Below are 57671 nucleotides of genomic sequence, written 5' to 3'. Positions count from 1 at the left end.
ATCGCGAAGCGCGGCCCGGGCAAGGCGGTCAGCGCGCTGGCGTGCAGCACGACCTCGAAGTCTTCGTAGCCGAGCTGGATGTGCACATAGTCAGGTGCGCCCGCGTCGTCGCGGTGCACGCGCACCGTCGCCGAAACCGTCTGCGGCGCGCCGAACAGGACGAGCGCCTGGTCGATCAGATGCGGGCCGAGATCGAACAGCAGACCGCCGCCGCGCGTCACGTCCTCGCGCCAGCGCTGGCGCACGCCCGGCCGGAAGCGGTCGAAATGCGATTCGTAGTGCGTGACGCGACCCAGTTCCACGCGCGCGAGCAGATCCCGTACGGTCAGAAAATCGCCGTCCCAGCGGCGGTTGTGAAAGGGGGCGAACAGCTTGCCACGCGCGAGCGCGATGTTGGTGAGCGTGTGAGCGTCCGCGGAGCTCAGCGTGACCGGCTTGTCCACGACCACGTGCTTGCCGGCTTCGAGCGTGCGGCGCGCGAGGTCGAAGTGCGTGTCGTTGGGCGTCGCGATCACCACGCAGTCGATGTCGTCGAGCGCGAGTAGCGCGTCGAGATCGGCGACGATTTTCGCGTGCGGATAGTCGGCGTGCGCGCGCTCGGATTGCCCGGTCGCAATCGCGGCGACGCTCGCGCGTCCGCAATGTTCGATCACCGGGGCGTGAAACGTCGCGCCGGCGAAGCCGTAGCCCATCAATCCAATCTTCAGCGATTCGGACATGCGAGTTTTCCTGGAAGAACGGCGCGCCGCCTTGCCACCGCGGCGGCGGCGCGCATTCGCATTATTGTGGCATTTGCGGGCTGGACTGGGGGCTCAGCATTGGGGCGGGCTCGCGCGCACTCTGTCGAGCGTTGGGGTCACCGAGGGCGTCTATCGCGGTGTCCGTCGCGGTGTCCGTGTTAACATCGCACCTCTCGCGCGCATTGCGCCGCCCAGCGTGTCCCGGGCCTTCGGCCGGCGCCTCCCGCCAGTCCGACCTCGGCGGCCCTCAACCGTATTACCCATCCACAAACGATGTCCGCAGGCCTGAATCCCGCTCAAAGTGAAGCGGTCCGCTATCTCGACGGTCCCTGTCTCGTGCTCGCCGGTGCGGGCAGCGGCAAAACGCGCGTGATCACGCAGAAGATCGCGCACCTGATCGAAGCGAAGGGCTTCGAGCCGCGCCACATCGCCGCCGTCACGTTCACGAACAAAGCCGCGGCGGAAATGCGCGAGCGCGTCGGCAAGCTGCTCGAAGGCAAGACGCTGACCGCGCCCGGCAAGGAAGGCCGCAAGGTGCCCGTGAACCAGCTGACGGTGTGCACCTTCCACTCGCTCGGCGTGCAGATTCTGCGGCAGGAGGCGGAGCACGTCGGTCTGAAGCCGCAGTTCTCGATCATGGATTCCGACGACTGCTTCGGCATGATCCAGGAACAGGTCGGCTCGACGGACAAGGGCTTCATCCGCAAGATCCAGTCGATCATCTCGCTGTGGAAGAACGGCCTGATCATGCCCGAGCAGGCGATTGCGACCGCATCGACCGAGGACGAGCATCAGGCGGCGATCGTCTATCGCAACTACGTGGCGACGCTGCATGCGTATCAGGCGGTCGATTTCGACGATCTGATCCGCCTGCCCGCCGAACTGTTCGCGAGCAACGAGCAGGTGCGCGACCGCTGGCAGAACAAGCTTCGCTATCTGCTGATCGACGAGTATCAGGACACCAACGCGTGCCAGTACGAACTGGTGAAGCTACTGGCCGGCAAGCGAGCGGCGTTCACGGCGGTCGGCGACGACGATCAGGCGATCTACGGCTGGCGCGGCGCCACCCTCGAAAACCTCGGCCAGCTCGGCAAGGATTTTCCGAATCTGCACCTGATCAAGCTCGAGCAGAATTACCGCTCGACGGTGCGCATCCTGACCGCCGCGAACAACGTGATCGCGAACAACCCGAAGCTGTTCGAGAAGAAGCTGTGGTCCGAGCACGGCATGGGCGACACGATCACCGTGACGGGCTGCAACGACGAGGAACACGAGGCGGAGTCCGTCGTGTTCCGGCTGTCCGCGCACAAGTTCGAGCGGCGCACGAATTTCCGCGACTACGCAATCCTGTATCGCGGCAACTTCCAGGCGCGCATCTTCGAGCAGGTGCTGCGCCGCGAACGGATTCCATACGTGCTATCGGGCGGACAGTCGTTCTTCGACAAGGCCGAGATCAAGGACATTTGCGCGTACCTGCGCCTGATCGCCAACGCAAACGACGACCCCGCGTTCATCCGCGCGATCACGACCCCGCGCCGCGGCGTCGGCAATACGACGCTGGAGGCGCTCGGCTCGTTCGCGGGTCAGGCGAAGGTGTCGCTGTTCGAGGCGGTTTACATGGGCGGGATCGAGGCGCGCCTGTCGCCGAGGCAGATCGAGCCGATGCGCGCGTTTTGCGACTTCATGCAGCGCCTGACCGACCGCGCGGAAAAGGACGCGGCGGGCACGCTGCTCAATGAGCTGATGGACGCGATCCACTACGAAGCGTATCTGTACGACGCGTTCGACGAACGCCAGGCGCAGGCGAAGTGGCAGAACGTGCTGGAGTTCATTGAGTGGCTCAAGCGCAAAGGCACGAAGGAAGAGCCGGAGCACGGCAGCGGCAGCGAGGCGACCGGCTACGACACCGCCGACGGCTTCGGCGACACCGGCAAGAACCTGCTCGGGCTGATCCAGACGGTCGCGCTGATGTCGATGCTCGAAGGCCGCGAGGAAGATCCGGATGCGGTGCGGCTGTCGACCGTGCATGCGTCGAAGGGGCTCGAGTATCCGCACGTGTTCCTGGTCGGCGTCGAGGAAGGCATCATGCCGCATCGCGGCGGCGCGGACGACGAACCGATCGACGACGCGCGCATCGAGGAAGAGCGTCGGCTGATGTACGTGGCGATCACGCGTGCGCAGCGCAGCCTGCATCTGAACTGGTGCAAGAAGCGCAAGCGGGCGCGCGAGACGATCGTCTGCGAGGCGTCGCGCTTTATCAACGAAATGCTGCTCGACGATGCGCCGCCGCCGACACCGGAAGAAGCGCCGATGTCGCCGAAGGACCGGCTCGCGAGTCTGAAGGCGTTGTTGCAGAAGCCATAAGCGGGCGGCGCTTCAGTGCCTGCCCGATGTGGTTGCTTGCCTGCGCATAAAACTAATCCCTGCATCGCGTTAGCGCATGCAGGGATTTTTCATTTCAGCGACGGCCGATGCGGCCCGCTTTACTTCACCGCGCTGACCATATAGTCGACCGCCGCCTTCACTTCCGCATCCGACGCGTTCGAGCCGCCTTTCGGAGGCATCGCGCCCTTGCCATGCAGCGCGTAGTTGTAGACCGTGTCCATCGGGTCTTTCAGGCGCGGCGCCCACGCTTCCTTGTCGCCGAACTTGGGCGCGTTCAGCACGCCGGCCGCGTGACAGGCCTGGCACACCGACTGATACAGCGCCTTGCCGGCCTGCGAAGCGTCCGCGCTTTGCTCGCCGCCAGCTGCCGGGGCGGCAGTTTGCGGCACGCTGGCCAATGCCGCCACTGCAGCGGCGGCCTGTTGAGCCGCGCCCGCGTCCGATGCGCCTGCCGCGGCTGCTGCACCGGACGCCGCGGCCGCGCCCGCCGCCGGTTGCGCCGGCTCGGGGAAGCTCGCGCCCGAATTGTTTGCCATATAGGCGACCGCGCGTGCGATCTCGAAGTCGCTGTAATCGTCGGGGCTCGTACCGCCGCGCGGCGGCATCGCGCCCTTGCCGGACAGCGCGGTGTGCAACAGCGTGTCGAAGCCTTGTGCGATGCGCGGAGCCCAGTCGGCGGTGTTGGTGAATTTTGGTGCGCCTGCCGCGCCCGATGCGTGACACGCCGAGCAGACCGCCTTGTAGACTTCCTCACCGCTCTTGTAGACGCGCGGCGCATTGGCGTCGCGGATCTCGACCTGGGCGATCGGATGGATGCGGGAGGCGACTTCGGCTTCGGAGAGGGAGTCGGTGCCGGCGCCGGTGCGCGTCGAATTGTCGACGTAGACGGCGAGCAGAACGATGATGACAATCGGCACAGCAAACCCGGCGATGACGGCGGCGACGAGCTGTGCTGGGGTTTTGATCGGGGCTCCGTGTGGTGCTTCGCTCATGCTTGTCTCGTCTCCGTGGGTATGTGAGCGGTACAGCGCGACGGCAACTTCTTGTTCTTTATCGGCCACGGACGATTATAGACGCAAGGTTTCGGCGGCGGCGAGGGGCCCCGGATCGTGTTCAGCAGGCGTTTACCCGGATCGTCACGGGCTGCCGCAGGGTGCGGGGAAGACGCAGGAGCGGGCGTCGGAGGCCGTGCGGTGGACGGTTCGGCCGAAACCGGGTATCCTTGCGGTCTCTCGCGTTGGCGTTGCGTCCGTTCTGGTTGCCCCGCTTTCGCGTTAATTCCCCGCAGTTTTGTGGTGAAGCGCCCGTAGCTCAATGGATAGAGTACTGCCCTCCGAAGGCAGGGGTTGCTGGTTCGATCCCAGCCGGGCGCGCCAATCTGATACGTCATTCGACACGTCTTCTTCGTCCTTCCAATGCGAGATTGTGGATGCAAGCTGACCTTGCTCCCTCGCATTTTCACGGCCTCCCCAGCACAGTAAGTTCGTCATCGCGTAGGGATCCGTGTGCACGCCCCTGGGAATCGCCAGTTCTACAGCCGGCCCCCGCTTAGTGAAGGGGGGCGCAGTGGGGCGCACGTCATATCCACCGAGGAGTTTGAAAGAAGGCAATCTCCACACTATCGCTCGGACGCCACATGACCGAATCAAAGGGCGAGAGGGCTGCCGATTCGCATGATCTGCGAGGCCTCCGCCATCAGCAAGCCCGCTAACCGAGCACGTTATAAACGTTGACGAATTCGCAGTCGTCGGAATAACCGCGCTTGAAGAACGTGATGTTGATGTTGCGCTCGACCGTCAACTTGATGTTGGTCTTATCCGTCGAGACGCTGGACGGGAAGAGACGATTCATCAGGTACCGCCGGAGCCCCTTCGCTTTCGCCCGCTTGATAGCGTCGTACAGAATGAAGTGTCCGACATTCTTGCCGTCGAGGACCTTCGAACCACCGATGGCATAGTAGGCGACGCCATTGTCGTAGGTCGTGACCGTGACGCCGTACGGCACGCCATCGGTAGTCCTCGCGATCGCGACCTCGCCTTTTCCAACCCGGCACATGAGAATCGGGTGCATGAACAACTCCAGCGTCATGCCATCAGCGTATTTGGCGAGCATCTCGCTTTTTACTTCCTGGATGACGCTGTAGATTTCTCTCGTCTTTTCACTGGTGATCTGATCGCCGCTCCAATATTCGACCACGAGATTCCTGGCGCACCAGTTGATGTGCGATCGATACGACTTGCGTATGCCGGAGATCAGTTCGCTGTCGGAAAGCGTCAGATCGACGTAGGGACGATCCCAGATCTGCGCCGAATACCAGCGCGCTTTCTTGAGTATCTGTTTGTAAAGCGCGAAGTGATCCGACGGCGGCTCCATGATCGCGAACTGGCTCGCGCCGAAGGCCTTGGTCACATGCTTGAGGTAAGCGACGACGACTTTGTAGACATCGCTTCGATTAGCCTTGGCATCGCTGAAATGCACCTCGATTGGCATGTACCCTGACGTGGGGTGATTGGTGACCCAGGCGGCCGAGTGCGTTGCATCAACAACGACCGGGACGGTTGCCACGACCGCGCCGTTAAAGCAGACGTGAAATGACGCGTTGTCCAACGCCGGGGGCGGCTGCAGGGATTCGAGTCCTGGTGTCCCGGCGAGTCCGCCGTACCGTGCGCCGGGATGCCAGAAGTTGGAGTAGACCGGTCCGTCGATGCAGGCCAGAGCCTTGAACTGGCGCTCGTCCCGATCGATTGCCTCGACAGACCATCCGGCGGGCAGGTCCGGCATCGGCAAGCCGCTGCCGGCCAGTAGGTCGATTTGCTGCGAGACATCGCCGAGTTGGCGGCCGAATTGGCGCGCGACGCGGCGCAGAACGCCAAGCCTTTCGATGAGCCGCCCGCTCTCTAGACAGATCTGCGCGATGTTCAGATAAGTACCGATGTGGACCAAATTGCTTGGCTGCGACTCCAGCGCCTTGATGGGCTCGCACCAGCCGATGCCGTTTCTGTCGAGATCGTCAAGGGAAAGCGACGTCGTGATCGAGACCGATTCCCCATTTGCGTTGATTTGAATCGTGGCTTGCTTGTTGATTTCCATTCGTCCTAAACACCGTGAGTCTTGCGTCCCCCGGGACATCGGGGAAAGCTCCGCATGTTCGTGGGCAGGATATTGGCTGAGTCAGCGCATTCAGAAAGGGTTGCGGCGATGAATGGCGCTCCCGGTTCGCGCTAGAACTGAAACGGCAGCACGAACATTCGTCGGGATGACGATCGGTGCGTGCGGTCTTTTCGACCTTACAAGGGTAGCGGAAGAGCCATTAGGGCAATCGATCGAACAACCCCCGGATTTGCCGCCAATTATGCAAATGTGCAATGACCCAGCGACGATCGCTTGATGCCGTGCGGTCGCCTTTTGCCGACCGCAGGTCGCGCATCTGCGATCCGAAATACACCCCGAACGCACGCTTGTTTGCTCGATTGAAGCGCGAGGAACGGCGGTAATCTACAACTGCCCATCGAGGGGCGGGTCCACGGGTGTGGGCGCGCTACCCTTCACGTGAGCAATCGGTCGTTGATCGCTTCATGAAGCAGCGGGAGGCCGTCCCAACAGGAGTTTTGCCGCAATGCCGCTCGTCAGTGTTCTGATTCCCGCTTACAAACCGCAGTTTCTCATCCGCTCGATCGCTAGCGCACTGAACCAGACTTTTGCGGATATCGAGATTCTGGTCGGCGACGACACCGCAGACGGGACGCTGGCGGAGCTAGTTGCGGGGATTGCCGATCCGCGTGTCCGGTATTTTCATCATGGCTTCCAGAAAGGGAGCCTTAATTGCCAGGCGTTGTGGGAGCGCGCGAGCGGCAAGTACGTGAAATGGCTCTTCGACGACGATCTGCTGATGCCAGGATCGGTCGAAACATTGGTCGCTGCGTTGCGGGACAACCCCGCCTCGTTGATGGCATTTCACGAGCGCGTATTTATCGACGCCAACGACAACATGACGGCCGCTCCGTCTGCTTTGCTGAAGATGGGGCAGGCGGCAAGGCTGGATCGTGCGTTTCTTGCACAACGCCTGGTCGGTCACGTTAACAACTTCGTCGGCGAGCCGAGCAACATCATGCTCGATCGCGAGCGATTCGACGGAGCCCGCCTTTTCGTATACCGCGACTGGCGACTCGGGTTCCTCGGCGACGTTGCTACTTACCTGAATGCCGCAGAGCACGGGCCGGTTGTCGCGGTCGGTGGCTACATGAGTGCGTTCCGGCAACATGGGGGTCAAGCGTCCAACCGGCATAGCCCTCATCTGAGTGCGGGTCTGTACGAATGGGAACTCCTTATCCGCGGCGAGGCGGAGGCTGGCCACATGGACCGTGCGACGCTGCAGATAGCACGGCGCAATCTGATGCAACAGTACGTGTTGTGGGGCACGTCACTTCCTGAGATTGCACGCTTAATGGCCAATCTCGACGAGCTGGTTGAGGAAGCCCCGGCCCGGCTGCTGCAGTCCGAACGCTTTCAGCGCGATTTTGATCATGCGAGGCGCGCTGTCGCGGCCCGGATCGCCGGGAGCAGAAGAAAGGGCGGAGCCGCGCCCAAGACCTGCGCGGTATGCGAGTCGACTGTCACCGGGTGGGTTCCACACCCCGAGATTCGGGACCGCGAGTTCATGATTCAGGTCGGGTCGGTCGGTTCTACCTTGCAGAATCATTTGTGCCCGCGCTGTGGATGCAACGACCGCGAGCGGCATCTGTGGCTGTACATGGGACGAGTGCCCGCGCTCGCCGATTTCTCGAACAAGCGCGTACTGCACATCGCTCCCGAGGCGGGGATCGAGCGCAGGATTCGCGCGCTCGGACCGCTCGAATACATTGCCGGCGACCTGTTCCCAAGGGGACCCGAGCACAGGAAGATCGATATCGAGCAACTGGAGTTTCCCGACGGCTACTTCGACCTCGTGATCTGCAATCACGTTCTCGAACACGTCGAACGACCCGATGCGGCGCTCGCGCAATTGAGCCGCTGCCTCGCACACGGCGGGCATCTGATTGCGCAGACTCCCTATTCACCGATGCTCAAACAGACGATGGAATTGATCGCGCCGCCAACCGAGGCATTCGCTACGCGGTATTTCGGGCAGAAGGATCACGTGCGCCTGTTCGGCGCAGATATCGGAGACCGGATTCGGGCAGCAGGGCTACACGGCGATCTATATCCGCACACGAGCGTACTGGGAGACGTCGATCCCGATACGTGGGGCTGTAACGGGAGCGAGCCGTTTTTCCTGTTCTCGAAGGGCGCGGCGCCAAAATTTGCCGACTGAAGCGGGCGCATGAGCGAGGCTTTTATCAGTCGCACTACCGCCATGACGCGGTAATTGAACGTGCACCCTTATCGGGTGAGGAGTAACGAGCCCATGCTCACTAAGACACAAGTTTCGGATCTTGCCGTTTTCGGAGGAACGCCGGTCTTCGAGACCATCCGGTCGATTTCGAATCTGGTTCAACCGGACATCGAACGCTTTCTGGGCTACTCGAAGCAGTTCTACGAAGCGCAACAATACACGGACCACGGCGTCGTCGAACAAATGCTGGAACGGCGTCTCGCTGAGTTCCATCAGGTCAGGCACTGCGTCTCCTTCGCGGGTGGCTTCTGGGGCCTCGTGCTCTCCATGAAGTGTCTTGCATTGCCAGGCAGACGAGAAGTCGTGATGCCGTCGTTGACCTATCGCCGGCTGGCCGACATCGTCGCCTGGGCCGGACTCGTGCCGCACTTTTGCGAGGTCGATCCGCAAACCCTCTCCATTACCGAGGAAACAGCGGCACCCTGCATCAACGAAAATACTGCGCTGATCCTTGGCGTCCATCCGATCGTCAATTGTTGCGACGTCGATGGCCTTGAACGGCTCTCGGCGCGGACGGGCATTCCACTGTTATTCGATGCGGTGGAGTCGGTCTACGAAACGTACCGAGGGCGCAAGGTTGGGTCGAGCGGCCGCGCCGAATGCTTTTCGATGCAATCGAGCAAGCTGTTCAACGCTTTCGAGGGCGGATACGTAACGACTAACGACGCAGCCCTGGCGGAGCGCTTGCGGGACATGCGGCACTTCGGTCTGCGGGCTGATGGCACGCTTGACGATGTCGGCATCGACGTGAAGCAGAACGAAATTCACGCCGCCATGGCGCTCTCCGCGATCGACGACGTCGATGCGCAGGTGCTGCGAAATCGCGAGCGGTATCGCGCCTATCAGCGACTGGTCCCCACCGTGCCCGATGTGCGGCTGGTCACCTTCGACGAAACCGAACGCTGCGGCTACAAGAACATCGTCGTCGAACTGCAGGACGCGTGGCCAGTCAGAAGGGACAGGCTTCTCGCGATCCTCCACGCGGAAAATATGCTTTCGCGTCCGTACTACTTCCCTGCGCTGCATCAGAAGCGCACCGACTATCCCACGGTCGCCGGTGACCTGCGTCTCACCGAGCAACTGGCGCAGCGGTTCCTGATGTTGCCGTGTGGCCACTTCGTCGACGAGTCCGACGTTGAGGCAATTGCTTCCCTGCTGCGTTTGGTTCATCGGCACGCAGCCGAAATCAACGAACGGTTTCCGACATGAGTACGTACGCTCCACTTCGCGGTGATCTGGCAATCCTTGGAGGGCGCCCCTGCCTGTCTCGCCCGGTGCGGCTCGGGCAGCACAATTTTCCGTCGTGGGAGCGCTATGAAAGCGCATTCCGCGACATCTTTGCGCGCCAGTACTACACGAATCATGGGCCGCTCGCGCAGAAACTTGAGGCCCAGTTGGCGGATACGCTGCGTGTCAAGCATGCGATATGCGTCACCAACGCCAGCATTGGTCTCGCGCTGGCCGCCCAGGCCTTGGGGTTCAAGGGCAAGGTGATCGCGCCTGCCTTCAGCTTCGTCGGGTCCGCGCAGTCCCTGGATTGGGCGAATGTCGAAGTGGAGTTTTGCGACGTTTCGCGCGAAACCGGGCATATGACGGCCGAGAATGTCGAGCCGCGTCTGCTGGACGGTGGCGTGTCGGGCATCCTGGCAGTTAACCTGTGGGGCGGCGCTGCCGATATTGCGCCGCTGCAGCGTCTCGCGGATCGCCATGGCGTGTCGCTCTACTTCGATTCTTCCCAGGCGTTCGGCTGCGAAGTGAATGGCGTACCAATCGGCGGCGCCGGCCGTCTCGAAGTCATCTCGTTTCATTCAGGCGAGATTCTCAGTGCCACCGAAGGCGCCGTCATCTGCACCAACGACGACGACCTTGCTGCCCATATTCGCAACATTCGCAGCAACTACGGGATGGGGCGCCCGGTGCCCGTGGGCAAGACCGGCAACGGCAGGCTATCGGAAGCCCAGGCCGCCATCGCGTTGATGAATCTGGAAGACCTGCCCCAACTGATCGAGCGCAACAGGAGGGTCTTCGACGCCTATTCAACGCTGCTTGCGGACGTGCCGGGATTGCGTGTATGCCCGCCGCAGCACGTCAGCAAGAGCAACTATCAGAACGTCGTTTGTCGGGTCGATGCGAACACGTTCGGTTTGACTCGCGACGCGCTTCTCGAGGTACTGCGAATGGAGAACGTCGAAGCCGGCGGAAGCCGGGCGTTGGGTGTCGGACACCGGGGTGGAGGTCTGGCTCGCGCGCAGCCGAACACCGCGCACTGGTGTGAATCGGTGATGCAATTACCTGTTGGTGCGCAGGTCGACCTCGATATCGCCGAACGCATCGCGGAAGTGATTCGAGCGGCGCAGCGCAACGCGGCGCGTATTGCGGAACGACTTGGAGCGTGACGTGAAGCTCGGCATCATGCAGCCGTACTTCTTCCCGTATCTGGGGCATTTCGCGTTGATCGCCAACGTCGACCGATGGGTCGTGTTCGACGTGACCCAATATACGCCGAAGACCTGGATGAATCGCAATCGGGTGCTGCATCCAAAAGAAGGGTGGCAGTACCTGAGTGTGCCCCTTGCGAATTCCTCGATTTCCATCCTGACCCGCGAGGCGAGAGTGCTCGATCTCGGGGAGGCGTGCCGTAGTGTGCTCGGCAAGCTGACGCATTACAAGCGTCACGCGCCTTACTATCGCGCGATCGAAGCGCTGGTAGCGCGGGTTATGCAGGATACTGACGACCCGTCTCTGGTACACCTCAACGTACGCGGATTGAGCGCTGTCTGCGAGTATCTGGGACTACGCTTTGACTATCAGATCTGTTCGGAACTGGATCTGCCATTGCCCGAGGCGATGGCACCGGGCGAATGGGCACCGACCATCAGCGCGTTGCTCGGGGCGAACGGATATGTCAATCCGGCTGGCGGTCGCGAATTGTTCGATCCTGAGCACTTCGCGTCGCGCGACATCTCGCTCGAGTTTCTCTCGTTCGACGGTTTCACCTACGACACTGGGCCCCATGCATTCGAGCCGGGTCTATCGATCATCGATGTGCTGATGTGGAATTCGCCACAAGTCGTGCTCGATGCGATCCACGCGGGCTCCCGCCTGCTGCAGGCCTAGGCTTGCGTTACGATGCTTCGATAGCGGCACGTAGTGCGGCTACGACGTAATCGATCTCGTTCGGGCCATAGCGGTGGTCGCAAGGGAGCGCGAGGCACTCAGTCGACATCCGGAATTCGAAGTCCTCCGCAGTGCCGCTTTCACCCCTGATGTTCGGCCAGTATCGTGGGACGAATATGCGCTTCGCCGCGAGCTTTGCGTGCAAATCACTGCGACGGTTCCAGAACGGATAGCAAAGCGCCGCGTGTCCGCTTTGCGTGGCCAGCGGCAGTTCGTTGCCTCCGAGCAATCGATGGTATCGCTCGAAATTGCGATTGCGGCGCTCGATGGCCGAAGGGTAGTCAATATGCGCGAGCAAGCGTTGAGTCAGCGTTGACATCCGCTTCGGCCGTTGGCCGCGCAACGTGGCGCGCGCGGCCTGGATCCCGGCATAGCCCGCTTCAGCACCGCGGTCGAGTCGGGTGAGCAAAGGCGTTGTCCGTTCGACCGAACCGTTGTCCTGTTCGTCGGGAATCGGAACACCCACACGGGTGACCAGGTAGCCGCCGTCCGGGAGGCCGAAGAACTTGCGGGGGGAATAGAGAGTTGCGAGGCAATCGCGCGGTGCGCTGAACAGAGCCTGGGAATTGTCGATTACGACACGCTCGCGGGGCAGGCGCTCGAGAAGACGATCGATCCGCTCATCGCACAGGCCAAAGTAGTTGACGTAGAGGATCCAGTCACGACTGTCGATCTCGATGTCGTCGGCTATGTTGAATTGCTCGTCGATCCGGTAGCGGCGCACCTCGACGCCCGCCATCGCTGGGGGCTCAAGCATCGTCTCGCAGTTGTACCATGGCATCCAGATGCGCTTTGGACGACCCGTTTCCAGAAGCGCGAAAAACGCCGCACGAGCCGACTGGAATCGCAGGGCGTCCGGGTAAAGTTCGCCTTGCCCCGGCGGCAATTCAAGCTCAAAGTAGCCGCCGATCGCGTCGGGCATCGTCGGTTCCATTACCGTCCGCGCGCTCCGCATTGACGGACGATGTCGATGATGCGCCGCTGTACGCTTTCTTCCATCGCGGGAAAAATTGGCAGACAAAGAACTTGCCTGGACACGGCGCTGGCCACCGGCAAGTTTTGCGAGGTGGCGGATGGCAATCCCCGATAGGTGGGGAACTCGCTGATGAGCGGGTAAAAATAGCGGCGAGCCGCGATCTGCTCCGCCCGCAGCGCCTCGTATACTTCGTCGCGGGTGGCCCCAAAGCCGGGCGTGATGAGGACCGGAAAGTACGCGTAATTCCTCGTGCAGTAATCCGGAATGTCGTGCATCGTCAGTCCGGGCACATCGTGCAAAGCATTGCGGTAGCGGGTGTCGATGTCGGCGCGCTGCTTCAGGATCTGATCCATGTGCTGCAATTGCAGCAGGCCGAAGGCAGCCTGTACCTCGTTCATCTTGCCGTTGATGCCCGGGGCGACGACCGTCGTTTCGTTTACGAAGCCAAAATTTTTCAGATTGTCGATGCGGCGCTTGGTCTTTTCGTCCCGGCAGATGATGGCGCCGCCTTCGAACGTATTGAACACCTTGGTCCCGTGGAAGCTCAGAACGGACATGTCACCGAATTCGAGGATCGACCGGTCGCGGATCCGCACGCCGAAGGCATGCGCGGCGTCGTAAATTACCTTGAGTCCGTAGGTGTCGGCGATCCGCTCGATCTGCTCGACGTCGCATGGGTTCGCGTAGACGTGAACCGGCAGCAGCGCGGTGGTTTGCGGCGTAATCGCCGCCTCGATCTTATCCGGAGCGAGGTTGAGGCTGACGGGATCGATATCCGCGAACACGGGCTTGATGCCGTTCCAGTGCAGCGCGTGCGTGGTCGCGACGAAGCTGAACGGCGTCGTGATGACTTCGCCGGTGATCTTCAACGCCTGCAGCGCCGTGATGAGCGCAAGCGTGCCGTTGGAGAAAAGAGAAAGATGCTCGACTCCAAGGTAGTCACATAGCTGGCGCTCCAGCTGTCGATGGAAGACGCCGTTGTTGGTCACCCATTTGCGCTCCCAGATTTCCTCCAGATACGGCATGAACTCCTGGAGCGGTGGCAAATAAGGCTGCGTCACCGGCACCAGATGAGTGGGCGGCCCATCCGTGCCGGGGCGCGGGGGTACAGCAGGCAGCGCTTGCTCCGGCGTAACGGGCGCGTCAGACCCATGCGAAGCTTCGCGTTCCTCAGACAGGAGATCTGTGATCATGGTCAAGGGGCATTCTTCGGCCGAGCTAGGTGCGTGCCGTTTTGTGAGTGGGAGGGGATCGCCTCGCATAGCGCGGGAAGGCGGGCTATCTCCAGTGTGTCATCGCAAGCTCCGTGGCGATCGGTGAAAAAGCCGGGTAAATGGGGCCCAAATTGCCTCGTACGGTGCGTCTGAGTCGACGTGCTACAGACAGCCGGCCTGCGTTGCGTGTCTCCGTTATGCGGCTCCGGTTTTGAGGCGCTCGTTCAGCGAGTTGCGCAGTTGCACGAACGCCGTCACATATTCGCCAAAGCCCGTTGCGTTGGCTGCGTGCTTGAGCGCGTCAAGCGCGACCAGCTCGGGCCCGAACCGGCTAAGCGGCGCGCTGGCGACCGGAAGCGTCATCGGGTTGTAATTGCGCACTTTCCACGACGGCTGCGTGGCCAGAATCAGCGAAGCAACACGTTCGATGACGAAAATCTTTGCTGGCGCGAATTGCTGCTCGTATTTCACATCTTCGTTGAGCCGCTTCGCCAGATCACCTTCGCCCGACTCGGCAACGTTAAAAATGACTTCACACCTTTGCAGCCATTGCTGCCAGAACGCGGGCTTCGCGACCAGAAAATTGCAGTAGACGGTCTGCACGGAACTCATCACCGTCCCACCAACCTTCGCGTCCGGCGCGATCAGGCGGAGTGCTCCGTCGATGGCATGCTCGATGCCCGGGTGGCATGCCGCGGCATGCTCGAAGACGTTCGTGAAGAACGCGGCCTGATCGAAGTACGGCGAGAACGTGATGACATCGACGTCGTCGGGCGTACTGTTGACGAACTCCCAGACTTGAGCAGCCGTCAGGCGTGTCTTGAACGCGAATTTGGGCGAAAAGAAGCCGTACCGCGTGTTCGGATCCAACAGACGTGTGCGAAAAAATTCCCGGATCGCGCCATACTCAAACCAGTCCGGCCGATTCCCCGTGTTGTCGAGCGAGAGAAAGCCCGGATCGAGTGCCCGGCGCGTCTCGTCCGAATAGAAGATTTGATGGATTTCGTTCTTCATGAAACTTGCCGGTTAGCTGGATGAGACGTCGAAGCTCTGCGCAGGCAGACCCTCGCACCAGCGGCGCCACATCACACGCAACGCATCGCTCATGCCGTTGGCGATTTGCTCAGGGCGGAACATCGCGGACTGCTGACACCGTTCGCGCAGGCCTGCCCGAATCGCGGCGAGCGCCGGTACGTCCGCAGCCGCGGCCGCAGCCTTGAGTACGTAGTCATCCTTGCTGGTCGCAATGAACTGTTCCAGACCGACGTGGGACATCGCGGTGTAGCCGCTGCGGCCAGGTACGGTGTCGGCGGGCAGGGTGACCGTCGGCACGCCCATCCAGAGCGAATGCAACACCGTGGTCAGGCCGGAGAAGGGGAAGCTGTCGAGGCAGATGTCCACGTGGTGATGCTGCTGCAGATAGACCGGCACGCTCGAGCGGGCGCGGAAATCAAGGCGTTCCTTTACGATGCCTTCTTCAGCGAACCACTCGACCAGCTCGCCGACACCGTTGTCACGCGGCATCGCGCCGATCAGCATCCGCGAACCGGGTACCGCGTGCAGCACGCGCGCCCAGAGCGCGATCACGTCGCGGCGCAGCTTGTCGAGCCGGTTGAAGCTGCCGAAAGTCACATAGCCGTTTCGCTGGGCAGGGGACATGTTCAGTGGCGGGCACAGCTTGTCCGCCTGGAATGGCGCGACGGCCGGCAAATACACGATGTGCTCGGTGAACTGCTGCTTGAACGCCTCGGGCACCCAGTAGTGATCGGCGAAGAAGTAATCTACCGCCTCGAGGCCCGTGGTTCCCGGATAGCCGATCCATGAGGCCTGGAGTGGCGCAGGCTTGCGTGCCATGCAGCGCAGCCGGTTCTCGGCGGTGTGGCCGGCCAGATCGATCAGAATGTCGATCTGATCACCGCGGATCAGGTCCGCCACGGCTTCGTGCTGCATGCCGACGACGTGCCGCCAGTGCGCAAACAGGGCTCGCAAGCGCTCAGTCGTTTCGTCGTGGATCGACGTGTTCGAATACGCATGCAGGGACAGGTTGTTGTCACGTGCGAGATGCTCGAGCACCGGCTCCAGAAAGTTGGCCACCGCATGGTGGCAAAAGTCGCCGGAGATGAAGCCTACACGCAGGCGGCGCGCGGGATCTTTGGTGTTTGTGTGCTGCGGCCAGTGCGGCTTGAGCGGTGCCTCGAAACGTTCGGCGAAGCGGCGGTGCTCCGCAAACAGTTCCTGGGGGGCGATGTTCTCGCTGTGCGTGAGGCAGAAAGCGAGGTTGCTGTACGCCAGGTCATTGTCGGGGTCCGCACCGATCGCCTCGCGAAAGACGGCGGCAGCGTCGCTCAATCGACCCATCTTCATCAGCGTCACACCGAGCGGGTTGCAGGTCATACCCGACGTGCCGGCAAGCTCGAGCGCCTTGCGGCACAAGCGTTCCGCTTCGTCGAAGCGGCCGATGGCGGACTTGATGACACCCATGACGCGGTAGGCTTCGCCATAGTTGGGCCGCAGCTGCAGCAGACGTGCGCATAACGTCTCGGCTTGCTCGTAGCGCCCCTTCGACGCGAACACACCGGCCGCGACTTGCAAAACGTCCGTGTCTTCGGGCGCGACTTCAAGCGCGGTGAGCGCGTGTTGGAGCGCTTCGTCATACTGACCGAGCTTGTGCAGCGTGACCGACAGTACTTTCCAGCCGAACGCGTGAGCGGGAAATCGCTGCACGAACTCGAGCGAGGCGACGAGCGCCTGATCGGTCTGTCCGGTGTTGTAGTGACGGGCCAGCTCGGCCATCTGCTGCTCGGTAGGCGTCGTCTGGCGCCCCTGATGTCCGCGGGCGCGCGCCTTTTCCGGCGTTTGGAGCGGCTGCGTCGAGTCGACTGTCGATTGCGCGTGGCCTGCGGGAACGCCAGGCGCGGCAGCCACAGGGCGTGCGAGCTTTTGCGCGCCTTCGGTCGACAACTTCGTCATGACGCCAATCAACTGGTCGATCGCCGGTCCGGCCAGACCGCGCTGCTGCGCCATTTCGAGCACAAGCCATGCCGCCTTCAGTTGATCGGCCTGCAGCAAACCGTCGATATAGTTGGCCCAGTACTGCAGCTGGTTGGGATTTGCGCCGATTGCCCGCTCCAGATAGGGAAGCGAGGCCTCGGGCTGGTGCAGTCGGATCGCCACCACACCCAGACGGTGGTTCGCGTCGGGATGCATGGGGTACACGGCGAGCACGTTTTGATAGAGCGCTCCGGCCTGCGCATACTCGCCCCGGCTATCGGCCGCGAGCGCGTCGCGTAGGGCTCGGGCCGCGCCCAGGTGGCGCTTCAGTTCGGCGTCTTCTGGAGGAAGTGCGCCCGCCCGCTCCAGCGGCGCGAGCGCCTCGGCGAGGTTGCCTCTACGCAGATGCGCGAAGGCGAGCGTCTTCCAGCCCAGTGAATGTCCCGGGACGATTTGCACCATCTGGTGCGCCAATGCCTCGGCGCTGTCGTGCATATCCCGCGCAGCCAGGGTTTCGATGGTTAGCGCAAATTCGCGTGCGAGCGCGTCCAGCTCGGTGGGAAGCGTTGAAAAAGTGACTTCAGCCGCCGGCTGCTGCAGCTCAGCATCGATGCTCATATATGTCCTTCATCGCCTGGGGCGGTGGCATCAGGTGCCAGTGTTTCGCGCGTCGACCGAATGTGGGCGCACAGTTCTCGATGTAGTCTAGCGGCCCCGGTTTTGGGCGATTGGCCGAGCAGCGGGTGGAATCACCCGCATTTCACCTCGAGTGACAGGCGTTGACCGCGCAGGCGTAAAAAAAGCCCGCAGCAGGCGGGCTTGAGTCGAACTGGCACGCCCGTGATGCGGCGTGATTGTTGTTATGCGTTTTTCTGGTGCGAACCGACTTGCGATTCGCGGGATGTTTCGGCTTCGTCAGAAGAGAGCGACGCGGTTGTATTGCTGTGCGGCTTGTGTGCGCGCGACCGCTGCCTGGTATTCGATTGTCAGCTCGTCCCGATAGGTCCGCGCGTCGTTCGCGATCGCGCCGTTCATTTCGAGGATGCGGCCGATGAGCTGCAGCGACTCGGCGTCCTGCTCGCGTCGGATCGAACGCACGAGCTGCGAGCGCTCCTCGGCGAGGCCCGCGGCGCGTTGCCAGTCGGCAAGTTGGCCGGCAAGGCTGATCGCCTCGGTCAAGTCGAACACGCGCCCGACGAGTTCCGCCTGGCTCATTTCCATCCGCTCTGCGCTCATCAGACTATTCTCCTAACCGTCAGCTGCTCTTGTTGAGCGTGCCCGAGGTGTTCGTGCCGCCGAACAGCTGGGTCAGATACTGCGTGTCGTTGTTGGTGCTCGCCATCAGCGTGTTCAGCGCACTGAACTCGTTGTTGTACTGTGTCGTCAGCTGCTGCGCGTAGGCGCTGAGCGCGTTCGACTGCGTGGTGACGTTCTTCAGGTCGGCTGTCAGCACGGCCGTGCGCTTGTCGATGAGCCCCCCACTCTGCGTGTAGGTCGTGATCGCGGTGTTCAACTGCTGGCCGATACCGTTGGTCAGGTTGAACAGTGCTGATACGCCAGACGCATTGTTTTGCAGCGCCGTGTTGAGCGTGGAAGAGTCGACCGACAGCGTGCCGTCCGCGTTCAGCGAGACACCGATCGACGCGAGGGTCGACGTAACGCCCGACGAGCTGACGCTGTTGCCCACGATGCTGCCGAGCGCCTGCCGGATCATATTGACCATTGAGTCGCCCAGCAGCGGGCCGCCTTGCGAGCCGGCCGCCGCGCTCGAGTTGAACGACGTGAGCGAGCTGATCGTGCTCTCGACCGTGTTGTAGGCGCTCACGAAGTTCTCGACGTCGGTCGCCTGCTGCGTGGTGTTCGCGGCAACGGTGAGCGTCTGCGGCGACTTCCCGGTCGAGTCCACTGCGGCCGACGTAAGGTTGAGCGTCACGCCGCTCAGCACGCTGGTCACCGTGTTGGTGGAGCTGGTCGCCGCCGTGCCGTTGACCGTGAACTCGGCGTCCAGCGCGGCCGAGCTTTGCGTCCAGCCGCTCGAGGAACTAACCGTCGAAGTGCTGCCGGATGTGGCGTCGCTCGCCGCGGTCGTCGTCACCGCGAGCTGATTGAGCGCGCTGGTGGTGGAGGTCGTGCCCGAGACGGTAATGTTGATCGTGTTCGAGGCGCCGGTCGAAGTCGAGCTGAGCACCAGGTGTTGCCCGTCGCTGCCGGTGACGACCGCCGCGGAAATGCCGGGATTACTGTCCGACGAGTTGATGGCCGCGGCGATGCCGCTCAGGCTGTCGTTCGCACTCGTGATGTTGAGGCTCATCGACTTGCTTCCCACCGACACGTTCAGCGTGCCGGTGCCGAGGCCCGCCGCGGTGGTGGTGTTGAAGGCCGCGGACGTGATGCTCTGCGCCGACGCGATCTGCGTGACGTCCAATGAATAGGTGCCGGCGACGGCGCCCGACCCTGCAGTCGCCGTGATGCCGGAGCCGCTAGTCGTCGCGGTGAACGACGTCAGCATGGAGCCGTTGTAGAGCGGCGCGGCGCTGACCTGCAGCGCGGAAAGCGCCGCGGAAAGCTGGCCAATCGCAGAAATCTGGGTGTTGTCGGTGGTTGCTTCGGCGGTTAACGCTGCCGTCTGTCCGGCTGTCTTGGCGCTGACCAGTGCGGTCACGAGCGAGGATACGTCCAGCGAACTGTTGCCTGTCGCCCCGGAAATGATCGACTGCGCCGCCGCTTTCAGCGCGGTTTGGGCGGCGGCCTGTACTGAGGCGACCGACGAGGTGGTCGATGTAGTGGAACTCGAGGTGACTGTCGACATGTTGCGCTCCTGCCTGCTCCAGACCGCGGCGATACGTGCGGCGAACCGCGGGGTTCTGACGAGATTAAGGGAGGCGACGCCTCCCGATAAATTGACTACGCGGACGAGCTACCGGTGACCGACGGCTCGTCCGCGCATTCTACTTAAGGCCTCTTTACTGCAGCAGCTTCAGGACTTGCTGCGGCTGCGAGTTTGCCTGTGCCAGCACCGAGATACCAGCTTGTTGCAGCACTTGCGCCTTGCTCAGGTTCGCCGTTTCCTGCGCGAAGTCAGAGTCAGTGATCTGCGAATGTGCGCTCGACAGGTCGGTCGACTCTGCCTGCTGCGACGTCGAGATGCCGGTCAGTCGGTTCTGCGCCGCGCCCAGCGTTGCCTGGATGTTGTTGATCGTCGCCAGTGCGTTGTCGACCGATTCCATCGCGAGGTTCGCACCTGCAGTCGTGCTGACGTCCACGTTGGAAACCGAAGTCGGCGTGTTGTTGTAGTTGATCAGGTTCAGCGTAGTAGCGCCGCTTGCCGCGCTAGCCGTGCTGACGCCGTTCGCGCCGATCGTGCTGGTCGGGGTCGCGCCGGCGGCGAAAGCCAGGGTGCCGCTGCTCGACGAAGCTGCGAACAGGCCGCTTGCTGCGCTGCTCGACAGCTGGTTGCCGTTCTGGTCGACGTACTGGAAGCCGCCGCTGCCGTTCGCCTCGACCGTGATCGACGTGATCGCGTTCGCGGTGCCCGACGCAGCTGCGCTGCCCGTCGCCGGGTTCAGGTTAAGGCCAGACAGGACGCCGAGAACCGTGCCCGACGACGCCGTCGAACCGAAGCCAGTTTCAGCGCTGTTGATCGACGCGAGCTGGTTGGCGATAGTCAGACCGCCGCCCGAGTTGACGGCGATGCCGTCGATGCCGCTCGCCGTGCCCGTGACCGTGAACAGGTTGCTCGACACCGTGCTCGAGAGCGCCTGGTTGTTCTGGTCGGTGAACGTGAAGCCGCCGGTGCCGTTCGAGACGATGTTGATCGCGGTGATCGCGCCCGCGCCACCGGCCGAGTTCGCTGCGCCGGTCGAGGTCAGGTCGAGACCCGTGATGGTGCCGAGCGTGTTGCCAGACTGCACCGGACCGCTGCCCAACGATGCGGCGGAGACGCCTTGGCTCAGGTTGATCGAAATCGTCTGGCCGACGTTCGCGCCGACCTGGACGGAGACGTTGCCCGCCGTACCGTTCAACAGGTTGATGCCGTTGTACGTGGTCTGCGATGCGAGACGGTTCACTTCAGCGACTTGCTGTGCAACTTCCTGTTGCAGTGCTGCCTGGTTGCTTGCCGACAGCGAGCCGCCCGATGCCTCGTTCGCGAGCGAGCGGATCGTTTGCAGGCTTTGCGTGATCTGGCTCAAGCCGGTGCTTGCCGTTTGCACCATCGACACGCCGTCGTTCGCGTTCGAAACGCCCTGGTTCAGGCCGTTGATCGCGGTTTGCAGGGTCGTCGAGATCGCGAGGCCAGCCGCATCGTCCGCCGCGCTGTTGATGCGCTTGCCCGACGACAGGCGGGTAATGGCTTGCGACAGCGCGCTGCCAGAACCAGTCAGGTTTTCCTGAGCCGTCAGCGAGTTGATATTACTGTTGATGCTAAGCATGAAAATTCTCCTGTAGAGGCATGAGCCCTAAACCTGCCAGTGGTGGCATCGGCGGAAGCACGTGTTCATTGCTGGCCGCCTCAGTGAAGGTTGACGGCCCGCCTCCAAAAAACTTGAGCAACTTTTTGTAATGGCGCCCTGATTGTTTGCCGTGCCAGGCGGGGCTTGCGGGCTGCGAGCCGCATGCAGCCTCGCCAGCGTGATGCGCAGCAGGTGAGCGGAAGTGGGCGTATCCTCGTTCGCCTGCCCGTTACCGATTCCGGAGAAATCATGCAGAAGCGCAGGATTGGCCGTTCAGAATTGCAGGTCGTGCCGCTGATGTTCGGCGGCAATGTATTTGGCTGGACCGCCGACGAGGCGACGTCGTTTTCGATCCTCGATGCGTTCGTCGACGCTGGACTCGACTTCATCGATACCGCCGATGTCTACTCTGCCTGGGTGCCCGGCAACAAGGGCGGCGAGTCGGAGACGATCCTCGGCAAGTGGTTTCGCCGGAGCGGCAAGCGCGAGCGGATCGTGCTCGCGACCAAGGTGTCGAAGCATCCGCTGCGCAAGGGGCTGTCGGCCGCGAACATCCAGGCGGCGGTCGAAGACTCGTTGCGTCGCCTGCAAACTGATTACATCGACGTCTATTTTTCCCATGACGACGACACCGCCACGCCGCTCGCCGAAACGCTCGGCGCGTATCAGAAGCTGATCGAGGCGGGCAAGGTGCGTGTGATAGGCGCGTCCAACTACAGCGGCGCGCGCGTCGAGGAAGCGCTTGCGGTGTCGCGCCAGCACGGGCTGCCCGAGTATCAGTTGCTGCAGCCCGAATACAATTTGTACGACCGCGCGCAATACGAACGCGACAGCGAGCCGGTGGCGCTCGCGCATCATCTCGGCGTGGTCGTCTATTACAGCCTCGCGAGCGGGTTTCTGTCGGGCAAATATCGCAGCGAGGCCGATCTGGCCGGCAAGGTGCGTGGCAGCCGGGTCGAGAAATACCTGAACGGCCGCGGCTTGCGGATTCTCGGCGCGCTCGACCACGTCGCGCAACGGCACGACAGCACGCCGGCCGCGATCGCTCTCGCATGGCTGATCGCGCGGCCGAGCGTTACGGCCCCTATTGCCAGCGCGACCTCGGTCGAGCAGTTGAAGAGCCTGGTCGCGGCCGTCCAACTGTCCCTGACAGCCGACGATATCCGTGAGCTGGATGACGCGAGCGCCTGATGGGGCGGGCCTCTCGGCCGCTGACGCGGGGGCGGCCAAGGTTAGGGAAAAGCCTGGCGCAATTGGTAACCCCCTGGTACGATGGAGAGTTTCCTGATATCATCGGGAGTGAATTGAGATCTTTGCCTGTTTCGTCAGTGTTTTTCATTGATGAAAGGTTGGCGAAACGGCAACAGACGCGGCTTTTGCACTACGTCTGTCCGCGTTCCGCGGTGAACTCCCCACCTCTCTTTTCCGGCCTCCGTGGCCGCTTTGCCTCTCGCTTCATTCGTGGTTTGGCCGGGGTTGTCTATCAGCTCTGCGTTTGCCTGTTACTGGCCATGAATCGGAGCGACCGGAGGGCCGGCGCGTGACTGGTGACCTGAGCGGTTACCGCCATGCAATTAAACCCGTATCTAGTGATTGAGTTAGGAATTACATGACGACGATTCTTCTGAAGGAAAACGAGCCGTTCGAAGTGGCAATTCGCCGCTTTCGTCGCGCAATCGAAAAGAATGGCCTGATCGCTGAACTGCGTGAGCGTCAATCGTACGAAAAGCCGACCACGGCTCGCAAACGCAAGAAGGCTGCAGCTGTTAAGCGCCTCCACAAGCGTCTGCGCAGCCAGATGCTCCCGAAAAAGCTGCACTAAGCACGCTTTTTACGCACGCCGAACGGCGGTGTGAGCTTCGAAAGAAGCCACATCGCCGTTTTGCTTTTGGGGCGCCCGTTTTTGCCGTCTGCGTGTCGTTGTTACACCGCGCTCCTTAGCCGCTCGGCCGACAGACCGAACTCGCGCGCGATCGAACCCAGCCGGTCGTGCCATTCCCAGGTGCCGAACGCGTCATGCACATTTTGCAGGCAACTGAGCAGAGCGATTGTCACCGGGTCATATACGTTGATGCGTGCCCGCAGTAGCGCCTTGTTCAGCGCGGCCACGCCGGCGTCCATGTAAGCGGGAATTTCGGCCGGCGGTTTGCCGATGAAGCGGACCGGCACACCTTCCATCGCGGTCATGTAGTCGCGCGGCTTGATGAAGTTACCGACCGGGCAGCCGCCGCAATAGCCGCGGTAGGCACCGCCGCCTCTCGGCAGCAACGCGGTGCGTTTCTGGTCCAACAGATGCGTGACCGACCGGTCGTAAATGTCCTGATGAGTCAGGAAGTTGAAGGTTTTCATGGTTGGTCTCCCGCGGCCGGCGCGGTGGTATTTTTTTCGTGGGGCATCGCGTGAGCGCATGGCGACGAGTATCCGTCATGCGGCGGCCGACGAAGGGCCGACTACGCGCGTGAAAGAGCCCCAATTCGTGCTTTTGCCCGTCCCGCTCAGGAGTCTCCTTGATCCGCTGCGCCAGGCCCCGAACCTTCGGCGCAGAGAGGAGCTCCGCCGCCTCACTCCGCCTTACGACGGCGCCCCTTCTTGCCCAGCGACGCGCATCGCTCGCGGCACATGCAAGTCGTCTCATGATCGTTGACCATGCCGACCGCCTGCATGAACGCATAGCAGATCGTCGAGCCGACGAATTTGCAGCCGTAGTGCTTGAGCGCCTTGCTTAGCGCGTCCGATACTTCCGTCTTCGCGGGCGCTTGCTTATACGAAGCCCATTCGTTCTGAATCGGATTGTCGTCGACGAATGACCACACGAAATTCGCGAGTGAGCCATGTTCAGCCTGAATCTGCTGCACGGCGCGCGCGTTGAGAATGGCCGCCTCGATCTTGCCGCGATGTCGTACGATGCCTTCGTCCGCGATCAGCGCATCCACGTGCTTCGACGTGAAGGCCGCAACCTTGTCGATGTCGAAGTCGGCGAACGCGCGGCGGTAGCCGGCGCGCTTGTTGAGTATCGTCGACCATGACAAACCGGCCTGCGCACCTTCGAGCACCAGCATCTCGAACAGGTGCTGGTCGTCGCGCGACGGCACGCCCCATTCGGTGTCGTGGTACTGTGCGAGCGCTTCGCTCGATACCCAGTTGCATCGTTGTGTCACTGTCGCGCTCCCGCGTGGTCATGTCGTTTGCCAGCATAGCGGAAGCGGGGTACGCCGCAAGCTGGCCATTCGGCCAATTGCGCGATTCAAACTGACCTGCCACGCTACGTCTTATTCACCCACGGAACTGATTCGATTCGATGAACCACGACTTCTTTCTGATTGGCGTCGACGGCGGCGGCACCGGCACGCGCGTCGTGCTCGGCGACGCCCAGGGCCGCGAACTGGCGCAGGCGGCGAGCGGCCCGTCGGGTCTTGGGCTCGGCATCCCGCGCGCGTGGCAGTCCATTCAGGCCGCCTCCGGCGAAGCGTTCGAGCGGGCCGGAATCGCGCTGGACTGGTCGCGCTGCGTGCTAGGTTGCGGACTCGCGGGCGTCAACAACCGCGACTGGCTCGCCGAGTTTCACGAGCAGGCGCCGCGGCTAGCCGGACTGGCCGTCGAATCCGATGCCTACACGACCCTACTCGGCGCGCACGACGGCGCGCCCGGGGTGATTGTCGCGTTGGGCACCGGCAGCGTCGCTGCCTCGCTTGCGAGCGACGGCGAATTCCGCATGGCCAGCGGCTACGGTTTTCCGTCGGGCGACGAAGCGAGCGGCGCGTGGCTTGGACTCCGGCTGATCGTGCACGCGCAACAGGCGCTCGACGGCCGCGTGCCCATCGACGACCTCGCGCATGCGCTGCTCGCGCACACCGGCGCGCAGGATCGCGACAGTCTCGTCGTGTGGCTGTGCGCGGCCAATCAGACTGCCTATGCGCGGCTCGCGCCGATCGCGATCGAGCACCGCGCGCATCCGTTTGCGGCCCGGCTGCTGGACGAGGCTGGCGTCGAAGTCGGCAAGATGATCGCCGCGCTGGACGCGACGGGCACGCTGCCGGTAGCGCTGTGCGGCGGCCTCGGCGCGCCGTTGCGGGAGTACATGCCGCAGGCGTATCAGGCGCGTTTGCGCGAACCGCGGGCGGATTCGGCGCATGGCGGCTTGCAACTGGCGCAGCGCGAGGCGCAGCGGCTTGCTGGATGAGACCTGTAAAATAGACGTTTTGACGCTGCCTCGACGGCTCGGCCGTTGGACTTCACCATGTATAAAGTCATCGCCACGGATCTCGACGGCACGCTGCTCAACGCCGATCACCAGGTGGACCCGTTCACGGTCGCCACGGTGCGCAAGCTCGAAAGTGACGGGCTGCGATTCGTGATCGCAACGGGGCGGCATTACTGTGACGTCGCGGGCATCCGCGATCTGCTCGGCATCAATCCGTATCTGATTACGTCGAACGGCGCGCGCATTCACGCGCCTGACAACGCGGTTATCCACGCCGACGACCTGCCGCCAGCGATCGTCCAGCGTCTCGTGCAGCCCGAAATTGTCGGCGCGCATGGTCGAGTGATCGTCAGTCTGTTTGCAGACGATTCGTGGCTCATCGACCGCGATGCGCCCCATCTGCTGGAATTCCACCAGGACTCGGGCTTCACTTACGAAGTGACCGACCTGCCGAAGCACGATGGCGTCGACATTGCAAAGGCGCTGTATATGGGCGATCCCGCCGATCTCGCGCAGGTGGCCGCCAATCTCGAACGCGAATTCGGAGAGCGTCTGTACGTGACGTATTCGTTGCCGGACTGTCTCGAAGTGATGACCGCGAATGTGTCGAAGGGGCGCGCGCTGCAGATCGTGCTCAAACGCCTCGGTGTCGACGCGTCGCATTGCGTCGCGTTCGGCGACAACATGAACGACATCGACCTGCTCGAGACGGCCGGCCATCCGTTCATGATGAACAACGCCAATCCCGATCTCATCACGCGCCTGCCGCATGTGCCACGCATCGGCAACAATTTCGAGGCAGGTGTTGCGCATCATCTGCGCAAACTGTTCGCGCTCAACGACGAACTGTCTCCCTGATCCGTCGTCACTGCGATTGAAAACGGCCCGCATCCACTAGTGGGGATGCGGGCCGCAGAAGTTGCTCGCGCAATGCGAAGCAAGGGGACGGCCGAAGGGCCGTCCGCGTTCACGCTCATCAATCTCGCCAGCCGCGATGCTCGCCGCGATCATCGTGACCCCAGCGATGGTCGTCGCGCCCCCACCCGCGGTCATCGCGGTGATAGTCGCGGTAGTAGCCGCCGCGCTCGTAGCGATGATCCCAGCCGCCGTAATACACCGGCTCCGGTGCCACATAGACCGGCGCGGGGGCGGCATAAACCGGGGCGCCGAGCGACAGGCCGACGCTCAGATCCGTATGCGCCTGCGCGACACCGCACGCGCCCGCCGCGAGGCCGGCAGCAACCAGCAAGTGAGTGACGATGCGTTTCATGTTGCTCTCCTGTGAGGCGACGTAGGTGTGTCGCACAGGACCAATGTACGCACTCGGGGCGGAGTGGACTGCGACGAGATGTTACGGACTGCAAGCATCGTCGAAGTCATTGACGGCAGGCGGAAACATGGCGCGTGCGCTCTGCTCAGTCAGCTTGTTTCGTTCTGAGCCGTGCCGCACCGGGATTCGCGGCCATTCAACTCAAGTCAGCCGGCGGCTGGTCGCGCACGTTTGCCGATTGACGCGCCAGCAAGCGTAATCACGGCTTACATCTGTATAGCCCAATTAATCCGCAGCACGCGCCGAAGCGGCCGAAATTGCGGAAGCGGCTGCACCAGCGGAGGGCGCCGAGTCTCCCGGCAATGCCGCGCAAGGGCAATCGCTTGCCCGTCCGTCGAGTCCTTCGCGATCGTGTTTGAAGCTCGCGCGCGGTGTGCCGTTGCGCCAGTCGAGTTGCACGATGTAAATGCTGTCGAAGTCGTCGCTGTGCCATTCAGGGACATCGGCGGCGTTGCCGCCATGCGCGCTCAACATCTGCTGCAACAGTTTCTCGATCAGCTTGTGCTCCCACGCGATGACGATCAGCTTGCCGCGATTGGCCGGAACGACGAGCGCGTTGCCGAGCTGGTCGATCTGCGCAAAGCCGTATGGCGTTTGCACTGGCATCTGGAATTGAATCGCGGTGGGCTCGATCGTCGCGAGCGGGCGCACGTAATAGTAGGCATGACCGCTGTCGTCTTTCTGCTGGCCGGGGTCCGGCGCATAGATCGCATCGGGTTTGCCGAATTTGGCGGCGATGACAGCCGGCAACGCGAGCGCACGGTTGAGCCCCTGGCAGTCGAGCTGGCCATAGCCCTGGGCAGGCTTCTCGCCGTGTCGAACGAAGACGAGCGTTTCGATATTGCCGCCTGTCGCGGCCACGGCCGGCAACGCCGCCGTGCTCGCGCACAAGCCGCCGAGCGACAGTGCGACTCCTTGCAGGAATCCGCGGAAACGGTTCATCGAAAGCACCTGTACGAGGCTGGGAAGTCGCCCGATTCTAGCAGCGGTGCGCGCCTGCACGGGGTCGCCGCGGCATTCATATCGAATGGGATGTCGCAATGAAAATGGCCGCCGGGGCGCCCATTGATGCTGACTAAATGACGATCACGCGACAGAGGCGGCGAACTGGCCGTCAGTCGAGCGCCGGATTCCACGCATTGTTGCTGCGATCTTCGGCGATCAGCGGATAGACGACGCCCGCGATCACCGCACCGATGATCGGTGCGGCCCAGAACAGCCACAGCTGATCGATCGCCGCGCCGCCGACGAACAGCGCCGGGCCTGTCGAGCGAGCCGGATTGACCGACGTGTTGGTGACAGGAATCGAGATCAGGTGGATCAGCGTCAGGCACAGGCCGATCGCGATCGGCGCAAAGCCGGCCGGCGCGCGGCGGTCGGTCGCGCCCAGAATCACGAACAGGAAAAAGCCCGTCATCGCGACTTCGCAAATGAAGGCGGCGGCGAGCGAGTAGTGACCCGGCGATTGCTCACCGTAACCGTTGGTCGCGAAGCCGCTCGCGACGAGGTCGAAGCCCGGTTTGCCCGACGCGATCAGCGACAACACGAATGCGCCGAGCACCGCGCCGATCACCTGCGCGACGATGTACGGCAGCAGATCACGCACCGGAAAACGGCCGGCGACCGTCAGACCGACGCTGACCGCCGGATTCAGGTGGCAGCCCGAAATATGGCCGATCGCAAAGGCCATCGTCAGCACGGTCAGGCCGAAGGCCAGCGACACGCCGACGAAGCCGATCCCCAGCCCGTGAAGCGGTCCGGCGAAATTGGCGGCGAGAACCGCGCTGCCGCAGCCCCCGAGCACGAGCCAGAAGGTGCCGAACAGTTCGGCAACGAGGCGCTTTGACAACTGCATGGTCGGTAATCCTAAAAAGAATGGGTACTTCAGAAGCACGCATCGAAAAAGGACGAGTGCGGACCCTGAGCGCGCAATTCTAGGGAGTCAGCGCCAAATCAGGTGTCAAGGATTGTCAATTCGGACAGAATTTATAAGTTATTGTGAGATAAGACGCGGGTTTTACAATTCACATGCTTTAATAATTATCAGAGGAAAATTCCTAAACCGGTATTACTGGCCATTGCGGATTTTTATAATTACAGCTAGTCTGCGGTCGAATGAGTTCTAGAGAGGGAGAACCGAATGTCTCAATATGCAGACCTCAAGGCGCAGATCGCCAGATTGCAGGCACAGGCAGAAGAAGCGCGACGCACGGAAATCGAGAATGTCGTCGCCGACATCCGCCAAAAGATCGCCGAATACGGTCTGACCGCGCAGGATCTCGGCTTCGCAGTCGCGGCCAAGCGGGGCCGCCCGCCCAAGAAGGCGCCGCTGCCGGCGAAATACCAGGATCCGAAATCAGGCAGTACGTGGAGCGGGCGCGGAAAACCGCCTAAATGGATCGTCGGCAAGAATCGCGAGCGCTTCCTGATTGGCTCCGCCTGATTTCCGCCCGCGCTTAGGTGAGACGGGGTGAAAGCGGACTGAAGGTTTTTTTGCTGTTCGGCTGATTGGCCGCGCGCTAATCCGGCATGGAAGCGCAACCATCCCTATATTAAAAAAAGCCGCCCGAATGGGGCGGCTTTTTTGGCGTCCGACAGCGAGATAACTTCGATTTCCACTCGCGCAAACGATTTCGACATCGGATTCATCCGCTATTGGCCGTTATAAGCGAAGGTTCGCAGCGCGGGTTCAAACCGTACCGAAAACGGCCGGCCGCAAAGCGACGGCCGTTTTCAAACGCGCTTAGCCGACCGCCACCTGGCGCAATACCGGGCGCCGCGTCGTTTCAATCAACGCCGCATAGCCGTCGATATAGTTCCGCGCCATCGTTTTCGAACTGAAGCGGCGTTCGAACTGCGCGCGGATTTCGGTACGCGACAACTCGTCGAGACGCTGCAGAGCGGCAACCGCGCCCTGCACGTCCTCGACGATGTAGCCGGTCACGCCGTGGTCGATCACTTCCGGCACCGAGCCGCGGTTGAACGCGATAACCGGCGTGCCGCAAGCCATCGACTCGATCATCACGAGGCCGAACGGCTCGGACCAGTCGATCGGGAACAGCAGCGCCTTCGCGCCCGACAGGAATTCGGGCTTCTGCGCCTCGTTGATCTCACCGACGAACTCGACATGAGCCATCGACAGCAGCGGCTCGATCTCGCGCTTAAAGTACTCCATGTCGACCTTGTCCACCTTGGCGGCGATCTTCAGCGGCAGACCGCTTTGCGCGGCGATCCTGATAGCTGTATCGACGCGCTTTTCGGGGCAGATGCGGCCGAGGAACGCGAGGTATTCGGGCTTCTTGTGCGGCTGTGGTGTCAGCAGCTGGTCCGGCAGGCCGTGATAGATCGTGTTCAGCCAGTTGGCCTGCGGCAGCGGAATGCGCTGCGAATCCGAAATCGACACGACCGGGACGTGCGAGAACGCGTCGAACACCGGCTGCAATTCCGGCAGATCGAGACGGCCGTGCAGCGTGGTCACGAACGGCGTGTCCATTGTCGTGAAGAGGGGGAACGGCATGTAATCGAGGTGGAAGTGCAGCACGTCGAACTCGTGCGCGACCTTGCGGACGTTTTCCATCATCAGCACATGTGGCGCCAATGCGTCGCGAACCGTCGGGTCGAGGCGCAGCGCGCGCGGCCAGCACGCCTCGAGATTCGCGGACGTGACCGAGTCGCCGCTCGCGAACAGCGTGACGTCATGGCCGAGATCGACCAGCGCTTCGGTCAGATACGACACGACACGTTCGGTGCCGCCATAGAGTTTCGGCGGGACAGCTTCGTAGAGCGGCGCGATTTGTGCGATTCGCATGCGTTTTCTCCTGTGTCGATCGGAGCTGGCGCCTGGCGCTGACTCGGATCCCATGACAGTTTTGCTACTTACCGGGGGGGCTTCGAATAGGTATCGGGTAATCCCTTGGCATTCATTATCGGGATCGACCGTGGTAATTCGAGTTATTTTTCAAACGCTTAATGTTGTTACAGCGCGAAACATGGGCCGTTACAGCTCCCGAGCGGGGTTCAAACACGGGCCGTCCCGATAATCGGGACGCACAATCCCAGCGGCTTGAGCAAGCGCTCAACAAGCGGAATGCACAGTAGCAAGCGGCGGACCCGGGGGGATGAATCGGCAAAGGCCTCTAACCGAGCCACATTGCGGGCGAGTGAAAAGGTCTTATAATCCGCTTCGACCGTTTTACGGTGCGGCCGTGAAGTTTCGAAAACTCACCATTTAGTACGTGCCGCACCCGTAAATATTCCCAGCGCGCATCGTAAGTTCCGTTGCGCGCATCGTTTTTTCCCAATTTGCACCTCACTACAGCCGGAGTTGTAGGAAAAATTCCTACACAAATGACGGATTAATCCGGCAGCCAGGTGGGGTGTCTCTCCGATTTTCGGCTGTGTCCCCTTTCGACACAATGCTTGCAAGACCAGAAACGAGCCGATTCGCGCGGATTCATTGCGCGCGCCCGGGCAAACGTTTCCGCAAAAAAACGGCCTGACCAGCCGGGCATACGTACAGGGGAAATCATGAGCGCGACCAGCCAAATGCTCAGTGAGATCAGGGAAGTGAATCTTTCCTATCTGCTGCTTGCCCAGCGTCTGCTGCGCGAAGACAAGCCGATGGGCATGTTCCGCATGGGTATTTCGGACCAGCTGGCCGACGTGATAGCCAATCTGTCCTTGGCGCAAACCGTCAAGCTCGCGGCGTCCAACCAGATGCTGTGCCGCTTCCGCTTCGACGATCACGCGGTGCTGTCCGCCCTCGCGGACAAGGACAAGCCCAGTGCGATCGCGCATGCGCATTCGGCGATTTTGATGGCGAGTCAGCCGGTCGAGCACCTCGGCTGATGGCCACCAAAAGCGTCGTACTCGAAGTCCGGGAAATCACTCTCGCGATCGAGCTGATCGAACTGGGTGCGCGTCTGCAATTGCTGGAGGCGGAAACCAGCCTGTCGCGCGACCGGCTCATCAAGCTCTACAAGGAATTGAAAGGGGTATCGCCGCCCAAGGGCATGCTGCCGTTCTCGACCGACTGGTTCATGACCTGGCAGCCGAACTTTCATTCCTCGCTGTTCTACAACATCTACCGCTTTATGGCCGGTCACGGCGGCTGCCGCGCGATCGAATCGATCGTGAAGAGCTACCGGCTGTACCTCGAGCACGTCCAGTTGCATGACGACGAGCCGGTGCTCAGTCTCACGCGCGCGTGGACGCTGGTGCGCTTCTTCGACTCGGGCATGCTGCAGATGAGCGCCTGCCGCCGCTGCAGCGGCCACTTCGTCGCGCACGCACACGATCCGCAGCACGCGTTCGTTTGCGGGTTGTGCCAGCCGCCGTCGCGCGCGGGCAAGACGAAGAAGGCGGCGCAAACACGGGCCGAGCGGAATATCGCTGTTCCCACGGTCCCGGCGCAAGCGCCGCAAGGGGCCGACGCTCGGGCTCACGAGGCCCTCTGCATCGCCCCCGCGCTCAAAACTCTCGAGACCGTCGAGCTCTAAGCGGCACGCGTTGATGGGGCGCAAGCCTCTGGTTTACACCGGACCCGAGCGCCCCCTTTTCCCCCAAAGTTTTCCGCTGCGGTGCCGTAAACCAGACTAACGACGGTGACCGTCGCTTCTTTGTGAGGGCTCGGCAGTGCTGATTTTCGTGGGAACACTCGTGACGCTGTTGTCCGTTTTCGGCGGTTACGCGCTGGAAGGCGGCCATCTCGGCGCGCTGCTGCAACCCGTTGAAGTGCTGATGATCGTCGGCGCTGGACTCGGCGCGTTCATTCTCGGCAACGGGATGAAGACGATCAAGGCGACGCTGCGCGTCATTCCGACCCTGTTCAAGGGCGCGAAGTACAACAAGGACGTCTACATGGAGCTGATGGGGCTCCTGTACGTGCTGCTCGCGAAAGCGCGCAAGGAAGGCACGCTGACGCTCGAAGCCGACATCGATGATCCGTCGAAGAGTCCGATCTTCACGCAGTATCCGAAGATCCTCGCCGACAAGCACATCATCGAGTTCCTGACCGACTACCTGCGGCTGATGGTCGGCGGCAACATGAACGCGTTCGAGATCGAAAGCCTGATGGACGAGGAGATCGAGACGCACCACCAGGAAGGCGAGGCGCCCGCGCACGCGCTGACCAAGGTCGGCGATGCGATGCCGGCGTTCGGTATCGTCGCCGCGGTGATGGGCGTGGTGCACACGATGGCCTCGGCCGACAAGCCGCCCGCGGTGCTCGGCGAGATGATCGCGCAGGCGCTCGTCGGTACCTTCCTCGGCATTCTGCTTTCGTACGGGCTGATCGGGCCGCTCGCGAGCGTCGCCGAGCAGCGCGTGACCGAGTCGACCAAGATGTTCCAGTGCATCAAGGTGACGATCCTCGCGAGTCTGAACGGCTACGCGCCCGCCATTGCGGTCGAGTTCGGCCGCAAGGTGCTCTTCTCGACCGAGCGCCCGTCGTTCGCCGAACTCGAAGAGCACGTGCGCCGCGTCAAGGCGAAATAAGAAGGCGACAGGAAGCGAACCGATGAGCAGCAAGGACAAAGACCGCGCAATCGTTGTCAAGCGCGCTTCGCCCAAAAAGGCCGGTCATCACGGCGGCGCGTGGAAGCTCGCGTACGCGGACTTCATGACCGCGATGATGGCGTTCTTCCTGCTGATGTGGCTGCTGAGCTCGGCCTCCACCGTGCAGCTGAAAGGCATCGCCGACTACTTCAACCAGCCGCTGAAGATCACGCTGTGGGGCGGCGATCGCAGCGCCGAAGATTCGAGCATCCTGAAGGGCGGCGGGCGCGACATCTCCACCGACGCGCAGGGCGTGACCCGCTCGACCGACGGCAGCAGCAGCCGCGCCGAGCGCACCGCGTCGCATAACAACGACGACGCGGTGAAGCAGTTGACAGGCGCGCTGGAACGCCAGGAACAGGTGCGTCTGCACGACCTGCAGGTCAAGCTGATGGCCGCGATCGAGGCGAACCCGGTGCTGCGCCAGTTCAAGCAGCAGATCCGCATCGACTCGACGTTGACCGGCTTGCGCATCGAGATCGTCGACTCGCAGAAGCGGCCGATGTTCGCGACCGCGCGCGACGTCGTCGAGCCGTACATGCGCGACATTCTGCGCGAGATCGGCCATACGCTGAACGACGTGCCGAACCGCATCATCGTGCAGGGCCACACCGACGCGGTGCCGTACGCGGGCGGCGACAAGGGCTATAGCAACTGGGAGCTGTCGGCCGATCGCGCCAACGCTTCGCGGCGCGAGCTGATTGCCGGCGGCATGGACGAAGCGAAGGTGATGCGGGTGCTCGGCCTCGCGTCGACGCAGAACCTGAACAAGGCGGACCCGCTCGATCCGGAGAACCGCCGCATCAGCATCATCGTGCTGAACAGGAAGTCCGAGGAGGCGCTCGATCACGACGACTCCACGACGACGACCTTGTCGGACGACGCAGCCGGCTCGAAGCCGCTGCTGCAAAAACTTGCGCAGCCGGTGACGGTTGCACCGAAGTTGCCGGCGGCAGCGCCGGCGGCCCAGTAACAGGTCGCGGCCGCCGGGCCGCGGCACAGTGTTAAGCGCAGCGAGGTTTTCATGATCAGGCACATCCTGGCAGTGGACGACTCGGCATCGATGCGGCAAATCCTCGCCGCGACGCTGACGGGTGCCGGCTATGAGGTCACGCTCGCGGCGGACGGCAACGAAGGGCTCGAAAACGCGCTCTCGATGGCGTTCGATCTGGTGTTGACCGACCAGCACATGCCCGGCAAGACCGGTCTCGATCTGATCACCGCGTTGCGCGGAAATCCGGCCTATCAGGCGACGCCCATCCTCGTCCTCACGACGGAATCGGGCGAACCCTTCAAAGAGGCGGCGCGCGCGGCGGGCGCGACTGGCTGGATCGAAAAGCCGCTCGACCCGGACATGCTGACCGAGCTGGTGGCAGCGCTGTCCGAGCCGGACCCGGCGTGATCCGCGCAATCGACGCCACCTTTAGACCCAGTACAGACAGATAGCTCTCGACGCGGCTGCACGGCAGCTCACGCCAGACAGGCACTCTCGCGGTGAACCAGGCATGACACTCGATATCACACAGTTCTATCAGACGTTCTTCGACGAAGCGGACGAACTGCTCGCGCAGATGGAGCAGTTGCTGCTCAATCTCGACGTGGCCCGCCCGGACCCCGAAGACCTTGCGGCGATCTTCCGCGCTGCGCATTCGATCAAGGGCGGCGCGGCGACGTTCGGCTTTACCGCGCTGACCGAGACGACGCACATTCTCGAGTCGCTGCTCGATCGGGCGCGCAACAACGAGCTGGTGCTGCGCAAGGACATGATCGACACGTTCCTCGAAACCAAGGACGTGCTGTCCGGCCAGCTCGCCGACTATCGCGCGAGCGCCGAGCCAGATGCGGCGGTGGCACGCGCGATCTGCGCGAAGCTCGAGCAACTGCATGCGGAAAGCCGCATGGGCGGCGCACCGGCGCCGGCAGCCGCGGCTGCGATCGTCGAAGCCGCGCCGGCCGCGCCCGCGGCAGCACAGCCAACAACAACCCAAACAGCAGCACAAACAACGGCAGTACAGGAGCCAGGCGGCATCCCGCCCGAACACGTCGTCGAACAGGCGGTGCAGGCGGCGGGCGAATGGGGGGGCGGCGAACCGGCGCAGACCGGGCAAGCCGCGGGCACGGCCGACGGCGCCGGGCCTCATCTGAAAATTACGCTACGGGGCGTGGGAGAGAAAGACCAGGAACTGCTGACGGAAGAGCTGGGCAACCTGGGCAATATCGTCGGGCAGGTCAAGAGCGGCAGCGATCTGATGCTGTGGCTGGCGAGCGACGTACCCTCCGACGACATCATCGCCGTGTGCTGCTTCGTGATCGACGAAAGTCAGATCACGATCGGCCGCGGCACCGCGCCGGCAGACGACGCGCAGCAGGGCGAACCTGGAACGCCCGACGCTGCCGCCCAGACACCGGCGCCGGCCGCGCATGTCGTGCCCGCCGCTCCGGCGGCGCAGGCGCAAGCGCATCCGGTCATCCACGCGGAGCCCGCGGCATCGGCGGCCCCAGCGGTCCAAACCGCTGCGCCCGCAAGCGCGGGCAGCGCCGAGCCGACGGCAGCGGCACTCGCCGCGGCCCAGGCAGCGGCCAAGCCGGCTTCCACCGCATCCGCCGACCAGGACCGCAAGGCGGCCCGTCCGGCCGCCGCGGCGGCCGGTGGCGAAGGCAGCTCGATTCGCGTCGGCGTCGAGAAGGTCGATCAGCTGATCAACCTGGTCGGTGAGCTGGTGATCACGCAGGCCATGCTCGCGGAGACCACCAGCACGTTCGATCCGGCGTTGCACGACCGGCTCTTTAACGGCATGGCGCAACTCGAGCGCAACGCGCGCGATCTGCAGGAAGCGGTGATGTCGATCCGCATGATGCCGATGGATTACGTGTTCAGCCGCTTCCCGCGTCTGGTGCGCGATCTCGCGGCGAAACTCGGCAAGGAGGTCGAACTCGTCACCTTCGGTCAGGCGACCGAACTCGACAAGAGCCTCATCGAACGGATCATCGATCCGTTGACGCACCTCGTGCGCAACAGCCTCGACCACGGCATCGAAACCGTGGAGGCGCGGCGCGCGGCAGGCAAGGACTCGACCGGTCAGCTGGTGCTGTCGGCGGCGCACCACGGCGGCAACATCGTCATCGAGGTCAGCGATGACGGCGCCGGCCTGCGCCGCGACAAGATTCTCGCCAAGGCTGCGAAGCAGGGCATGCAGGTCAGCGAAACGATGACCGACGAGGAAGTCTGGAACCTGATCTTCCTGCCGGGCTTCTCGACGGCCGAGCAGGTTACCGACGTGTCGGGCCGCGGCGTCGGCATGGATGTGGTGAAGCGCAACATCCAGTCGATGGGCGGTCACGTCGAGATCACGTCGCACGCGGGCAAGGGCAGCACCACGCGCATCGTGTTGCCGCTCACGCTCGCGATTCTCGACGGCATGTCGGTGAAAATCGGCAACGAGATCTTCATCCTGCCGCTGAACTTCGTGATGGAGTCGCTGCAGCCGCGAGCCGAAGACATCTACACGGTCGCCAACGGTGAACGCGTGGTGCGCGTGCGTGGCGAATACCTGCCGCTCGTCGCGCTGCATGAGGTGTTCAACGTGTCGGACGCGAAGCAGGAGCCGACCCAGGGCATCGTCACGATCATGCAGACCGAGGGACGGCGCTTCGCGATGCTGATCGACGAACTCGTCGGCCAGCAGCAGGTGGTCGTGAAGAATCTGGAAACGAATTACCGCAAGGTGCACGGGATTTCCGCTGCGACCATTCTCGGCGACGGCAGCGTCGCGCTGATCGTGGACGTTGCGGCGCTGAACCGCGAAACGCGTCATGCACATGGGCATGCGCAGGCGCATCAGGCGATGAGCTTCGCATGACGCGCGCGTTAAACGCGGCATTGACAGACAACGCAACACAACTTCAACTCAATTCATCCCAACCGTTTGGGGGCTAACGTGGCAGAAGTCCAATCCATCAATTCGAGCGTCGCAAACGCGAGCGGTACGAATGGCCGCCGCGACGCGCAGGCGGACGCCGGCGGTCAGGAATTCCTCGTCTTCACGCTCGGCGCGGAAGAGTACGGCATCGACATCCTGAAGGTGCAGGAAATCCGCGGCTACGACAACGTGACGCGCATCGCCAACGCGCCCGAGTTCATCAAGGGCGTGATCAACCTGCGCGGCATCATCGTGCCGATCGTCGACATGCGCATCAAGTTCCATCTGGGCCGCGTCGAGTACGACCATCAGACCGTCGTGATCATCCTGAACGTCGCGCATCGCGTGGTCGGGATGGTGGTGGACGGCGTGTCGGACGTGCTCACGCTCGCGGTCGATCAGATCATGCCGGCGCCGGAGTTCGGCGCGACGCTGACCACCGAGTACCTGACCGGTCTCGGCACGGTCGACGGCCGCATGCTGATCCTGATGGACATCGAGAAGCTGATGACCAGCTCCGAAATGTCGCTGATGGAAACGCTCGGCGTTTAACGACAGGCTGCAACGGAACACAGCAAAGGGAGCATCAAGATGCTGAGCAGGTGGTCGATCCGCACGTCGCTGACGATAGTGGGGACTCTTCTGGTAGCGCTGACCGTGGTGGTCGGCGCGCTCGGGCTGACCGCGCTGAATCGCGCGAGCGGTTCGCTCGATCGTATCGCGCGCGGCGAGCTGGTCGCGATTCATGCGCTCGACGATGCGTCCGCGTATCTGCTGCGCTCGCGCATCGCGATCGACCGCTTCAACACGCTGACGGCCGCCGGCAACGCGGACGAGGCGAAGAAGGTGCTCAATCGCGCGCAGGAGTTGCTCGGCAAGGGCAATCAGAGCTGGCAGACGTATCTCGACGCGCCGAAGCACGGCGTCGATCAGGCCTTGCTCGACGATGTGCTCGCCAAGCACACGACGGTGATGCACGACGGCGTCGACGTCGAATTCGCCGCGTTGAACGCGAACAATCTCGACGCGTATCACGCGGTCGCGGACACGAAGATCAGTCCGATGTTCATCGCCTACGACGCGGCCGCGGCAACGGTGATCCAGGCCCTGCGCCAGAGCGTGGCCGATCAGGAGGCGAGCGCGCAGTCGAACGCGTCGCTGATGATCACGCTGATCGGCGCGGTCACGGCGGTCGCGCTGCTGGTGGTGGTGGGCATCCGCTTCGCGCTGCGCGGGCTCATCGTGCAGCCGCTGGCCGACGCGACCGCGTGCTTCGAGCGGATCGCCGCGGGCGATCTGTCCGGTACGGTCGACGCATATAGCGGCAATGAAATCGGCCGTCTGTTCGCGGGCATCAAACGGATGCAGGACAGCCTCGCGACGATGCTGCGCGCGGTGCGCAGCGGCACCGAATCGATCGACACCGGCGCGCGCGAAATCGCGATGGGCAACACCGATCTGTCGCAGCGCACTGAGCAGCAGGCCGCGTCGCTGCAGGAAACCGCATCGAGCATGGATCAGCTGACGGGCACCGTGCGGCAGAACACCGAGAACGCGCGCCAGGCGAGCCAGCTCGCGGTCAACGCGTCGGACATCGCGACGCGCGGTGGCGACGTGGTGAGCCAGGTCGTCACGACGATGCAGGAGATCGCGACCAGCTCGAACAAGGTTGTCGACATCATCGGCGTGATCGAGGGCATCGCCTTCCAGACCAACATCCTCGCGCTGAACGCGGCGGTCGAAGCCGCGCGCGCCGGCGAGCAGGGCCGCGGCTTCGCGGTGGTCGCGGGCGAAGTGCGCAGCCTCGCGCAGCGCAGCGCGAGCGCCGCCAAGGAGATCAAGGAGCTGATCGGCGATTCGGCCGACAAGGTGAAGAGCGGCTCCGAGCTGGTCGGCCGTGCGGGTACGACGATGGACGAAATCGTCCAGGCGGTGCGTCGCGTGACCGACATCATGGGCGAGATCAGCGCGGCATCGGAAGAGCAGTCGGGCGGCATCGAGCAGGTCAATCGCGCGGTCGTGCAGATGGATTCGGTGACGCAGCAGAATGCGGCGCTGGTTGAGCAGGCGGCGGCCGCGGCGGCGTCGCTCGAAGACCAGACGCAGCAGTTGCAGGCGGTGCTGAGCGGCTGGAAGGTGCCCGGCGCACCGGCGCGCCAGAGCGCACCGGCGGCGCGTACGCAGACGCCCGCGCAGTTCGCCAAAGCAAGACCGCAAGCGGCGAGCGGCGCGACTCCGGCAAACGCAGCCGGCGCGAGCCACGCAACGCCTGCCGGCAACGCAACGACGGCAACCGCGGCGGCAGCGACGGCCCCGGCCCCGCATGACGCAGCCGCACGCGTTGAACCGGCACTGAAACCCAGGCCGGCCGCAGCCACGACTCGCGTCAAGACCGACACGCCCACGCGCGCCTCTGCGGCAAGCACGGCGAGCGCAAGCTCGGACGCGGACTGGGAAACCTTCTAGGCAACGGCAGAGTGACATGTGGTCAACCGGCATCGCGCCCGCAGATGGGCGAAGCATCGAAGCACGCGCGCCCCGCGTGCCGCGAGCCGGCCGTAGGTCGATGACACTCGCGGGAAGGCGCGACCCCGCGAAGACGATTCCTTCCCCCCAGGCAGTCCCGCTGGGTGGCAAGCGTGATGGCTCATATCGCAGACAGGAATTTTCATGATGGCAACGCGCGCACCACAACGCCCCGCCCGGGCCGCGCCTGAGCGGACAGAGCCGGCCAGGTCCGTCGAGACCGGGCGCGATTTCGAATTCACGGCGGCGGATTTCGCCCGCATCCGCGATCTGATCCATCGCGCGGCGGGCATCTCGCTGTCGGACCACAAGCGCGACATGGCGTATAGCCGCCTCGCGCGCCGCTTGCGCGCGCGCGGCATCGATACGTTCCGCCAGTATCTCGATCTGCTCGAAGCGGAAAACGATCCGGCCGAGTGGGAAGCGTTCACGAATGCGCTGACCACGAACCTGACCGCGTTTTTCCGCGAAGCGCATCACTTTCCGATCCTCGCCGAGTTCGTGCCGCGCCGCGCGCAACCCGTGTCCGTGTGGTGCTCGGCGGCGTCGACGGGCGAGGAGCCGTACTCGATCGCGATGACGCTGATCGAAGCGCTCGGCGAGAGCGGCGCGCGCCAGGCGTCGGTGCTCGCGACCGACATCGACACCCAGGTGCTCGCGAAGGCCGAGGCCGGCGTCTACCAGTTCGACCAGGTCAAGCATCTCTCGCCCGAGCGCCTGAAGCGCTTCTTCCTGAAGGGCACGGGCGCGCATGCGGGGATGGTCAAGGTGCGTCCCGAAGTGCGCGCGCTAGTGCGCTTCGAGCAACTGAACCTGACCGATCGCGATTACCAGTTGCGCACGCAGTTCGACGCGATTTTCTGCCGCAACGTGATGATCTATTTCGACAAGCCGACGCAGGCGCAGGTGCTCACGCGCTTCGAGCCGCTGATGAAAGCGGGCGGTCTGCTGTTTGCCGGCCATTCGGAAAACTTCACGTACGTGACGGAGATGTTCCGGCTGCGCGGCCAGACCGTCTATGAACTGGCGCGCGACGCAGGCGGCGCTCGCGCGCCGTCGCGCGCTAACGCGCATGGCGCGCTTCAACCGAGCGGGGTGGCCGCATGAGCAGCGCGCTGCCGATCGCTTCGAACCTGTACTACGACAACCACTTCCAGCGCCCCGGCGTGAAGCTGTTGCCCAACGAGTTCTACACGACGAGCGAAGACATGGTGCTCGTGACCGTGCTTGGCTCGTGCGTCGCGGCCTGCATTCAGGACCGCACCGCGGGCATCGGCGGCATGAATCACTTCATGCTGCCCGACGACGGCGCTGACGTCGCGCACGCCGCGTCGGACTCGATGCGCTACGGCGCGTACGCGATGGAAGTGCTGATCAACGAACTGATCAAGGCGGGCGGGCGACGCGAGCGCTTCGAGGCCAAGGTGTTCGGCGGCGGCGCGGTGCTCGCCGGCATGACGACGATGAACATCGGCGATCGCAACTCGGAGTTCGTGCGCCGCTATCTGGCCACCGAAAAGATCCGCATCGTCGCCGAGGACCTGCAGGGCTCGCATCCTCGCAAGGTTGCGTTCATGCCGCGCACCGGCCAGGTGATGGTGAAGAAATTGCGCTTGCAGCAGGAAGCGGGCGTGGCCGAGCGCGAGCAGGCGCTCGTGCGGCAAAGCGCTGAAGCGCGTGCCGAGCGGCTCGCCGCTGCGCGCCAGCGGGTCGAGCTGTTCGCGTCGCCGGCCGCCGCGCGGCCGAGAATCGAACTGTTCGGCGCGAGCCCGCGCCCGACTTATTCCAACAACGCCAGAACCACAGAGGAGGCGTGAGCGCTGTGCAAAAGATCAAGGTATTGTGCGTCGACGATTCGGCGCTGATCCGCAGCCTGATGACCGAGATCATCAATGGCCAGCCGGACATGACGGTGGTGGCGACGGCGCCCGATCCGCTCGTCGCGCGCGAGCTCATCAAGCAGCACAACCCGGATGTGTTGACGCTCGACGTCGAAATGCCGCGCATGGACGGCCTCGATTTTCTCGAGAAGCTGATGCGCCTGCGGCCGATGCCGGTCGTGATGGTGTCGTCGCTGACCGAGCGCGGCAACGAAATCACGCTGCGCGCGCTCGAACTCGGCGCGGTCGATTTCGTGACCAAGCCGAAGGTCGGCATTCGCGACGGCATGCTCGACTACGCGGAAAAACTGGCCGACAAGGTTCGCGCGGCGGCCCGCGCGCGCGTGCGCCAGGCCGCGCCCGCGCAGCAAGCGGCCGCGCAGGCCGCGCAAGCGCCGGTCGGCTCCGCGCCGCTTTTCAACAACCCGCTCCTGAGTACCGAGAAGCTGGTCATCGTCGGTGCGTCGACGGGCGGCACCGAGGCGATCCGCGAAGTACTGGTGCCGTTGCCGCCCGATGCGCCCGCGGTGCTGATCGCGCAGCACATGCCGCCGGGGTTTACGAAATCTTTCGCGCAACGCCTCAATGGTTTATGCCGGATTACCGTTAAAGAAGCAGAGCACGGCGAGCGAGTGTTGCCGGGGCACGCGTACATCGCGCCGGGCCACGCGCATCTGTTGCTCGCGAGGAGCGGCGCGAACTATATTGCGCACCTGTCCGACGACCCGCCGGTGAACCGGCATCGTCCGTCGGTCGATGTGCTGTTCCGCTCGGCCGCACAGCATGCGGGCAAGAACGCGGTCGGCGTGATTCTGACCGGCATGGGCCGCGACGGCGCGGCCGGTCTGCTGGAGATGAAGAAGGCCGGCGCCTATACGCTGGCGCAGGACGAAGCGAGCTGCATCGTGTTCGGCATGCCGCGCGAGGCGATCGCACTCGGCGCAGCCGACGAAATCGCCGCGCTGCCGGACATGAGCCGGCGCGTGATGGCGCGTTTGTCGTCGATGGGCGACCGCGTTCAGCGGGTATGATGCGTTCCGGATGGGATGACGCGGTCGAATGCCGCAACATGGATCAAGCAAAGGGAAAGAAATGGACAAGGGAATGAAGATTCTGGTGGTTGACGATTTTCCGACGATGCGCCGGATCGTCCGCAACCTGCTCAAGGAACTGGGCTACTCGAACGTCGACGAGGCCGAAGACGGCATGGCTGGTCTCGCGCGTCTGCGCAGCGGCAGCTACGAGTTCGTGATCTCGGACTGGAACATGCCGAACCTCGACGGTCTCGCGATGCTGAAGGAAATCCGCGCCGACGCGAGCCTGGCGCACCTGCCGGTGCTGATGGTGACGGCCGAGTCGAAGAAGGAAAACATCATCGCGGCGGCGCAGGCCGGCGCGAGCGGTTACGTCGTCAAGCCGTTCACGGCCGCGACGCTCGACGAGAAGCTCAACAAGATTCTCGAGAAGATGGCGAAAGCCGGGAGCTGACGTGACGCCGCCGACCCAAACGCCTGGCGCCGAAGCGAGCAACGACAGCGGCGACTTCGCGTCGGACCGCATCCTCGCGCGCATCGGACAACTGACGCGAACGCTGCGCGATTCGATGCGCGAGCTCGGGCTCGACAAGCACGTCGAGCGTGCGGCCGAAGCCGTGCCCGATGCGCGCGATCGTCTGAAGTACATCGCCAACATGACCGAGCAGGCCGCCGAGCGCGTGCTGTCGGCGATCGACATCGCGAAGCCGGTCCAGGAGCAGTTGCAGCAGGACGCGGGCGCGCTCGACGCGCGCTGGGAGCAGTGGTACGCGGCGCCGATCGATCGCGAGGAAGTGCGCGCGCTGATGAACGACACGCGCGCCTTCCTGCGCGGCGTGCCCGAGGCGACCAGTGCGACCAACTCGCAGCTGATGGAGATCATGCTTGCGCAGGATTTCCAGGATCTGACCGGCCAGGTGATCAAGAAGATCACCGAGGTCGTCTATCTGATCGAGCAGCAACTGCTCGGCGTGCTGGTCGAGAACATCGCGCTCGAACGGCGCGAGCAGTTCGCGGCGCACGCAGCGGCTCTCAAGGCCGAGGTGTCGTCGACGGGCAGTCCCGAACATCTGCTCAACGGTCCGCAGATCAATCCGGAAGGCAAGACGGACGTGGTGCAGGATCAATCGCAGGTCGACGATCTGCTCGCGAGCCTCGGCTTCTGATCGGCTGATTCGGCCCGGCGAGCATGCCGGGCTGACGGTTGGCATGCGCTTCGCGCCAATCACGCCTTCTACTGCCTGAAAGAATCCGCAGGCATACTACGAGGTCAAAGCGGTACGGCGCCCGGCCGGCGTAACGCCGGGCGGTTGCCCGGTGCGCGAGCCCCCTCGGGGTTGCGGCCGAGGCGGTTCCGTACCATCTGCCTATATGCGGCCGGTTCGCGGAGTCGGCGGGGCGCGCCGCAGCTCGGGAGGAGCATCGTTATGTGGAGTCGCGTTTGTCGCGCCGGGAAAGTCACGGCGCTGGTTTTGCCCTGTTCGTTATTGGCTTTCGCCGCCGCACAGTCCGCCCATGCGGCATTGGGCAGCGCGCCGCTCACACCGCCCTCCGACGCCTCGGTGTCATCCCGCGTGGTGCAGCCCGCCGGCGGTGCAACGCAAAGTGTGATGCGCTCTGAATCGAGCGCGGCGTCCTCCACGTCTTCCACATCGACGTCCTACACAGTACGCGAGACCACGTTCGGCAACGGCACCGTGGTGCGCGAATATCTCTCCACGAGCGGCGCCGTATTCGGCATTGCCTGGCGCGGTCCGCAAATGCCGGATCTCAGCGATCTGCTCGGCAGTTATTTCCCGCAGTACGTGGCAGGCGTGAAGGCCGTACGGGCCGCGCGCGGCAATGCGCGTGGGCCGGTCAGCGTCGTTGACAGCGCTCTCGTGGTGCACTCGGGCGGCCACATGGGCGCGTTCACCGGCGTCGCGTGGCTGCCGTCCGCGCTGCCATCCGGCGTCAGCGGTTCCGACATCCAGTAACGGCGAGGACAACGATGCGAACCATGCACACGAGCGCGAAACTCAAAGGCTGGATGCAGGCCATGCTTGCCGTGGTGCTCACCGCGGCGCTCGTCGCCTGCGGCGGAGGAGGCGGCAGTAGCAGCAACAGCAGCAGCAACTCCAGTTCCGGCGGCGGCAGCGCGTCGGGGCTTAACGGCGGTTCGCTGCCGGCCAGCCCGACCCAGCAGCCGATCACCCCGAACGGCGTGAACGCGGTGCTGATCACGGTCGGCCAGGGCGCGGCCGGCGTCATCAACATACCGACCGTCAGCGTGACGATCTGCGCGCCGGGCTCGACTTCCAACTGCCAGACGATCAACAACATCCAGCTCGACACCGGCTCGTTCGGCTTGCGCGTGGTCAGCTCGGTGATCAATCAGACGCTGCTCAGCGCGCTGCCGGTCAGCACGATCGCCAGCAGCGGCGCGCAGCTCGCCGAGTGCGCGACGTTCGCGGACGGTTATACGTGGGGCTCGGTGCGCACCGCGACCGTTACGATCGGCCAGGAAACGACCACCAGCAGCATCCCGCTGCAGATCATCGGCGACAAAGCCGCGAGCACGATACCCACGAGCTGCAGCGGCATGGGCTCGGCCGAAAACACGGTCAGCGATCTCGGCTCGAACGGCATTCTCGGCGTCGGCACAGCGCCGAACGACTGCGGCGCGACGTGCGCGGACGCAGTGGCAGCGTTGAAGTCCAGCAACTACTACGCCTGCCCGAACGGCACCTCGTGCACGCGCACCGCGGTCCAGCTCACGCAACAGGTCACCAATCCGGTCGCGAGCTTCCCGGTCGACAACAACGGCGTGATCGTGCAGATGGCGCCCGTGTCGGACACCGGCGCCGCGTCAGCGACCGGCACGCTCGTGTTCGGCATCGGCACGCAGGGGAACAACGCGCTTGCCGCGTCGCAGGTCTTCACGACCGACACCTCTGGCGACCTCAACAGCACCTTCAACGGCACGACTGCCCCGGCGTTCCTCGATTCCGGCTCGAACGCTTATTTCTTCGGCGATAGCACGCTCGCGCAGTGCGGCAGCCAATTCTCGGGCTTCTATTGCCCGTCGTCGGCGCAGACCCGCACGGTCACGCTGGTGGGATTGAACAACGTGTCGGCAGCCGCGAACATCGGCATCCTGAATGCGCAGACGCTGTTCGCCAGCGGCACCAGCTACGCGTTCAACGACCTCGCCGGCCAGATCAGCGGCAACACCAGCTTCGACCTCGGTCTGCCGTTCTTCTACGGCCGCTACGTCTACTACCACCTCGATCAGACCGCGAGCGGCGGCGCCTCGCCCTACGTCGCCTACTGAAGCCGCGCGTCGATCCGATGCCGGACGGCGTGCGTGAGACACGCGCAAGCCGTCCGGTCATCCGTCGAAATACCCCCGTTTCTCCGCCCTTATCCGCCGATCGGCGCTTGCGTCGAGCGGGAATAATCGCTCTCACTGGAAAGAGGCGTGGTGCCTCGGCCGACCGGAGAGCTTTGTGGCAGAGGACAGCGACCTCGAAAAAACCGAATCCGCCACCCCTCGGCGCCTGCAGAAGGCGCGCGAGGAGGGGCAGATCGTGCGTTCGCGGGAGCTGTCGACCTTCGCGCTGCTTGCGGCCGGGTTCTATGGCGTGTGGGGCATGTCCGACAGCATCGGCGATCATTTGCAGAACATGCTGCGTGCGTCGCTCACGTTCAACCACGCCAGCGCGTTCGACACGAGCCGCATGCTGATCGGCGCGGGCGCCGCGAGCCGCGAAGGACTCTATGCGCTACTGCCGATCCTCGCCATGACCGGACTTGCCGCCTTGCTCGCGCCGATGGCGCTCGGCGGCTGGCTGCTGTCGGCGAAAGGGCTCGAACCGAAGTTCAGCCGGCTGAATCCGATCGAGGGTCTCAGCCGGATGTTTTCGATCAACGGGCCGATCCAGCTCGGCATGTCGCTCGCGAAGACGCTCGTGGTAGGCCTCATCGGCGGGACGGCGATCTGGAATCGCCATGAGCAATTCCTCGCGCTCGCGACGCAGCCGCTCAATCTCGCGCTCGCCAATTCCGTGCATCTGATCGCGGTGTGCTGCGGCATGACGGTGGCCGGCATGTTCGCGGTGGCCGCGCTCGACGTGCCCTACCAGCTGTGGACGTTCCACAAGAAGCTGCGCATGACGAAGGAAGAAGTGAAGCGCGAGCATCGTGAGAGCGAAGGCGATCCGCACATCAAGGGCAAGATTCGCCAGCAGCAGCGCGCGATCGCGCGGCGCCGCATGATGGCGCAGGTGCCGAAGGCCGACGTGGTCGTGACGAACCCGACGCACTTCGCCGTCGCGCTGCAATACGCGGACGGCGAGATGCGCGCGCCGAAGGTGGTCGCGAAGGGCGTGAACCTCGTGGCCGCGCGGATTCGCGAGATCGCCGCCGAAAACAACGTGCCGCTGCTCGAAGCGCCGCCGCTCGCGCGGGCGCTTTATCACAACGTCGATCTGAATCGCGAGATTCCGGGGCCGCTGTATGGCGCGGTCGCGGAAGTGCTCGCGTGGGTCTATCAGTTGCGCCGCTACAAGTCCGAAGGCGGCGACGCCCCGGTCGCGCCGACCGAACTCGACGTGCCGCCCGAACTCGACAAGGGCGGGGTGTCGGACGAAGACGCCGCCGACGAAGCCGCCGACACGCTGAACCCCGCCAACGACGACCCGAGCAACGACAATAAGGGAGCCTCCGCATGAACGCTCGCGCCGGTTTCCTCGCCCGACGGCCGGATGCCTTGAACAGCACCAACCTGCGCGCCCTCGCCGGGCCGGTGCTGATCTGCATGATCCTCGGCATGATGATTCTGCCGTTGCCGCCGTTCCTGCTCGACCTGCTGTTCACCTTCAACATCGCGCTGTCGGTGATGGTGCTGCTCGTCAGCATGTACACGATGAAGCCGCTCGACTTCGCCGCGTTCCCAAGCGTGCTGCTGTTCTCGACGCTGCTGCGGCTGTCGCTGAACGTGGCGTCGACGCGGGTCGTGCTGCTCGAAGGCCATACCGGGCCAGACGCGGCCGGCCAGGTGATCGAGTCGTTCGGCCACTTCCTCGTGGGCGGCAACTTCGCGGTCGGTATCGTCGTCTTCATCATCCTGATGGTGATCAACTTCATGGTGATCACGAAGGGCGCGGGGCGGATCGCAGAAGTGTCCGCGCGCTTCACGCTCGACGCGATGCCCGGCAAGCAGATGGCGATCGACGCCGATCTGAACGCCGGCCTCATCAACGAAGAACAGGCCCGCAAGCGTCGCGCGGAAGTCTCGCAGGAAGCCGAGTTCTACGGCTCGATGGACGGTGCGAGCAAGTTCGTGCGCGGCGATGCGATCGCCGGTCTGCTGATCATGGTGATCAACATCGTCGGCGGGCTGATCGTCGGTATGGTCCAGCACGACATGAGTTTTGCGGCGGCGGGCAAGAACTACACGCTGCTGACGATCGGCGACGGCCTCGTCGCGCAGATTCCGTCGCTCGTGATTTCGACGGCGGCCGGCGTGATCGTGTCGCGCGTCGCGACCAACGAGGACATCGGCACGCAGCTGACCGGCCAGCTGTTCACGAATCCGCGCGTGCTGATGATCACCGGCTGCATCCTCGTGCTGATGGGTCTGATTCCGGGCATGCCGCACTTCGCGTTCCTGGTTCTCGGCGGCGGCCTGATCCAGCTCGGCCGCACGATGAAGAAGCGCGCCGAGGATCGCAAGAACGCGCCGGCGCACGTCGACGTCACGCCGGCCGCGCTGGCGCCGGTCGAAAACGCCGAGGCGAGCTGGGACGACGTGACGATGATCGACGCGCTCGGCCTCGAAGTCGGCTACCGGCTGATTCCGCTCGTCGACAAGAACTCCGACGGCGAACTGCTGAAGCGGATCAAGAGCATCCGCAAGAAGTTCGCGCAGGAGATCGGCTTCCTGCCGCCGGTCATTCATATCCGCGACAACCTCGAATTGCGGCCGAACGGCTATCGCATTGCGCTCAAGGGTGTCGAGGTCGGCTCGGGCGAGGCGTATCCGGGGCTGTGGCTCGCGATCAACCCCGGCCAGGTATCGGCCGCGCTGCCGGGCACGCCGACCCATGACCCGGCGTTCGGCCTGCCGGCGATCTGGATCGATACGAACCTGCGCGAACAGGCGCAGGTGTACGGCTACACGGTCGTCGATTCGAGCACGGTGGTCGCGACGCACCTGAATCATCTGGTCGTCACGCACGCGTCGGAACTGCTCGGTCGCCGCGAGGTGCAGGCGCTCATCGAGCGGATGCAGAAGGACACGCCGTCGCTCGTCGACGATCTGGTGCCGAAGGTGCTGCCGTTCACCACGTTGCAGAAGGTGCTGCAAAACCTGCTCGAAGAAGGCGTGCCGATCCGCGATATGCGCACGATCCTCGAAGCGCTGTCCGAGCACGCGACGAAGATCACCGACGCGCACGAACTCACCGCCGCGGTGCGCCTCGCGCTCGGTCGCGCGATCACGCAGCAGTGGTTCCCGGGCACCGGCGACATGCAGGTGATGGGCCTCGACGCCAACCTCGAACGGGTGCTGTCGCAGGCGCTATCGACCGGACCGAACCCGGGCCTCGAGCCGGGTCTCGCCAATACGCTGCTCACCGAAACACAGAAGGCGATGACGCGTCAGCAGAACCTGGGGCTCGCTCCGGTCCTGCTCGTGCAGCATGCGCTGCGGCCGATGCTGGCGCGCTTCCTGCGCCGCAGCCTGCCGCAGCTGAAGGTGCTGTCGTATGCGGAAGTGCCCGATACGCGCAGCGTCAAGGTGGTGAATCTGATCGGCGCGCACGGCTGACGAAGTCCGCTCGCTTGTGGTTGCAGGCAGCAGCCAAACCGGCGCTCCAGTGGGGCGCCGGTTTTCGTTTGCGCGCCTCTCCCGGGCTCATCAAGCAATGTGGCTGCTGTATGTCCATCGCACGAATTGCCGACCTTTAACGGTCTTTATCCATCGATCGTCGCTCGACACCTTTCGCAATAATTGATCGCAATGGGAAGCGGTGTATTGCCGGTCCGTCAGTCCGTTTACCTCATCGGGGGTCCAGCTTGAACATTCGTAAATTTGTCGGTGCTACCAATCGCGACGCCTTGCGTCTCGTTCGCGAAGCACTTGGCCCCGATGCAGTCGTGCTGTCGAATCGCACGATGGACGACGGCAGCGTCGAAATCGTCGCACTCGCCGATAGCGATCTCGCCGCGATCACGCCGAAAGCGCGCGAAGCGGCTCAGGCCGGCGCACGGGCCGCGGCACCGGCGAATCCGTACGCAAGCGCAATGCCGGACGTGTTTTCGTCGGTGTTCGGCGCGAGCCCGGAAGCAGGGGCTGAAGCGATGCCGGTGAATGCGTCGGCGAACTCGACAGTCAACCAGGCGCTCAATGCGTCCGCGAATGAGGCGCCTCTCGCCATCGCGAAAGCGTTTGCGCCGACGACCGCCTTGCCCGGCAATCTTCCAGTTAGCCCGGCGATGCTGGGCACAACCGGCGCGACGGGCATCACGGTCGCATCCGCAGCCGTCGCGGCAGGTGCCGCGCCCGCCGCTTCCGCCGCACCTTCCGGCGCCAGCGCCCGTGCCGCGGCCACGCGCCTGTCCAAAGACATCCGTGCGGATCTGCTGCAAGCGGCCGGTGTGCCGGTGCCGCCGGCTGCCGCCTCCGGCAAAGCCGCCGCGCCGCGCACGATGGCCGAGTCGAATCCGTGGCTCATCGATCACGCGCGCCGCATCGCGGCCGAGCAGCAGCAACAGAGCGGCGAATACAGCGCGCGTCCCGCCGCGATGACGCCCGCCGTCGCGACCGCCAAAGGCCTCGGCAGCGCGGTCGACGCGCGTGCAGCCGCCGTACCGCCGGTGATCGACACGCCCGCCTGGGCGCGCGAAGCCGCTGAAGTCGCCGCGCGCCGCGCCGCGCAGAAGCTCGCGCCCGCGCCGTCCGCCACCGACGAAGGCCGCACGTCGGCCGCCGTCGCCGAAGCGATCAAGGGGCGCATGGAGCAGGTCGTCAAGGACACTGTCATGAACGAGCTGTCGTCGATGCGCGACATGATGGAAGAGCACTTCGCGGGTCTGCTGTGGGGCGATCGGCAGCGCCGCAATCCGTCACGCGCCGCGCTGACCAAGCATCTGTTCGCCGCGGGCTTTTCCGCGCAGCTCGTGCAGATGATGGTCGACAACCTGCCCGAAGACATCGACACGATGGACGGCGGCATGGACTGGGTCCGCTCGGTGCTCGAATCGAACCTGCCGGTGATGGAAGACGAAGACGCGCTGATGGAGCGCGGGGGCGTGTTCGCGTTGATGGGCCCGACCGGCGTCGGCAAGACCACGACCACCGCGAAGCTCGCCGCGCGCTGTGTGATGCGCTTCGGCGCGAGCAAGGTGGCGCTGCTGACGACCGACAGCTACCGCATCGGCGGTCATGAACAGCTGCGCATCTTCGGCAAGATTCTCGGCGTCTCGGTGCATGCGGTGAAAGACAGCGCCGATCTGCAACTCGCGCTCTCCGAGCTGCGCAACAAGCACATCGTGCTGATCGACACGATCGGCATGAGCCAGCGCGACCGCCTCGTGTCCGACCAGATCGCGATGCTGTGCCGCGCCGGCCAGCCGGTGCAGCGTCTGCTGCTGCTCAACGCGACTAGCCACGGCGATACGTTGAACGAAGTCGTGCAGGCGTATCAGCGCGCGCCGGACCAGCAGCCGCTCGCCGGCTGCATCCTCACCAAACTCGACGAAGCGACCAACCTGGGCGGCGTGCTCGATGCGGTGATCCGCTACAAGTTGCCGGTGCATTACGTATCGACCGGGCAGAAGGTGCCGGAGAACCTGTACGTCGCGACGAAGAAATTCCTGATCAAGAGCACGTTCTGCATTCCGCGCGACAACTCGCCGTTCGTACCGCACGACGACAACATCCCTGCTTTGCTGTCCTCGCTGTCGGCACGTTCGACGGCCGAGCTGCATGAGGTTCGCTTTGGATAAGTTCGTTTCCGATCAGGCGGAAGGCCTGCGGCGGCTGCTCGCGCGCGGCGGTGCGCGCGTGATCGCGTTGGCGGGTGCGTCGGCGGGCGTGGGCAATACGACCGTGGCGGTCAACCTCGCCGCGGCGCTCGCGCAACAGGGCAAGGACGTGCTCGTGATCGACGAATGCGTCGGTGAGAAATCGGTGAGCGCGATGCTCGGCGGCTTGCGCGGCGCGGGCAACTTCGCCGCGGTGATGCGCGGCGAGACCCCGGTCGACTTCGCGGCCGCGCGTCACGCGCTCGGCTTTTCGGTGCTGGCCGCCTCGCGCAACAACCGCGAGGGCCATACGGAGGCCGAGTTCAGCGTGCTGCTCGGAGGCTCGGCCGACGTCGTGCTGATCGACGCGCAACTCGACGACGAAGGGCATCTGTCGCCGCTCGCGAAGCAGGCGCACGACGTGATGATCGTCGCGCGCGTCTCGGGCGAGGCGATCACCGACGCGTACGCGTGCATCAAGCGTTTGCATTACGGGCACGCGATCGCGCAGCTGCGCGTGCTCGCCAATCACGTGCAAAGCGCAAGCGACGCGCATGCCGCGTTCACGAATCTCGCCGGCGTGGCCGGCCGCTACCTGACCGTCGCGCTGGAGGACGCCGGCTGCATCGCAGCCGACGTGCGCGTCGTGCGGGCGCTCGAATTGTCGCGCTGTGTGGTCGACGCGTTCCCGTCGACACCGGCCGCGCGCGACTTCCGCCATCTCGCCGCGGAATTGCAGTATTGGCCGATGCGGCCAGCGATGTCGTCGCAAACGCCCTGGCGGGCACCTGCGACAGTTTCAGCGGCGCACCACGCCGACCAACCGTCCGCGCAGCACGCTTAGAAGGCGCGCACGAGGGACAAGGGGAGCACGATGTACAACGCCCAGGGAAAGATTTCTCAGGCCGAAGTTCTGACGAAGTACGCACCGCTCGTGCGTCGACTCGGCTTGCAGCTCGTCGCGAAAATGCCGGCAAGCGTCGATCTCGACGACCTGATCCAGGCCGGCATGATCGGCTTGCTGGATGCCGCCGGCCGCTACAAGGAAGACCAGGGCGCACAGTTCGAGACCTATGCCAGTCAGCGCATTCGCGGCGCGATGCTCGATGAGCTGCGCAGTAACGACTGGCTGCCGCGCAGCCTGCGACGCACGTCGCGCGAAGTGGAAACCGCAGTGCATAAAGTCGAGCAGAGCCTCGGCCGTTCGGCGAGCGAGGCGGAGATCGCCGAGCACCTGAAGATGCCGCTCGACGAATACCAGTCGATGCTGCAGGACCTGCACGGCAGCCAGCTGATCTACTACGAAGACTTTGACCGCTCCGCTGACGACGAGCCTTTTCTGGACCGCTATTGCGTCGATCATTCCGATCCGCTCTCGGCGCTGCTCGACGACAACCTGCGTTCGGCGGTCGTCGATGCGATCGACCGGTTGCCGGAGCGCGAGAAACTACTGATGTCGCTCTACTACGAGCGCGGTATGAATCTGCGCGAGATCGGCGCGGTAATGGAAGTCAGCGAATCGCGCGTGTGCCAGCTGCACAGCCAGGCTGTGGCACGCCTGCGTGCCCGGCTGCGGGAACTGGCCTGGGCGAACGCCGAAGCGAACTGAAGCGACTGCGGGGCAAGCCCGCCGCTTTTCAGGCGGGGCCTTCAGACGCGGCAGCGCGCTGCTGCCGATGTGCGGCGCAGCGCGCGCCCTAACCCCCTACGGTTGCTCATGCGTCCGCCATCTCATGCTCGGCGGCGAGTGCGAGAAAAGCCGAGCGCGACATACCGCGCGCCTGCGCATACGCGTCGATCTCCTGCACCAGCACCTCGGGCAGCGAGATGTTGATGCGGACCGCCTTCTTCAACGCCGGAATGTTGCGCGTCGTCACGAAACCCCACGTAAAACCCTCGAACTCGGGATTGCGCCGATGCTCGCCGAGCGTGAGCGGCTCGGGCAGCGGCAGCCCTTCGTCGAGCAGCGTTTCGAGATGCGATTCGATCGCCTCTTTTGCGTTCACGTACGCATGTTCGAGCGTGTCGCCCGCGGAGTAGCAGCCCGGAATGTCGGGCACCACGACGCCGAACGCGTGCGTGTTGTCTCCGGGTTCGATGGCGATCGGAAAGATCAGATGCTTCATTTGAGCCCCGCCTGTTTCAGAATGCTGTTCAGGGTGCCGGCCGGCAAATCTTTTTTCGGGTGCGGGACGGTCACCAGCCGCCGGTTTTCCGCGTGCCTGAAATGATGGTGACTGCCCGCGATGCGGACGAGCTGCCAACCATGCGCTTGAATCAATTTGACGACCTCGGCACTGTTCATACATCACACCCTCCATCATACACACGATTACACAAACCTACTAGCGGGCAAGATTCCGCCTATCGATGCGCGGCCATGTCGAAGCTGCGGCGCCGGCGAAGACTTGAGTGAAGGCATCATTTCAGCCTGACGAGGTGGACTAGCGCTAGCTAGCCGAATGGCTAACGCAGCGTGGGATGGAGAGGGAGGCGGGTGAAAAACGGGCGGCAGAAAAGGAGAAGGCCCGTCGATGACGGGCCTTCTGATTCACTTCGGATCGTGCTCGATTGCAGGTCGGGCAGGCGGGCCGGTCAAAGTCCGGAATAAGCCGGAATTCGCCCATCCGGCCCATACAGGTTCGCCTTGCGCGGCACGGTGACCTGAAGCGCCTTCAGCGCGCGCTGGTTGTAGTCCATCCGCACGCGGATCAGCTCGCCGTTGTTGGTGTTGACGCGCCGCGCGCGGTCCACCGCTTTCTGCAGCAGCTTCCATTGCGTCGCGACACGCGTGTCGGTGCTTGCCGCGAGTTCCATGCCGGGCCAGCCGGCCGGAAAGCCGAGCTCGGCCAGATGCGCGTCGCGCGCGGCTTCGAGCCTCGCGAGCACGCCGATCAGCTCGGTCTTCTTCTCGACGATGGCGGGCAACTGCTCCAACGGCGAGACCGCGGTCAGCGCTTTGGTTTCGAGAGTGAGGATCGAGGCGAACGCCTCGACGGTCGAATATTCTTCGATCAGGGTGGCAACCAGGGCGTCTTTCATGTCAACAACTCGCTACGCACAACGGCTCCCGAACGACGCGCGAGCCAGGTTGGTCGGATGCCGCCCGGCAGGTCACCGCGCGGCGAGATGCCGATCAGTTGCCGGTCGACGAGGTTTTGTTCTGCAACAAGTCGCGCGCCGTCTGCAGCACGCCGTCGGCGATCTTGCCGGAGTCGATCTGCAGCGTGCCGCTTTTGATCGCCTGTTTGATCGATTCGACATGCGCGGTGTCGATGTCGGCCGAACCGGAGGCCGCGAGGCTGCGCAGATGCTGCGACAGACCCGACAGGCTCACGTTCGTGTCGCCCGACGTGCTGCTCGCGGCTGGCGCGGCCGCGCTCGTCGTGCCCTGCGTGGCGCTGGCTGCCGACGTGGCTTCGCCGCTCTGCTGTGAACGGGACAAAGCGTCTTTCAACGACGCCAGATTCGAAGAGGTGGTGGGATCGACTTTCACGATTGGCTTCCCTAACGATTTGATCCTGATAACGGCAACCGCCGATCAAAACTTTAGCGCAATCGCTCGGCATCCGACCCGCCAATGCGTGGCCATCTGCCCCTTTCAATACTGCTTTGCCAGCCTTCGCCGCCGCCAGCGCGCTCACATCTGGATCTCCACCGTTCCGCCATCCTTGACGATGCCGGAGACGATCTGGCCGCTCGCGGTCTTCACGCGCACCTGCTGGCCCGGCGACGCGTTGTTCATCGCGCTGCCCTCGGACGAAATCGAGAAACCGTCGCCGGCCGCCACGACCCGCACGGTCTGGCCGAATACCACCGCCGACGCGCTCTTCAGCATGTCGCGGCGCAGCGGCATGCCGCCCGCGAGCCGCACGAGCGAGACCGAGCCGACCGCCTGCGACGGATCGGTGACGATCGACTGCGGCAGGCCGGTCAGGTCGCCGTCACGCGCGACGAGGTCGGCGGCGGTGAGCACTTCGCCCGGCGCCATCGCGCGGGCGGTGAGGTAGTACGTCGCATACAGCGAGATGCGCGCCTGCAGATAGATCGTCCACGGCCGCTCGCCCGCGCAGCGCACGCCGACCGTCAGCCGGCCCCAAAGGCGCCCGCCGGTCGGCATGAATGGTTCGAGCGACGTGCACGCGGCGAGACCGCGCGGAAACGCGGACGTGACGGTGATGTCGACCTTGCCGGGCAGACCGACGGCCTGCTGTTGCAGGAACGCAAGCGCGGCCGCGTGAATCGCTTCCGGGTCCTGCTGGCCCGGAAGCGGCGCCGGTTGCGCTGGCTTCGCTGCGGTGGCGCCCGGCGGCGTTCTCTGTGCGATGGCGATGGCCGGTTGGCGCGACGTCGGCGGCGTCACGGGCATTCTCGCAAGCGCGGAACTGGCCGGTCGCGGGGCAGCGCTCGCGATCGGTTTGCCATTCGTGTCGAACTCGGGCGGCTCGCCACGCGACGCGAGGCTGTCGAAACCGTCGCCTTGCTGCGCACTGGCCGCGACCGCACGCGGATTCACGAGGCCGGCGGCCGTGCCCGCTTCGAGATTGACGCGCGCGACGCCCGGCGCCCCCGTACTGGCCGGCGGTGGAATCGTCACGACGCCGTTGGCGTCTGGTTTGAGGTTGGTGCGGATCATGGCCGGCGCGGTTGCAGCGGGCTCGCCCGCGCCAGCAATCACGATCGCGCCGCTCGCGCTCGCGGCGCGGGCGAAGGCATCAGTGTCGCGGGAGGCGGGCGCGCGGCCGAGCGACTGTGCGGTCGCCGCCGCTAGCGAGGCCGCAGATGCGCTGCGCTGCGCCGGCGTCTGAATCCGTTGCGCGAGATCGTTCAGCGCGGCGGGATTTTTCTCGCCCGGTCCGGGAATCACGATCGCGCCACCCGCATCCTGTGCGCGGGTCGTAGCCGGCAGCAGCACGATACCGCCCGCCACCCACACCGCGACGCTCACGATCACTCGAGTCAGGCAACGTACAAGCCAACGCGCGGGAGCGCGCAGCAATGCTCGCGCACCCGCGCCCTCACAGGCATCGACCCCGTCGCCACCCCCGCGGCGCATCGTCGTGCTGCTCGCACGCTGCGGCAAGGTGTGGGTGGGCTGGTCCATCGCGGGTCTCCATCGAATGCATCGGTACGCCTTGCATTCTAGTGAGCACCCCTTTCGCACAAACGTTGAATAGAAGCCCCCTTTCCCGGTTATTCGTCCGATTGCCGCTTGCGCCCGACCCATAAGATGCACCACATGCAAAAAGGCCTTTGCACCCGCCACGCGTCTCGCATGATGCGCACACGGGACGGCCTTGGAAACGTTCTCGGGAGATTTCCATGCTGGACAAACTCGATGCCGAATTCGCGTTCGGCCGGCAGGCGATGGATGTGCGGGCCTACCGGCAGGAACTGCTGTCATCGAATATCGCCAATGCCGACACACCCGGCTACAAGGCACGCGACATCGACTTCGCGTCGTCGCTCGCCGGCGCTTTGAAGAAGACGGGCGGCAGCACCGCGGGGCAGGGCACATCGAACAGCTCGACGCTCGCGATGACGCAGCCGGCCGGCGTGACGAGCGGCATGTCGATGAGCACGACCGAGGCGGGGCACATGAGCGGCAAGGCGACGTTGACGGCGACGGGCGGCAGCCCCGACGACTACGGCAATTTGCAATACCGGATTCCGCAGCAGCCGGCGCTCGACGGCAACACTGTCGACGTCGACACCGAGCGCGTGCAATTCGCCGACAACACGGTGCACTTCGAGTCGGGCATGACGGTCGTGTCGAACCAGATCAAGACGATGCTGTCGGCGATCACGTCGGGCTCGTAAGCCGCGCACGCTGAACAGCACACGAGCAGAGCGCATGGCCGCTGATACAGGCAGCACGCACGAACAGAAA

General features: G+C 63.9%; 52 protein-coding genes and 1 tRNA gene (1 of these 53 cut by a window edge). 32 read left to right on the top strand and 21 right to left on the bottom strand.

Annotated elements, in window-relative coordinates; genetic code table 11:
• Positions 1-719, bottom strand: the 5' portion of a protein-coding gene (locus L0U81_RS15525; protein ID WP_233804019.1) for an oxidoreductase. 331 nt of this gene lie to the left of the window's left edge; 719 of the gene's 1050 nt are visible here — the first part of the coding sequence; the start codon lies at positions 717-719; its stop codon lies beyond the left edge, outside the window.
• Positions 720-1013: 294 nt separating this feature from the next.
• Between L0U81_RS15525 and L0U81_RS15520 the strand changes: the two genes are divergently transcribed.
• Positions 1014-3104 carry a UvrD-helicase domain-containing protein gene (locus L0U81_RS15520; RefSeq protein WP_233804017.1) on the top strand — a complete coding sequence of 697 codons (2091 nt, stop codon included), beginning with the start codon at positions 1014-1016 and terminating at the stop codon, positions 3102-3104.
• Positions 3105-3223: 119 nt separating this feature from the next.
• Here L0U81_RS15520 and L0U81_RS15515 read toward each other — a convergent pair whose 3' ends face one another.
• Positions 3224-4117, bottom strand: a complete 894-nt coding sequence (locus tag L0U81_RS15515; protein ID WP_233804015.1) for a c-type cytochrome — start codon at positions 4115-4117, stop codon at positions 3224-3226.
• 308 nt (positions 4118-4425) lie between these two features.
• Here L0U81_RS15515 and L0U81_RS15510 point away from each other — a divergent pair.
• Positions 4426-4501, top strand: a tRNA-Arg gene (locus L0U81_RS15510).
• A gap of 331 nt (positions 4502-4832) precedes the next feature.
• On the opposite strand, the gene L0U81_RS15505 is transcribed toward L0U81_RS15510, so the two are convergent.
• A complete protein-coding gene (locus L0U81_RS15505) occupies positions 4833-6215 on the bottom strand; it encodes a hypothetical protein (RefSeq protein ID WP_233804013.1) in 1383 nt (460 codons plus the stop codon).
• Between the two features lie 526 nt (positions 6216-6741).
• On the opposite strand from L0U81_RS15505, the gene L0U81_RS15500 reads away from it, so the two are divergent.
• Genes L0U81_RS15500 through L0U81_RS15485 form a run of 4 tightly spaced genes read left to right on the top strand, consistent with a single transcriptional unit; the run spans position 6742 to position 11634 of the window.
• Positions 6742-8436 (top strand): glycosyltransferase, encoded by a 1695-nt coding sequence (locus L0U81_RS15500; RefSeq protein ID WP_233804011.1) that lies wholly within the window; start codon positions 6742-6744, stop codon positions 8434-8436.
• A 60-nt stretch (positions 8437-8496) separates the two neighbouring features.
• Complete coding sequence (locus tag L0U81_RS15495; RefSeq protein WP_233804366.1) at positions 8497-9726, top strand: DegT/DnrJ/EryC1/StrS family aminotransferase; 1230 nt, start codon at positions 8497-8499, stop codon at positions 9724-9726.
• Positions 9723-10913 (top strand): DegT/DnrJ/EryC1/StrS family aminotransferase, encoded by a 1191-nt coding sequence (locus L0U81_RS15490; RefSeq protein WP_233804009.1) that lies wholly within the window; start codon positions 9723-9725, stop codon positions 10911-10913. The genes L0U81_RS15495 and L0U81_RS15490 overlap by 4 nt, the downstream gene beginning before the upstream one ends.
• Position 10914: 1 nt before the next feature.
• Entirely contained in the window at positions 10915-11634 is a 720-nt protein-coding gene (locus L0U81_RS15485) for a WbqC family protein (protein WP_233804007.1), read from the top strand.
• A 7-nt stretch (positions 11635-11641) separates the two neighbouring features.
• Here the strand turns inward: L0U81_RS15485 and L0U81_RS15480 are convergent, their stop codons facing one another.
• The 7 genes from L0U81_RS15480 to L0U81_RS15450 form a co-directional block, all read right to left on the bottom strand.
• Entirely contained in the window at positions 11642-12616 is a 975-nt protein-coding gene (locus L0U81_RS15480; RefSeq protein WP_233804005.1) for a hypothetical protein, read from the bottom strand.
• 11 nt (positions 12617-12627) lie between these two features.
• Entirely contained in the window at positions 12628-13695 is a 1068-nt protein-coding gene (locus L0U81_RS15475) for a DegT/DnrJ/EryC1/StrS family aminotransferase (protein ID WP_233804364.1), read from the bottom strand.
• 384 nt (positions 13696-14079) lie between these two features.
• Complete coding sequence (locus tag L0U81_RS15470; RefSeq protein ID WP_233804003.1) at positions 14080-14898, bottom strand: hypothetical protein; 819 nt, start codon at positions 14896-14898, stop codon at positions 14080-14082.
• Positions 14899-14910: 12 nt separating this feature from the next.
• Complete coding sequence (locus L0U81_RS15465; protein WP_233804001.1) at positions 14911-17493, bottom strand: O-linked N-acetylglucosamine transferase family protein; 2583 nt, start codon at positions 17491-17493, stop codon at positions 14911-14913.
• A 297-nt stretch (positions 17494-17790) separates the two neighbouring features.
• The gene (locus tag L0U81_RS15460; RefSeq protein WP_233803999.1) at positions 17791-18111 is read right to left on the bottom strand and encodes a flagellar protein FliT; all 321 of its coding nucleotides are present in this window, start codon (positions 18109-18111) and stop codon (positions 17791-17793) included.
• A gap of 19 nt (positions 18112-18130) precedes the next feature.
• Positions 18131-19684 (bottom strand): flagellar filament capping protein FliD, encoded by a 1554-nt coding sequence (gene fliD, locus L0U81_RS15455; RefSeq protein ID WP_233803997.1) that lies wholly within the window; start codon positions 19682-19684, stop codon positions 18131-18133.
• A gap of 154 nt (positions 19685-19838) precedes the next feature.
• Positions 19839-21305 carry a flagellin N-terminal helical domain-containing protein gene (locus L0U81_RS15450; RefSeq protein WP_233803995.1) on the bottom strand — a complete coding sequence of 489 codons (1467 nt, stop codon included), beginning with the start codon at positions 21303-21305 and terminating at the stop codon, positions 19839-19841.
• A 270-nt stretch (positions 21306-21575) separates the two neighbouring features.
• Between L0U81_RS15450 and L0U81_RS15445 the strand changes: the two genes are divergently transcribed.
• Positions 21576-22517, top strand: coding sequence for an aldo/keto reductase (locus L0U81_RS15445; RefSeq protein ID WP_233803993.1), 942 nt, complete (start codon positions 21576-21578; stop codon positions 22515-22517).
• 418 nt (positions 22518-22935) lie between these two features.
• Positions 22936-23148 (top strand): 30S ribosomal protein S21, encoded by a 213-nt coding sequence (gene rpsU / locus L0U81_RS15440; RefSeq protein WP_006050883.1) that lies wholly within the window; start codon positions 22936-22938, stop codon positions 23146-23148.
• 101 nt (positions 23149-23249) lie between these two features.
• Here the strand turns inward: rpsU and L0U81_RS15435 are convergent, their stop codons facing one another.
• Together L0U81_RS15435 and L0U81_RS15430 are read right to left on the bottom strand one after the other, a co-directional pair.
• A complete protein-coding gene (locus L0U81_RS15435) occupies positions 23250-23675 on the bottom strand; it encodes a hypothetical protein (RefSeq protein ID WP_233803991.1) in 426 nt (141 codons plus the stop codon).
• Between the two features lie 212 nt (positions 23676-23887).
• Entirely contained in the window at positions 23888-24484 is a 597-nt protein-coding gene (locus L0U81_RS15430) for a DNA-3-methyladenine glycosylase I (protein WP_233803989.1), read from the bottom strand.
• A gap of 140 nt (positions 24485-24624) precedes the next feature.
• On the opposite strand from L0U81_RS15430, the gene L0U81_RS15425 reads away from it, so the two are divergent.
• Complete coding sequence (locus L0U81_RS15425) at positions 24625-25506, top strand: BadF/BadG/BcrA/BcrD ATPase family protein (protein WP_233803987.1); 882 nt, start codon at positions 24625-24627, stop codon at positions 25504-25506.
• A gap of 57 nt (positions 25507-25563) precedes the next feature.
• On the top strand, positions 25564-26385 hold the full coding sequence (locus L0U81_RS15420) for a Cof-type HAD-IIB family hydrolase (protein ID WP_233803985.1): 822 nt from the start codon (positions 25564-25566) through the stop codon (positions 26383-26385).
• 118 nt (positions 26386-26503) lie between these two features.
• Here L0U81_RS15420 and L0U81_RS15415 read toward each other — a convergent pair whose 3' ends face one another.
• The 3 genes from L0U81_RS15415 to aqpZ form a co-directional block, all read right to left on the bottom strand.
• Positions 26504-26797 carry a PXPV repeat protein gene (locus tag L0U81_RS15415; protein ID WP_233803983.1) on the bottom strand — a complete coding sequence of 98 codons (294 nt, stop codon included), beginning with the start codon at positions 26795-26797 and terminating at the stop codon, positions 26504-26506.
• 285 nt (positions 26798-27082) lie between these two features.
• Positions 27083-27799, bottom strand: coding sequence for a histidine phosphatase family protein (locus tag L0U81_RS15410; protein WP_233803981.1), 717 nt, complete (start codon positions 27797-27799; stop codon positions 27083-27085).
• A gap of 172 nt (positions 27800-27971) precedes the next feature.
• Positions 27972-28712 (bottom strand): aquaporin Z, encoded by a 741-nt coding sequence (aqpZ, locus tag L0U81_RS15405; RefSeq protein WP_233803979.1) that lies wholly within the window; start codon positions 28710-28712, stop codon positions 27972-27974.
• 285 nt (positions 28713-28997) lie between these two features.
• On the opposite strand from aqpZ, the gene L0U81_RS15400 reads away from it, so the two are divergent.
• A complete protein-coding gene (locus tag L0U81_RS15400; protein ID WP_233803977.1) occupies positions 28998-29300 on the top strand; it encodes an H-NS histone family protein in 303 nt (100 codons plus the stop codon).
• A 300-nt stretch (positions 29301-29600) separates the two neighbouring features.
• On the opposite strand, the gene L0U81_RS15395 is transcribed toward L0U81_RS15400, so the two are convergent.
• The gene (locus L0U81_RS15395; protein WP_233803975.1) at positions 29601-30665 is read right to left on the bottom strand and encodes a glycosyltransferase family 4 protein; all 1065 of its coding nucleotides are present in this window, start codon (positions 30663-30665) and stop codon (positions 29601-29603) included.
• Between the two features lie 719 nt (positions 30666-31384).
• Here L0U81_RS15395 and flhD point away from each other — a divergent pair.
• From flhD to L0U81_RS15295, 20 genes are all read left to right on the top strand, one after another.
• Positions 31385-31705 (top strand): flagellar transcriptional regulator FlhD, encoded by a 321-nt coding sequence (gene flhD, locus L0U81_RS15390; RefSeq protein WP_233803973.1) that lies wholly within the window; start codon positions 31385-31387, stop codon positions 31703-31705.
• The gene (gene flhC / locus L0U81_RS15385) at positions 31705-32355 is read left to right on the top strand and encodes a flagellar transcriptional regulator FlhC (protein WP_233803971.1); all 651 of its coding nucleotides are present in this window, start codon (positions 31705-31707) and stop codon (positions 32353-32355) included. The genes flhD and flhC overlap by 1 nt, the downstream gene beginning before the upstream one ends.
• Positions 32356-32491: 136 nt before the next feature.
• Positions 32492-33352, top strand: a complete 861-nt coding sequence (gene motA / locus L0U81_RS15380) for a flagellar motor stator protein MotA (RefSeq protein ID WP_233803969.1) — start codon at positions 32492-32494, stop codon at positions 33350-33352.
• A gap of 22 nt (positions 33353-33374) precedes the next feature.
• Entirely contained in the window at positions 33375-34385 is a 1011-nt protein-coding gene (gene motB / locus L0U81_RS15375) for a flagellar motor protein MotB (protein ID WP_233803967.1), read from the top strand.
• Between the two features lie 51 nt (positions 34386-34436).
• Positions 34437-34814, top strand: coding sequence for a response regulator (locus L0U81_RS15370; RefSeq protein WP_233803965.1), 378 nt, complete (start codon positions 34437-34439; stop codon positions 34812-34814).
• A gap of 103 nt (positions 34815-34917) precedes the next feature.
• Entirely contained in the window at positions 34918-37272 is a 2355-nt protein-coding gene (cheA, locus tag L0U81_RS15365) for a chemotaxis protein CheA (RefSeq protein WP_233803963.1), read from the top strand.
• A gap of 78 nt (positions 37273-37350) precedes the next feature.
• Positions 37351-37884, top strand: a complete 534-nt coding sequence (locus L0U81_RS15360) for a chemotaxis protein CheW (protein ID WP_027199210.1) — start codon at positions 37351-37353, stop codon at positions 37882-37884.
• Positions 37885-37923: 39 nt separating this feature from the next.
• Entirely contained in the window at positions 37924-39798 is a 1875-nt protein-coding gene (locus L0U81_RS15355; protein WP_233803961.1) for a methyl-accepting chemotaxis protein, read from the top strand.
• Positions 39799-40002: 204 nt separating this feature from the next.
• A complete protein-coding gene (locus L0U81_RS15350) occupies positions 40003-40965 on the top strand; it encodes a CheR family methyltransferase (RefSeq protein ID WP_233803959.1) in 963 nt (320 codons plus the stop codon).
• Positions 40962-41675, top strand: coding sequence for a chemoreceptor glutamine deamidase CheD (gene cheD, locus L0U81_RS15345; RefSeq protein ID WP_233803957.1), 714 nt, complete (start codon positions 40962-40964; stop codon positions 41673-41675). The genes L0U81_RS15350 and cheD overlap by 4 nt, the downstream gene beginning before the upstream one ends.
• Before the next feature lie 5 nt (positions 41676-41680).
• Positions 41681-42769 carry a protein-glutamate methylesterase/protein-glutamine glutaminase gene (locus L0U81_RS15340; RefSeq protein WP_233804362.1) on the top strand — a complete coding sequence of 363 codons (1089 nt, stop codon included), beginning with the start codon at positions 41681-41683 and terminating at the stop codon, positions 42767-42769.
• Between the two features lie 61 nt (positions 42770-42830).
• Positions 42831-43226: a chemotaxis response regulator CheY gene (cheY, locus tag L0U81_RS15335; protein ID WP_233803954.1), complete on the top strand. Its 396-nt coding sequence runs from the start codon at positions 42831-42833 to the stop codon at positions 43224-43226.
• A gap of 1 nt (position 43227) precedes the next feature.
• Positions 43228-43938, top strand: coding sequence for a protein phosphatase CheZ (cheZ, locus tag L0U81_RS15330; RefSeq protein ID WP_233803952.1), 711 nt, complete (start codon positions 43228-43230; stop codon positions 43936-43938).
• A gap of 261 nt (positions 43939-44199) precedes the next feature.
• The gene (locus tag L0U81_RS15325) at positions 44200-44748 is read left to right on the top strand and encodes a DUF2844 domain-containing protein (RefSeq protein WP_233803950.1); all 549 of its coding nucleotides are present in this window, start codon (positions 44200-44202) and stop codon (positions 44746-44748) included.
• A 14-nt stretch (positions 44749-44762) separates the two neighbouring features.
• On the top strand, positions 44763-46085 hold the full coding sequence (locus L0U81_RS15320) for a DUF3443 domain-containing protein (RefSeq protein WP_233803948.1): 1323 nt from the start codon (positions 44763-44765) through the stop codon (positions 46083-46085).
• A 175-nt stretch (positions 46086-46260) separates the two neighbouring features.
• Positions 46261-47484 (top strand): flagellar biosynthesis protein FlhB, encoded by a 1224-nt coding sequence (flhB, locus tag L0U81_RS15315; RefSeq protein WP_233803946.1) that lies wholly within the window; start codon positions 46261-46263, stop codon positions 47482-47484.
• Positions 47481-49583 carry a flagellar biosynthesis protein FlhA gene (gene flhA / locus L0U81_RS15310; RefSeq protein WP_233803944.1) on the top strand — a complete coding sequence of 701 codons (2103 nt, stop codon included), beginning with the start codon at positions 47481-47483 and terminating at the stop codon, positions 49581-49583. The genes flhB and flhA overlap by 4 nt, the downstream gene beginning before the upstream one ends.
• Positions 49584-49831: 248 nt before the next feature.
• Positions 49832-51763 carry a flagellar biosynthesis protein FlhF gene (gene flhF, locus L0U81_RS15305; RefSeq protein ID WP_233803942.1) on the top strand — a complete coding sequence of 644 codons (1932 nt, stop codon included), beginning with the start codon at positions 49832-49834 and terminating at the stop codon, positions 51761-51763.
• Positions 51756-52625: a MinD/ParA family ATP-binding protein gene (locus tag L0U81_RS15300; protein ID WP_233803940.1), complete on the top strand. Its 870-nt coding sequence runs from the start codon at positions 51756-51758 to the stop codon at positions 52623-52625. The genes flhF and L0U81_RS15300 overlap by 8 nt, the downstream gene beginning before the upstream one ends.
• A gap of 30 nt (positions 52626-52655) precedes the next feature.
• On the top strand, positions 52656-53390 hold the full coding sequence (locus L0U81_RS15295) for an RNA polymerase sigma factor FliA (protein WP_233803938.1): 735 nt from the start codon (positions 52656-52658) through the stop codon (positions 53388-53390).
• A gap of 106 nt (positions 53391-53496) precedes the next feature.
• Here the strand turns inward: L0U81_RS15295 and L0U81_RS15290 are convergent, their stop codons facing one another.
• The 5 genes from L0U81_RS15290 to flgA form a co-directional block, all read right to left on the bottom strand.
• Complete coding sequence (locus tag L0U81_RS15290) at positions 53497-53907, bottom strand: type II toxin-antitoxin system HicB family antitoxin (protein WP_233803936.1); 411 nt, start codon at positions 53905-53907, stop codon at positions 53497-53499.
• Entirely contained in the window at positions 53904-54086 is a 183-nt protein-coding gene (locus L0U81_RS15285) for a type II toxin-antitoxin system HicA family toxin (protein WP_233803934.1), read from the bottom strand. Before L0U81_RS15285 ends, L0U81_RS15290 begins: the two co-directional genes overlap by 4 nt.
• A 290-nt stretch (positions 54087-54376) precedes the next feature.
• Positions 54377-54823 carry a flagella synthesis protein FlgN gene (locus L0U81_RS15280; RefSeq protein WP_233803932.1) on the bottom strand — a complete coding sequence of 149 codons (447 nt, stop codon included), beginning with the start codon at positions 54821-54823 and terminating at the stop codon, positions 54377-54379.
• A gap of 94 nt (positions 54824-54917) precedes the next feature.
• Positions 54918-55277: a flagellar biosynthesis anti-sigma factor FlgM gene (flgM, locus tag L0U81_RS15275; protein ID WP_233803930.1), complete on the bottom strand. Its 360-nt coding sequence runs from the start codon at positions 55275-55277 to the stop codon at positions 54918-54920.
• Between the two features lie 144 nt (positions 55278-55421).
• The gene (flgA, locus tag L0U81_RS15270; RefSeq protein ID WP_233803928.1) at positions 55422-56885 is read right to left on the bottom strand and encodes a flagellar basal body P-ring formation chaperone FlgA; all 1464 of its coding nucleotides are present in this window, start codon (positions 56883-56885) and stop codon (positions 55422-55424) included.
• Positions 56886-57103: 218 nt separating this feature from the next.
• Here flgA and flgB point away from each other — a divergent pair, with 218 nt between their 5' ends.
• Positions 57104-57601, top strand: a complete 498-nt coding sequence (gene flgB / locus L0U81_RS15265) for a flagellar basal body rod protein FlgB (protein ID WP_233803926.1) — start codon at positions 57104-57106, stop codon at positions 57599-57601.
• The last annotated feature ends 70 nt before the right edge of the window (positions 57602-57671 follow it).

The sequence above is a fragment of the Paraburkholderia sp. HP33-1 genome (assembly GCF_021390595.1).
Lineage (GTDB): Bacteria > Pseudomonadota > Gammaproteobacteria > Burkholderiales > Burkholderiaceae > Paraburkholderia.
This window is presented reverse-complemented; position numbering and strand designations above follow the sequence as displayed.

Excerpts from the sequence above, each read along its gene's own strand:
- cheA (WP_233803963.1), top strand. The coding sequence starts at position 34,918 with ATGACACTCGATATCACACAGTTCTATCAGACGTTCTTCGACGAAGCG.
- L0U81_RS15280 (WP_233803932.1), bottom strand. The coding sequence starts at position 54,823 with ATGAAAGACGCCCTGGTTGCCACCCTGATCGAAGAATATTCGACCGTC.
- L0U81_RS15450 (WP_233803995.1), bottom strand. The coding sequence starts at position 21,305 with ATGCTTAGCATCAACAGTAATATCAACTCGCTGACGGCTCAGGAAAAC.
- L0U81_RS15425 (WP_233803987.1), top strand. The coding sequence starts at position 24,625 with ATGAACCACGACTTCTTTCTGATTGGCGTCGACGGCGGCGGCACCGGC.
- flgB (WP_233803926.1), top strand. The coding sequence starts at position 57,104 with ATGCTGGACAAACTCGATGCCGAATTCGCGTTCGGCCGGCAGGCGATG.
- L0U81_RS15410 (WP_233803981.1), bottom strand. The coding sequence starts at position 27,799 with ATGAACCGTTTCCGCGGATTCCTGCAAGGAGTCGCACTGTCGCTCGGC.
- L0U81_RS15370 (WP_233803965.1), top strand. The coding sequence starts at position 34,437 with ATGATCAGGCACATCCTGGCAGTGGACGACTCGGCATCGATGCGGCAA.
- L0U81_RS15490 (WP_233804009.1), top strand. The coding sequence starts at position 9,723 with ATGAGTACGTACGCTCCACTTCGCGGTGATCTGGCAATCCTTGGAGGG.
- L0U81_RS15395 (WP_233803975.1), bottom strand. The coding sequence starts at position 30,665 with ATGCGAATCGCACAAATCGCGCCGCTCTACGAAGCTGTCCCGCCGAAA.
- cheY (WP_233803954.1), top strand. The coding sequence starts at position 42,831 with ATGGACAAGGGAATGAAGATTCTGGTGGTTGACGATTTTCCGACGATG.
- L0U81_RS15325 (WP_233803950.1), top strand. The coding sequence starts at position 44,200 with ATGTGGAGTCGCGTTTGTCGCGCCGGGAAAGTCACGGCGCTGGTTTTG.
- aqpZ (WP_233803979.1), bottom strand. The coding sequence starts at position 28,712 with ATGCAGTTGTCAAAGCGCCTCGTTGCCGAACTGTTCGGCACCTTCTGG.
- L0U81_RS15445 (WP_233803993.1), top strand. The coding sequence starts at position 21,576 with ATGCAGAAGCGCAGGATTGGCCGTTCAGAATTGCAGGTCGTGCCGCTG.
- L0U81_RS15480 (WP_233804005.1), bottom strand. The coding sequence starts at position 12,616 with ATGCCCGACGCGATCGGCGGCTACTTTGAGCTTGAATTGCCGCCGGGG.
- L0U81_RS15350 (WP_233803959.1), top strand. The coding sequence starts at position 40,003 with ATGATGGCAACGCGCGCACCACAACGCCCCGCCCGGGCCGCGCCTGAG.
- motB (WP_233803967.1), top strand. The coding sequence starts at position 33,375 with ATGAGCAGCAAGGACAAAGACCGCGCAATCGTTGTCAAGCGCGCTTCG.
- L0U81_RS15475 (WP_233804364.1), bottom strand. The coding sequence starts at position 13,695 with ATGCCGTATCTGGAGGAAATCTGGGAGCGCAAATGGGTGACCAACAAC.
- L0U81_RS15465 (WP_233804001.1), bottom strand. The coding sequence starts at position 17,493 with ATGAGCATCGATGCTGAGCTGCAGCAGCCGGCGGCTGAAGTCACTTTT.
- L0U81_RS15355 (WP_233803961.1), top strand. The coding sequence starts at position 37,924 with ATGCTGAGCAGGTGGTCGATCCGCACGTCGCTGACGATAGTGGGGACT.
- flhC (WP_233803971.1), top strand. The coding sequence starts at position 31,705 with ATGGCCACCAAAAGCGTCGTACTCGAAGTCCGGGAAATCACTCTCGCG.
- cheD (WP_233803957.1), top strand. The coding sequence starts at position 40,962 with ATGAGCAGCGCGCTGCCGATCGCTTCGAACCTGTACTACGACAACCAC.
- L0U81_RS15470 (WP_233804003.1), bottom strand. The coding sequence starts at position 14,898 with ATGAAGAACGAAATCCATCAAATCTTCTATTCGGACGAGACGCGCCGG.
- L0U81_RS15420 (WP_233803985.1), top strand. The coding sequence starts at position 25,564 with ATGTATAAAGTCATCGCCACGGATCTCGACGGCACGCTGCTCAACGCC.
- flgA (WP_233803928.1), bottom strand. The coding sequence starts at position 56,885 with ATGGACCAGCCCACCCACACCTTGCCGCAGCGTGCGAGCAGCACGACG.
- rpsU (WP_006050883.1), top strand. The coding sequence starts at position 22,936 with ATGACGACGATTCTTCTGAAGGAAAACGAGCCGTTCGAAGTGGCAATT.
- flhD (WP_233803973.1), top strand. The coding sequence starts at position 31,385 with ATGAGCGCGACCAGCCAAATGCTCAGTGAGATCAGGGAAGTGAATCTT.
- L0U81_RS15515 (WP_233804015.1), bottom strand. The coding sequence starts at position 4,117 with ATGAGCGAAGCACCACACGGAGCCCCGATCAAAACCCCAGCACAGCTC.
- L0U81_RS15290 (WP_233803936.1), bottom strand. The coding sequence starts at position 53,907 with ATGAAGCATCTGATCTTTCCGATCGCCATCGAACCCGGAGACAACACG.
- L0U81_RS15520 (WP_233804017.1), top strand. The coding sequence starts at position 1,014 with ATGTCCGCAGGCCTGAATCCCGCTCAAAGTGAAGCGGTCCGCTATCTC.
- L0U81_RS15295 (WP_233803938.1), top strand. The coding sequence starts at position 52,656 with ATGTACAACGCCCAGGGAAAGATTTCTCAGGCCGAAGTTCTGACGAAG.
- L0U81_RS15460 (WP_233803999.1), bottom strand. The coding sequence starts at position 18,111 with ATGAGCGCAGAGCGGATGGAAATGAGCCAGGCGGAACTCGTCGGGCGC.
- L0U81_RS15435 (WP_233803991.1), bottom strand. The coding sequence starts at position 23,675 with ATGAAAACCTTCAACTTCCTGACTCATCAGGACATTTACGACCGGTCG.
- L0U81_RS15320 (WP_233803948.1), top strand. The coding sequence starts at position 44,763 with ATGCGAACCATGCACACGAGCGCGAAACTCAAAGGCTGGATGCAGGCC.
- L0U81_RS15285 (WP_233803934.1), bottom strand. The coding sequence starts at position 54,086 with ATGAACAGTGCCGAGGTCGTCAAATTGATTCAAGCGCATGGTTGGCAG.
- L0U81_RS15500 (WP_233804011.1), top strand. The coding sequence starts at position 6,742 with ATGCCGCTCGTCAGTGTTCTGATTCCCGCTTACAAACCGCAGTTTCTC.
- flhA (WP_233803944.1), top strand. The coding sequence starts at position 47,481 with ATGAACGCTCGCGCCGGTTTCCTCGCCCGACGGCCGGATGCCTTGAAC.
- L0U81_RS15415 (WP_233803983.1), bottom strand. The coding sequence starts at position 26,797 with ATGAAACGCATCGTCACTCACTTGCTGGTTGCTGCCGGCCTCGCGGCG.
- L0U81_RS15505 (WP_233804013.1), bottom strand. The coding sequence starts at position 6,215 with ATGGAAATCAACAAGCAAGCCACGATTCAAATCAACGCAAATGGGGAA.
- L0U81_RS15400 (WP_233803977.1), top strand. The coding sequence starts at position 28,998 with ATGTCTCAATATGCAGACCTCAAGGCGCAGATCGCCAGATTGCAGGCA.
- fliD (WP_233803997.1), bottom strand. The coding sequence starts at position 19,684 with ATGTCGACAGTCACCTCGAGTTCCACTACATCGACCACCTCGTCGGTC.